The organism is Providencia lanzhouensis, from assembly GCF_050469745.1.
Classification (GTDB): Bacteria; Pseudomonadota; Gammaproteobacteria; order Enterobacterales; family Enterobacteriaceae; genus Providencia; species Providencia lanzhouensis.
In genome coordinates, this window is sequence record NZ_CP174123.1 from 2,248,143 (window position 1) to 2,305,813 (window position 57,671).

54 protein-coding genes and 1 pseudogene (2 of these 55 cut by a window edge) are annotated in these 57,671 nt (G+C 43.7%); 34 read left to right on the plus strand and 21 right to left on the minus strand.

The window, feature by feature from the left end:
- Positions 1-561, minus strand: the start of a protein-coding gene (gene maeB / locus ACIH2S_RS10580) for an NADP-dependent oxaloacetate-decarboxylating malate dehydrogenase (protein WP_430247401.1). Its footprint begins 1,719 nt before the window's first position; 561 of the gene's 2,280 nt are visible here — the first part of the coding sequence; the start codon lies at positions 559-561; its stop codon lies off the left edge, out of view.
- Between the two features lie 448 nt (positions 562-1,009).
- Between maeB and ACIH2S_RS10585 the strand changes: the two genes are divergently transcribed.
- From ACIH2S_RS10585 to ACIH2S_RS10600, 4 genes are all read left to right on the plus strand, one after another.
- The gene (locus ACIH2S_RS10585; RefSeq protein ID WP_036953257.1) at positions 1,010-1,630 is read left to right on the plus strand and encodes a LuxR C-terminal-related transcriptional regulator; all 621 of its coding nucleotides are present in this window, start codon (positions 1,010-1,012) and stop codon (positions 1,628-1,630) included.
- 207 nt (positions 1,631-1,837) lie between these two features.
- Complete coding sequence (locus ACIH2S_RS10590) at positions 1,838-2,209, plus strand: ArsC family reductase (RefSeq protein ID WP_108478044.1); 372 nt, start codon at positions 1,838-1,840, stop codon at positions 2,207-2,209.
- 10 nt (positions 2,210-2,219) lie between these two features.
- Positions 2,220-3,350, plus strand: coding sequence for a succinyl-diaminopimelate desuccinylase (gene dapE, locus ACIH2S_RS10595; protein WP_108478043.1), 1,131 nt, complete (start codon positions 2,220-2,222; stop codon positions 3,348-3,350).
- Positions 3,347-4,018, plus strand: coding sequence for a M15 family metallopeptidase (locus tag ACIH2S_RS10600; protein WP_036953254.1), 672 nt, complete (start codon positions 3,347-3,349; stop codon positions 4,016-4,018). The genes dapE and ACIH2S_RS10600 overlap by 4 nt, the downstream gene beginning before the upstream one ends.
- Before the next feature lie 43 nt (positions 4,019-4,061).
- On the opposite strand, the gene ACIH2S_RS10605 is transcribed toward ACIH2S_RS10600, so the two are convergent.
- A complete protein-coding gene (locus ACIH2S_RS10605) occupies positions 4,062-4,454 on the minus strand; it encodes a DUF454 family protein (protein WP_430248574.1) in 393 nt (130 codons plus the stop codon).
- 118 nt (positions 4,455-4,572) lie between these two features.
- Here ACIH2S_RS10605 and ACIH2S_RS10610 point away from each other — a divergent pair, with 118 nt between their 5' ends.
- The gene (locus ACIH2S_RS10610) at positions 4,573-4,767 is read left to right on the plus strand and encodes a YpfN family protein (RefSeq protein ID WP_036953252.1); all 195 of its coding nucleotides are present in this window, start codon (positions 4,573-4,575) and stop codon (positions 4,765-4,767) included.
- Here ACIH2S_RS10610 and ACIH2S_RS10615 read toward each other — a convergent pair.
- Together ACIH2S_RS10615 and ACIH2S_RS10620 are read right to left on the minus strand one after the other, a co-directional pair.
- Complete coding sequence (locus ACIH2S_RS10615; protein WP_430247402.1) at positions 4,748-6,796, minus strand: tRNA(Met) cytidine acetyltransferase TmcA; 2,049 nt, start codon at positions 6,794-6,796, stop codon at positions 4,748-4,750. The genes ACIH2S_RS10610 and ACIH2S_RS10615 overlap by 20 nt on opposite strands.
- Positions 6,797-6,804: 8 nt before the next feature.
- Entirely contained in the window at positions 6,805-7,257 is a 453-nt protein-coding gene (locus ACIH2S_RS10620; protein WP_036953250.1) for a DUF441 domain-containing protein, read from the minus strand.
- A gap of 389 nt (positions 7,258-7,646) precedes the next feature.
- On the opposite strand from ACIH2S_RS10620, the gene ACIH2S_RS10625 reads away from it, so the two are divergent.
- From ACIH2S_RS10625 to ACIH2S_RS10645, 5 genes are all read left to right on the plus strand, one after another.
- Entirely contained in the window at positions 7,647-8,072 is a 426-nt protein-coding gene (locus ACIH2S_RS10625; protein ID WP_036953248.1) for a PPC domain-containing DNA-binding protein, read from the plus strand.
- Positions 8,073-8,134: 62 nt separating this feature from the next.
- The gene (locus ACIH2S_RS10630) at positions 8,135-8,716 is read left to right on the plus strand and encodes a membrane protein (protein WP_036953246.1); all 582 of its coding nucleotides are present in this window, start codon (positions 8,135-8,137) and stop codon (positions 8,714-8,716) included.
- An 8-nt stretch (positions 8,717-8,724) separates the two neighbouring features.
- The gene (locus ACIH2S_RS10635) at positions 8,725-9,429 is read left to right on the plus strand and encodes an energy-coupling factor transporter transmembrane component T (RefSeq protein WP_195848030.1); all 705 of its coding nucleotides are present in this window, start codon (positions 8,725-8,727) and stop codon (positions 9,427-9,429) included.
- Positions 9,420-10,286, plus strand: coding sequence for an energy-coupling factor ABC transporter ATP-binding protein (locus ACIH2S_RS10640; RefSeq protein ID WP_349487854.1), 867 nt, complete (start codon positions 9,420-9,422; stop codon positions 10,284-10,286). The genes ACIH2S_RS10635 and ACIH2S_RS10640 overlap by 10 nt, the downstream gene beginning before the upstream one ends.
- A complete protein-coding gene (locus tag ACIH2S_RS10645) occupies positions 10,273-11,073 on the plus strand; it encodes an energy-coupling factor ABC transporter ATP-binding protein (protein WP_108478042.1) in 801 nt (266 codons plus the stop codon). The genes ACIH2S_RS10640 and ACIH2S_RS10645 overlap by 14 nt, the downstream gene beginning before the upstream one ends.
- Positions 11,074-11,141: 68 nt before the next feature.
- Here ACIH2S_RS10645 and purC read toward each other — a convergent pair whose 3' ends face one another.
- The 4 genes from purC to dapA all read right to left on the minus strand — a co-directional run bounded on the left by purC (position 11,142) and on the right by dapA (position 14,903).
- Positions 11,142-11,855 carry a phosphoribosylaminoimidazolesuccinocarboxamide synthase gene (gene purC / locus ACIH2S_RS10650; protein ID WP_036953240.1) on the minus strand — a complete coding sequence of 238 codons (714 nt, stop codon included), beginning with the start codon at positions 11,853-11,855 and terminating at the stop codon, positions 11,142-11,144.
- 309 nt (positions 11,856-12,164) lie between these two features.
- Entirely contained in the window at positions 12,165-12,623 is a 459-nt protein-coding gene (locus ACIH2S_RS10655; protein ID WP_230480549.1) for a hypothetical protein, read from the minus strand.
- A gap of 302 nt (positions 12,624-12,925) precedes the next feature.
- Positions 12,926-13,978, minus strand: a complete 1,053-nt coding sequence (gene bamC, locus ACIH2S_RS10660; RefSeq protein WP_108478040.1) for an outer membrane protein assembly factor BamC — start codon at positions 13,976-13,978, stop codon at positions 12,926-12,928.
- Positions 13,979-13,994: 16 nt separating this feature from the next.
- A complete protein-coding gene (gene dapA / locus ACIH2S_RS10665; protein WP_051422710.1) occupies positions 13,995-14,903 on the minus strand; it encodes a 4-hydroxy-tetrahydrodipicolinate synthase in 909 nt (302 codons plus the stop codon).
- A 248-nt stretch (positions 14,904-15,151) separates the two neighbouring features.
- On the opposite strand from dapA, the gene ACIH2S_RS10670 reads away from it, so the two are divergent.
- Positions 15,152-15,709: a glycine cleavage system transcriptional repressor gene (locus ACIH2S_RS10670; RefSeq protein ID WP_036953236.1), complete on the plus strand. Its 558-nt coding sequence runs from the start codon at positions 15,152-15,154 to the stop codon at positions 15,707-15,709.
- A gap of 14 nt (positions 15,710-15,723) precedes the next feature.
- Positions 15,724-16,194: a thioredoxin-dependent thiol peroxidase gene (bcp, locus tag ACIH2S_RS10675; protein ID WP_321146308.1), complete on the plus strand. Its 471-nt coding sequence runs from the start codon at positions 15,724-15,726 to the stop codon at positions 16,192-16,194.
- A gap of 77 nt (positions 16,195-16,271) precedes the next feature.
- Here bcp and ACIH2S_RS10680 read toward each other — a convergent pair whose 3' ends face one another.
- Complete coding sequence (locus ACIH2S_RS10680; RefSeq protein WP_108478038.1) at positions 16,272-17,354, minus strand: AI-2E family transporter; 1,083 nt, start codon at positions 17,352-17,354, stop codon at positions 16,272-16,274.
- A gap of 143 nt (positions 17,355-17,497) precedes the next feature.
- On the opposite strand from ACIH2S_RS10680, the gene ACIH2S_RS10685 reads away from it, so the two are divergent.
- Together ACIH2S_RS10685 and arsC (ACIH2S_RS10690) are read left to right on the plus strand one after the other, a co-directional pair.
- Positions 17,498-18,964, plus strand: coding sequence for a beta-barrel assembly-enhancing protease (locus ACIH2S_RS10685; protein WP_036953230.1), 1,467 nt, complete (start codon positions 17,498-17,500; stop codon positions 18,962-18,964).
- A gap of 12 nt (positions 18,965-18,976) precedes the next feature.
- Entirely contained in the window at positions 18,977-19,333 is a 357-nt protein-coding gene (gene arsC, locus ACIH2S_RS10690) for an arsenate reductase (glutaredoxin) (protein WP_036953228.1), read from the plus strand.
- Between the two features lie 50 nt (positions 19,334-19,383).
- Here the strand turns inward: arsC (ACIH2S_RS10690) and hda are convergent, their stop codons facing one another.
- The 3 genes from hda to upp all read right to left on the minus strand — a co-directional run bounded on the left by hda (position 19,384) and on the right by upp (position 22,213).
- Complete coding sequence (hda, locus tag ACIH2S_RS10695; protein WP_036953226.1) at positions 19,384-20,085, minus strand: DnaA inactivator Hda; 702 nt, start codon at positions 20,083-20,085, stop codon at positions 19,384-19,386.
- A gap of 130 nt (positions 20,086-20,215) precedes the next feature.
- Positions 20,216-21,511, minus strand: coding sequence for a uracil permease (uraA, locus tag ACIH2S_RS10700; protein WP_196712397.1), 1,296 nt, complete (start codon positions 21,509-21,511; stop codon positions 20,216-20,218).
- A 75-nt stretch (positions 21,512-21,586) separates the two neighbouring features.
- Positions 21,587-22,213, minus strand: coding sequence for a uracil phosphoribosyltransferase (upp, locus tag ACIH2S_RS10705; protein ID WP_036953223.1), 627 nt, complete (start codon positions 22,211-22,213; stop codon positions 21,587-21,589).
- A 317-nt stretch (positions 22,214-22,530) separates the two neighbouring features.
- On the opposite strand from upp, the gene purM reads away from it, so the two are divergent.
- On the plus strand, positions 22,531-23,571 hold the full coding sequence (gene purM, locus ACIH2S_RS10710) for a phosphoribosylformylglycinamidine cyclo-ligase (protein WP_036953221.1): 1,041 nt from the start codon (positions 22,531-22,533) through the stop codon (positions 23,569-23,571).
- Complete coding sequence (gene purN / locus ACIH2S_RS10715; protein WP_108478034.1) at positions 23,571-24,209, plus strand: phosphoribosylglycinamide formyltransferase; 639 nt, start codon at positions 23,571-23,573, stop codon at positions 24,207-24,209. Before purM ends, purN begins: the two co-directional genes overlap by 1 nt.
- A gap of 185 nt (positions 24,210-24,394) precedes the next feature.
- On the opposite strand, the gene arsC (ACIH2S_RS10720) is transcribed toward purN, so the two are convergent.
- The 3 genes from arsC (ACIH2S_RS10720) to ACIH2S_RS10730 are packed head-to-tail and all read right to left on the minus strand — an operon-like array spanning position 24,395 to position 26,488.
- Positions 24,395-24,820 carry a glutaredoxin-dependent arsenate reductase gene (arsC, locus tag ACIH2S_RS10720; RefSeq protein ID WP_036953217.1) on the minus strand — a complete coding sequence of 142 codons (426 nt, stop codon included), beginning with the start codon at positions 24,818-24,820 and terminating at the stop codon, positions 24,395-24,397.
- A gap of 12 nt (positions 24,821-24,832) precedes the next feature.
- The gene (locus tag ACIH2S_RS10725) at positions 24,833-26,122 is read right to left on the minus strand and encodes an arsenic transporter (RefSeq protein ID WP_108478033.1); all 1,290 of its coding nucleotides are present in this window, start codon (positions 26,120-26,122) and stop codon (positions 24,833-24,835) included.
- Between the two features lie 45 nt (positions 26,123-26,167).
- Positions 26,168-26,488, minus strand: coding sequence for a metalloregulator ArsR/SmtB family transcription factor (locus ACIH2S_RS10730; protein ID WP_108478032.1), 321 nt, complete (start codon positions 26,486-26,488; stop codon positions 26,168-26,170).
- Between the two features lie 347 nt (positions 26,489-26,835).
- Here ACIH2S_RS10730 and ACIH2S_RS10735 point away from each other — a divergent pair, with 347 nt between their 5' ends.
- Positions 26,836-27,423 (plus strand): LysE family translocator, encoded by a 588-nt coding sequence (locus ACIH2S_RS10735; protein ID WP_108478031.1) that lies wholly within the window; start codon positions 26,836-26,838, stop codon positions 27,421-27,423.
- A gap of 47 nt (positions 27,424-27,470) precedes the next feature.
- Here ACIH2S_RS10735 and ACIH2S_RS10740 read toward each other — a convergent pair whose 3' ends face one another.
- A complete protein-coding gene (locus tag ACIH2S_RS10740) occupies positions 27,471-28,367 on the minus strand; it encodes a LysR family transcriptional regulator (protein WP_036953210.1) in 897 nt (298 codons plus the stop codon).
- A 379-nt stretch (positions 28,368-28,746) separates the two neighbouring features.
- On the opposite strand from ACIH2S_RS10740, the gene speG reads away from it, so the two are divergent.
- The 11 genes and pseudogenes from speG (at position 28,747) to yegQ (ending at position 47,913) form a co-directional block, all read left to right on the plus strand.
- Positions 28,747-29,292, plus strand: a complete 546-nt coding sequence (speG, locus tag ACIH2S_RS10745; protein ID WP_036953207.1) for a spermidine N1-acetyltransferase — start codon at positions 28,747-28,749, stop codon at positions 29,290-29,292.
- Between the two features lie 69 nt (positions 29,293-29,361).
- Positions 29,362-31,431, plus strand: a complete 2,070-nt coding sequence (ppk1, locus tag ACIH2S_RS10750; RefSeq protein ID WP_036953204.1) for a polyphosphate kinase 1 — start codon at positions 29,362-29,364, stop codon at positions 31,429-31,431.
- A gap of 4 nt (positions 31,432-31,435) precedes the next feature.
- A complete protein-coding gene (ppx, locus tag ACIH2S_RS10755; RefSeq protein ID WP_430247409.1) occupies positions 31,436-32,968 on the plus strand; it encodes an exopolyphosphatase in 1,533 nt (510 codons plus the stop codon).
- 395 nt (positions 32,969-33,363) lie between these two features.
- Positions 33,364-34,635: pseudogene (gene mgtE / locus ACIH2S_RS10760) on the plus strand (magnesium transporter); the annotation flags it as partial.
- A gap of 584 nt (positions 34,636-35,219) precedes the next feature.
- Complete coding sequence (locus ACIH2S_RS10765; RefSeq protein ID WP_036953195.1) at positions 35,220-36,575, plus strand: MFS transporter; 1,356 nt, start codon at positions 35,220-35,222, stop codon at positions 36,573-36,575.
- A 256-nt stretch (positions 36,576-36,831) separates the two neighbouring features.
- The gene (locus tag ACIH2S_RS10770) at positions 36,832-38,082 is read left to right on the plus strand and encodes an MdtA/MuxA family multidrug efflux RND transporter periplasmic adaptor subunit (protein ID WP_108478028.1); all 1,251 of its coding nucleotides are present in this window, start codon (positions 36,832-36,834) and stop codon (positions 38,080-38,082) included.
- A complete protein-coding gene (locus ACIH2S_RS10775; RefSeq protein WP_430247411.1) occupies positions 38,082-41,198 on the plus strand; it encodes an MdtB/MuxB family multidrug efflux RND transporter permease subunit in 3,117 nt (1,038 codons plus the stop codon). The genes ACIH2S_RS10770 and ACIH2S_RS10775 overlap by 1 nt, the downstream gene beginning before the upstream one ends.
- A complete protein-coding gene (mdtC, locus tag ACIH2S_RS10780; protein ID WP_108478026.1) occupies positions 41,198-44,287 on the plus strand; it encodes a multidrug efflux RND transporter permease subunit MdtC in 3,090 nt (1,029 codons plus the stop codon). The genes ACIH2S_RS10775 and mdtC overlap by 1 nt, the downstream gene beginning before the upstream one ends.
- Positions 44,277-45,671 carry a two-component system sensor histidine kinase BaeS gene (gene baeS, locus ACIH2S_RS10785; protein ID WP_036953183.1) on the plus strand — a complete coding sequence of 465 codons (1,395 nt, stop codon included), beginning with the start codon at positions 44,277-44,279 and terminating at the stop codon, positions 45,669-45,671. Before mdtC ends, baeS begins: the two co-directional genes overlap by 11 nt.
- Positions 45,671-46,384: a two-component system response regulator BaeR gene (gene baeR / locus ACIH2S_RS10790; RefSeq protein WP_108478025.1), complete on the plus strand. Its 714-nt coding sequence runs from the start codon at positions 45,671-45,673 to the stop codon at positions 46,382-46,384. The genes baeS and baeR overlap by 1 nt, the downstream gene beginning before the upstream one ends.
- Positions 46,385-46,536: 152 nt before the next feature.
- A complete protein-coding gene (yegQ, locus tag ACIH2S_RS10795) occupies positions 46,537-47,913 on the plus strand; it encodes a tRNA 5-hydroxyuridine modification protein YegQ (protein ID WP_108478024.1) in 1,377 nt (458 codons plus the stop codon).
- 355 nt (positions 47,914-48,268) lie between these two features.
- Here yegQ and thiD read toward each other — a convergent pair whose 3' ends face one another.
- Positions 48,269-49,066, minus strand: a complete 798-nt coding sequence (gene thiD, locus ACIH2S_RS10800) for a bifunctional hydroxymethylpyrimidine kinase/phosphomethylpyrimidine kinase (RefSeq protein WP_036953175.1) — start codon at positions 49,064-49,066, stop codon at positions 48,269-48,271.
- 501 nt (positions 49,067-49,567) lie between these two features.
- On the opposite strand from thiD, the gene pagP reads away from it, so the two are divergent.
- Entirely contained in the window at positions 49,568-50,143 is a 576-nt protein-coding gene (pagP, locus tag ACIH2S_RS10805) for a lipid IV(A) palmitoyltransferase PagP (protein ID WP_036953173.1), read from the plus strand.
- A 122-nt stretch (positions 50,144-50,265) separates the two neighbouring features.
- Here pagP and ACIH2S_RS10810 read toward each other — a convergent pair whose 3' ends face one another.
- Together ACIH2S_RS10810 and mgrB are read right to left on the minus strand one after the other, a co-directional pair.
- On the minus strand, positions 50,266-51,630 hold the full coding sequence (locus ACIH2S_RS10810) for an amino acid permease (RefSeq protein WP_036953171.1): 1,365 nt from the start codon (positions 51,628-51,630) through the stop codon (positions 50,266-50,268).
- Between the two features lie 186 nt (positions 51,631-51,816).
- Positions 51,817-51,957 carry a PhoP/PhoQ regulator MgrB gene (gene mgrB / locus ACIH2S_RS10815; protein WP_071992159.1) on the minus strand — a complete coding sequence of 47 codons (141 nt, stop codon included), beginning with the start codon at positions 51,955-51,957 and terminating at the stop codon, positions 51,817-51,819.
- Positions 51,958-52,205: 248 nt separating this feature from the next.
- Here mgrB and ACIH2S_RS10820 point away from each other — a divergent pair, with 248 nt between their 5' ends.
- The 3 genes from ACIH2S_RS10820 (at position 52,206) to brnQ (ending at position 55,116) form a co-directional block, all read left to right on the plus strand.
- Positions 52,206-52,589, plus strand: coding sequence for a helix-turn-helix domain-containing protein (locus ACIH2S_RS10820; protein ID WP_036953169.1), 384 nt, complete (start codon positions 52,206-52,208; stop codon positions 52,587-52,589).
- 165 nt (positions 52,590-52,754) lie between these two features.
- Positions 52,755-53,564: a sugar-phosphatase gene (gene yidA, locus ACIH2S_RS10825; RefSeq protein ID WP_108478022.1), complete on the plus strand. Its 810-nt coding sequence runs from the start codon at positions 52,755-52,757 to the stop codon at positions 53,562-53,564.
- Between the two features lie 220 nt (positions 53,565-53,784).
- On the plus strand, positions 53,785-55,116 hold the full coding sequence (gene brnQ, locus ACIH2S_RS10830) for a branched-chain amino acid transport system II carrier protein (RefSeq protein ID WP_036953165.1): 1,332 nt from the start codon (positions 53,785-53,787) through the stop codon (positions 55,114-55,116).
- A 79-nt stretch (positions 55,117-55,195) separates the two neighbouring features.
- Here brnQ and ACIH2S_RS10835 read toward each other — a convergent pair whose 3' ends face one another.
- The gene (locus ACIH2S_RS10835) at positions 55,196-56,122 is read right to left on the minus strand and encodes a LysR family transcriptional regulator (RefSeq protein ID WP_196712399.1); all 927 of its coding nucleotides are present in this window, start codon (positions 56,120-56,122) and stop codon (positions 55,196-55,198) included.
- Between the two features lie 101 nt (positions 56,123-56,223).
- Between ACIH2S_RS10835 and ACIH2S_RS10840 the strand changes: the two genes are divergently transcribed.
- Together ACIH2S_RS10840 and ACIH2S_RS10845 are read left to right on the plus strand one after the other, a co-directional pair.
- Positions 56,224-56,676, plus strand: coding sequence for a DMT family transporter (locus ACIH2S_RS10840; protein ID WP_036953162.1), 453 nt, complete (start codon positions 56,224-56,226; stop codon positions 56,674-56,676).
- A 3-nt stretch (positions 56,677-56,679) separates the two neighbouring features.
- Complete coding sequence (locus ACIH2S_RS10845) at positions 56,680-57,144, plus strand: DMT family transporter (protein ID WP_036953160.1); 465 nt, start codon at positions 56,680-56,682, stop codon at positions 57,142-57,144.
- Here the strand turns inward: ACIH2S_RS10845 and yddG are convergent.
- Positions 57,112-57,671 carry the 3' portion of an aromatic amino acid DMT transporter YddG gene (gene yddG, locus ACIH2S_RS10850; RefSeq protein ID WP_036953158.1) on the minus strand. 325 nt of this gene lie beyond the right edge of the window, so 560 of the gene's 885 nt are visible here — the last part of the coding sequence; the start codon falls outside the window, past its right edge; its stop codon occupies positions 57,112-57,114. The genes ACIH2S_RS10845 and yddG overlap by 33 nt on opposite strands.

Sequence of the window (57,671 nt, forward strand, 5' to 3'; positions counted from 1 at the left end):
ATCGCCAATGTCTTTTTTAACGATACGTAGACCGTTAATCACCGCCGCAGTACAAATAATGGCGGTTCCGTGTTGGTCATCATGGAACACAGGAATATTCATGCGTTCACGTAATTTTTGTTCAATATAGAAGCACTCTGGCGCTTTAATATCTTCGAGGTTGATACCGCCGAATGTAGGTTCCAGCGACGCGATGATATCAATCAGCTTATCAGGATCGGTTTCATCGACTTCAATATCGAAAACATCAATACCCGAGAATTTCTTAAATAGCACCCCTTTCCCTTCCATGACAGGCTTACCTGCCAATGCACCGATATTCCCTAATCCTAGTACCGCAGTACCGTTAGAGATAACCCCCACAAGGTTACCTTTCGCTGTATAACGGTATGCTTTTAGTGGTTCTTCTGCGATTTCTAGGCAAGGTACCGCTACGCCAGGAGAATAAGCTAAGGCTAGGTCACGTTGAGTGGTTAACGGTTTGGTTGGTGTTACAGTAATTTTCCCAGGATGAGGAAACTCATGAAAATCGAGAGCACTTTGTTTTAATTTATCATCCATCATCAAGTCCTTTCAAAATTTGGTAAGGTAAGAGCCATCACAGTATAAACACATCTTGTTAGCAAATCATGATCACGTCTATGATTTCCAGAAAAATCTTTCAGTTACAAGAAATTTACACAGATTTGCCACAAAAATACAATGGCGAATTTATAGACATACATAATATTGTTATTATTTTTATTCATATCATTTTTTAAATCACTTTAATTTTTTTCAATCTTAGTTATTATTTTTTTGAAATTAATGTATTATTCTAAAGCTCGTTTCTTTTTAGCCTTAATATATCCAGCTCCATAATATTCGCTCCCATTATTCATGCTTTTATGCGGCTAATTAATTCATCAATTAAGAATAATGATTTCATGTAATCTTAAATATATTATATTTTAACTATATCAATTCTAGTTAATCTAATAAGTTGTCAGACATAAAAAAGGAACCCACTATGTCTAATCACACGGTTATGATTATCGATGAACACCCTATCTTTCGTTTTGGACTGTCTCATTTATTAAAATCAAAAGCTGACTTTGACGTAACGGCAGAAGTTTCAAATAGTAAAGAAGCGCTGAATATCGCCACCAGCAAACAACCCAACATGATACTGATAGATACTATTCTTCATGGTAATAAAACATTCGAAACGATTCGATTACTACGTAAGCATTGCGCTAATAGTTATTTGCTGGTTCTTTCGCTCTCAACGATGAAGACTGATATCTACGCCGCTATCGATGCCGGTGCCCAAGGTTATTTATTAAAAAATAGCGAACTCGATATGTTGCTTAATAGTATGAAAAAAGCGATGGATGGGCACCATGTATTTAGCGAAAAAGTTTATCAGCATCTGATTACTCGGCATCAATCTAAAGATCCACTCTCCACATTAACTCGCCGTGAATGCGAAATATTGCACGAAATGGCGGCAGGGTTAAAGAACAGAGAAATCTCTCAACTATTATTTATTTCTGAAGAAACCGTTAAAGTTCACATTCGAAATGTTTTAAAGAAATTACGAGTCCGATCTCGTTTAGAAGCCAGCTTAATATACATGCGTTCAAAATAATTTAATCTGATTTAATTTAATTAACGTAAGTTGCCTAAATTAATTATTTTATTATTTATATATAAAATTATGAATATTAACTCTGCCTTAGTTATTATTAAATCGCTTATTAGATTAATAAATCTTTTCGATTCAAAGGGGTAGACCATAATTGTATTTTCCCGCATTATGTATGGCATACATTGTTCGCCATCAGAGGAAAATCATATGTCCAACACCCCTGCATCCCCTTATATCATGTACGGAATTAAAAACTGCGATACCATTAAGAAAGCTCGCCGTTACTTAGACGATAACGCAGTCAGCTACCAATTCCATGATTACCGCGTTGATGGCATCACTGATGAACTCCTCTCTACATTTTTGCAACACATCGATTGGGAAACCTTGGTAAATAAACGAGGTACAACTTGGCGTAAGCTCAGTGATGAAGAGAAAAATGCAGTTGTTGATGCTGATAGCGCGAAAAAAGTCTTACTGGCTGAACCTGCGATGATCAAGCGCCCTGTTCTTGTTTCCGCTAATGGTCATTATCTTGTCGGGTTTAACACCGACGACTACAAAAAATTCACAAAATAAAGGTGACTCAATGAATTGCCCTGTCATTGAACTTGCAAAACAACTTATCGCCCGCCCCTCTATCAGCCCAGATGACCAAGGTTGCCAAGATTTACTCATCGAACGTTTGAATAAAATCGGCTTTACGGTAGAAAAAATGCCATTTGGGGATACTCTCAATTTTTGGGCTCACCGTGGTGATAATGGCAAAACTCTCGCCTTTGCGGGTCATACCGATGTCGTCCCTGCTGGCGATCACAGTAAATGGAAAACTCCGCCATTTACGCCAACAATTATCAATCAACATTTATATGGTCGTGGTGCTGCCGACATGAAAGGCTCTATTGCCGCCATGGTCGTTGCCGCTGAGCGCTTTGTAGAAAAACACCCAGCTCATACTGGTCGTCTCGCGTTTTTGATTACCTCCGATGAGGAAGCTAAAGCGACCCACGGAACCGTAAAAGTGGTAGAGACGTTACAAGCCCGTCATGAGCCAGTCGATTACTGCTTAGTAGGGGAACCATCCAGCCAGTCTGCGCTTGGTGACATCATTAAGAATGGTCGTCGCGGCTCTATCACCGCTCACTTAACTATTTTGGGCACCCAAGGGCACGTTGCCTATCCACATCTGGCGGATAACCCAGTACATCGTGCAACTGGCTTTCTGCAAGAGTTAGTCTCCACTAAATGGGACGATGGCAACCAATATTTCCCAGCTACCAGCATGCAAATAGCCAATATCAATGCAGGTACAGGCGCCGATAACGTCATTCCTGGTGAACTAAAAGTACAATTTAATTTCCGTTTTAGCACCGAACTGACAGATACCGTGATCCGCGAACGTGTAGTTGGCATGTTAGAGCGCCATGGGCTGAATTATCATTTAGATTGGTTCTTATCAGGTCAGCCATTCTTGACGGGCGACAGTGAATTAGTAAGTGCAACAGTACAAGCGATCCAAGAAGTCACAGGGCGCGCAACCACCTTATCTACCAGCGGCGGCACCTCTGACGGGCGTTTTATCGCCCAAATGGGTACCCATGTTATCGAGCTAGGTCCATTGAATGCGACAATCCATAAAGTGGATGAGTGCGTTAGCGTCGATGATTTACAACAGCTCGCCGTGATCTACGAACGTATCATGGAGCTACTATTACTATGACTCTCTCCATCGAGATGTTAACAGGGCGCTCAACCGACCATTTAGTGACTTTGGGCGGTAATCACCGCCTACAGTTTAATACCACTAAAGCATTCCTTGCCATGCAGCAAGTGGCGGCACGCGCCGGGTTTAAACTACAATCCGCCAGTGCTTTTCGTGATTTTGCTCGTCAGCAGATCATTTGGAATGAAAAATTTGCTGGTAAGCGCCCTGTTCTTGATACCCACAGTCAGCCGTTAGATATTTCAACATTATCTGAAGGGGAATTATGTGAGGCAATCTTGCATTGGTCTGCGCTACCAGGGGCTAGCCGCCACCACTGGGGTACAGAGATTGATGTTTACGACCCGCTACGCATTCCTGCTGGACAAACTTTGCAACTAGAACCGTGGGAATATCAAGAAGAGGGATATTTTGCTGAGCTTAATCACTGGTTAACTGACAATATGGCGACCTTTGATTTTTACCGCCCTTTCACCGCAACTAATGCAGGTGTAGCGGAAGAACCTTGGCACATTAGTTATTGGCCGTTGTCTCATGAAGCTGAGCAGCTATTAACGCCAGGAATTGTTAGGCAGGTACTAACCGAAGAAGATATCAGTGGAAAAACCTGGTTATTAGATAACCTTGAGTATGTTTTCAACCGCTATATTAAAGTGCCTGAATGATTTATCTGTCACTCAGTCTCTTGCTGAGTGACAACTTTCCTTATTACGATCCTTCGTTATTCTGATCCGAATTTGACACATCCACGACAGGCAAGCGGTACATAAAAATCAGTAACCAACACATCCCTAAAAATAACCCAATTTTTAGCCAGCCATAGCTGACCACCCAAATCGAAAAAGCAAACGTAATAACAATTAATATCATGGCTTTCGGTTTTACACCTTTTGGTAGCGCGCGATGCGTTTGCCAGTGACGTAAATACCCGCCGAACCATGAACGATATAGCAACCAGTTATGAAAGCGTGGTGAGGAACGCGAAAAACACCATGCCGCTAATAATAAAAAACAGGTCGTTGGCATGACGGGTAAAATAGCGCCAAGAAAAGCTAAGCCAACAGCAATCCATCCTACTGTAATGAATATGATTTTCTTTATATTCACTCAGGCTCTCCCGTTACAACAAAAAACATGGTTAAATGACCCCACTAAAACCTACCAACTGCGTCATGTGGGCAGGGCTACACATTATTATGATTAAAATAAGAAGGCAAATATGCATTGGTTAGCCGATTACTGGTGGATCATCCTACTGTTATTAGTCGGGGTCATTTGGAACTCAGTAAAAGAGATGATGCGACTCGACCCCAAAAAGTATTTAGATGACAAACCTGAAATTCCACCTCACAAAGATAATAATCACCTCTGGGATGATGAAGACGACGACTGGCCTAAAGACAAAAAGCGCTAATTTGTTGCCTTAAACTTTTCACCACTTCAGGGTAATAGTCATTCAGCCACTGCGCAACTTCGGCTCTTGCGTGTTTTAACCACTGTTTTTGCCCTACTAACCCTAAGTGCATAGCAATACACTCCACAGATAGCCCTTGATGATAATACTTCGCAAGGGTAGAACCTGTGATTTCAGCCGAATGTTGTTGCTGTAAAACCGCTAAAAAACGCTGTAATGACGGCTCACTGGCGGCTAACGAACGATGGTAGTCGCTAAAGCCGACCAATTCTAGCCAATCTCCAGCGTCAAGATGCTGTTCAAATGTGCTTTTCAGACTAAATTCATTCAGATCATGACGCCAGAATAGATCTCGCTCTAATCTCTGTTGCCCTAAATGGCAAATTGACTGCGCTTCTGCGGATAATGGCAATATCGCCATCGCCGTGAAACAACCACTACTCGCCTCAACATGCCGCCCAATTCGTACGATCTGGAACCCTGATGATTGCCAAAAAGCCAATAATTCTGGGGTTAAACCAAAGCTGACCGATAGGAAGTCTAAACCGTCCTGAATGCCTTGCTCGATTTGCGATTCTAATAACCGGTAGCCAATTTTTTGGCGACGATATCCAGCATTTACAGCGATACGCATCACTCGTCGAGAACGTAATGTCGGGGCTTGAGGGAAATAGCAATGCGCCGCAAGGGATTGAGCAACCAGATTTCCCCGTGGGCGCCGCTGTCCTGCCCAAATTTGCCAGCTCAGTTTTTCATCTAAACCGCCTTCATCCACCATCCATACTGCGGCAATAACATCCTGATTATGATGGCTTGCGACAGCAAAGTGCTGGTGTTGCGCATCCAATAATCGGCGTAAATCTAACGGCGAAGTCCGATAATGCGCTGCGGTCAATAAACCATAAAATGCGTGGAGTTGTTTGGGATCATGAGCCAGTTGCTGCTGGCTAAGTGACTTAAGAATAATCGGTTCTGACACAACATTCACCGATATAGCGCTTTCCAATAATAAACTTTGGTTAATAACCTTTTCGAGCGGGTCATGTTCTGCAAAGCGAATCGGCTGAGTGAGCCACAGCGAGGTAAAATTTTCGAGGCTATCACAAAATTTCATCATAAACCCACGCCCCGTACCCTCATAACCTTCCACCGTCGTGGTCATAAGGACCCGAGGGAAAAAGGCGATAATCTGACGCAGGATATGGGAAGGAATGGCGGCAGCTTCATCAATAATTAGCCAATCAGCCTCAATTTTCTGCCCTGATTGGCAATAGTGAAGTAGCGCATCAGGCGCCCAAAATTTAAGTTCATGCTCTGCATATTCAGCAATCACACCAGTGGTCACTTTCGCTGGCGCACAACACCAACACACACCTTTCCATGCTTTTATCAGCATACCCGCAACGGTGGACTTGCCTCGTCCGCGAGGGGCTATTAACCCCCATACTCCGTTTTCTGCTGACAGCAATTGTCCAAGCGCATCTTGTTGCTGTTGGGTCGGCTGACCACTGGGTGCTATCCATTTGGGGTGATCGGGTAGCAAATTCAGTACGCCAGGTTGGTTTTGCTCCTCTCGCTGTTGATCAACAAACAGTACATCAGGGAGATTCTGGAAAGTGCGTTGTAAATGATGGACAAAATTCGGTGTGGGGATTTCACCAAATTGCTCATTCCATCTCACACTATCCTCATCATTTTGCTGCGCCCACAGAGATTGGGGTGGAGTGCAAAGCACCAACAAACTTCCTGCTTTTAGGGTTCCCGCTAAGATAGCCAGCGCTTCGCTGTGTAACCCTTTACGCGCATCAAAAATACCATGAACAAATTCACGACCAAGCAATAGTTGGGCTTTTTCTGGTGGAATGCTATTAGGTAATTCAGGTGAAAGGCAGAGCCAATCCCCTGCTAAGAAATCTTGAAATTCCTCAAGCTGAGATGTGACCCACTCATGCTCCCCAGATAACACCAGCAAGCGGCGAAAACCGATATGATGTAGTTGCTCAACAATCGCTTGTAATGAATTTTTCATCGCCAAGATTACGATTTACCAATAAGTAATGACAGAATCCCTGCGGCAATCAATGGTCCAACAGGAACGCCTCGGAATAAGGCAACACCAATCACCGTGCCCACCAATAGCCCTGCCACCGTCGAAGGCTGGCTCCCCATCAGCGCTACACCCCGACTGCCTAGCCAAGAAACCAATATACCAATCACTATTGCCAGTAATGATTTCCAATTCAAAAAGGAGCTTAATACATCATTTGCTGAGATTTTTCCGCTCGCAATGGGCGCCATGACACCTATAGTCAAGATTAAAATTCCGATGGTTAACCCATATTTTTCGACCCAAGGGAAGAAATTATTCAGCGGCGTGATCCGCACCACCAGCAAAAATAGCATGGCTAACGTTACTGTCATGTTGTGGCTGATAATGCCTAATCCTGCCAATACCAGCAAAATGATCAGTGTAGGATCCACTTGGCTCATAATTTTTCCCCTGTAAAATAAATGCATTGCGACAACACAGTTCCACCGCGTCAATTGAGTGAGTATGTTATTGATCTCGCGTTGAAGAGGCAAATCATCCTTCACCTTCAAACGCTATTTTCTGTAGTCTATCTGAAAAAAGTTTATCTTAGAAAATAGGTTTCCCTTCATTCATGGAACCCTAATAAAACTTAAGTTAAATAATCAGAATATTCGATACTCCCCATTGTTTTTTCATCCACTATTCCGACCTTCTTGATCAATATTTTTTAAGATACAGAGTGTTTCACTAAAAAAAACCAAAAAAAATGTCTTTAACAGACAGCAATTTATCTATTCGTATAATAGATTGCCGTAATCTATAAACACGATTCACTAGGATCTCGGCTATGTCTCACGATTTAACCACTTATTCAAACGCTCGCTTTATCGCACTGCGTCTACGTCCAGGGGAAGATGTCATTCTTACCTTACGTGAACAGGTCAAACATCATCAGTTGCAAGCCGCATTTATTGCTGGATGCGTGGGTAGCTTGACCGATGTCGCCTTGCGTTTTGCTGGGCAGGAAAATACCCATCTTACCTCAGGTAAATTTGAAATTGTGTCACTGATAGGCACCCTTGATGCTCAGGGTGAACATCTGCATTTGGCGGTTTCCGATGAAAACGGGCAAATGAGCGGTGGACATATGATGCCGGGTTGCACCGTCAGAACTACCCTCGAATTGATTATTGGCGAACTGGAAAACAAAACCTTTACCCGTGAGCCTTGCGCGCTCTCAGGATATGAAGAATTGGTCGTCACTTCTCGTTAATTTTTGTTCTATTTTGATTTCATTCTAGCTTTAATTTACAACTTATTAGGGATATTTAATTCATGGCAAACTCGTCAATCATTTCCAGCCGAACATTGGCTTTAATTGTTTTTTCGATTGCAATCAACATGGTAGTTGGGCAATTAAGTTCCATGCTAAAACTGCCTATCTTCCTTGATTCTATTGGCACGATTATCTGTGCGCTGCTCGCAGGTCCGTGGGCAGCTATCTTTAGTGGTTTAGCGACTAACTTGCTTTGGGGGCTTTTAACTGGGCCTATCGCAGCAGCATTTGCCCCAGTCGCGATGATGATCGGCTTAAGTGCTGGTTTGCTAGCGCGTGCCGGCGGTTTTCGTACCCTACCACGCGTTATTTTATCGGGAGTGGTGATCACTATCGCACTGATGATTGTTGCGGTACCTATTCGCACCTACTTATTTGCAGGAACCACTGGTAGCGGAGCAGACTTTTTTGTGGCTTATTTCCATGCTGTCGGTGAAAACTTATTAGAGTCTGTGGCTATCACTGTTTTAGGCGCCAATATTGCGGATAAGATAATTTCAGCCATTGTGGCTTGGTTGCTTGTCCGCCGTTTACCTGAGCGCGTTCAGCGTACTTTCCCGAATATGGCTAAAGTTCGCTAGGGGTTAGGATGCACCCTTTTACTTCATTGGCCTTATGGTTCTGGTTTAGCGCTAGCACATTGATGCTACCGCTAGGCTGGGGATTAGTTATCGTTGCTTTCGCTACCCTTGCCGCAGTCATCTTGCGCTCAGCATCATTCCATCGCTGGAAATTTATCGCGGGAATAATGTTACCAATGGCGGTAGGACTTTGGCTAATCCACGGAGGGTGGCTAAGTGAATTATTAACAGGCTCACCGCCACAAGCCCTTCAGCAGCAAAAAGCCATGGCTTTATGGCTGCGTCTGCTCGCCATCATTAGTGCCTCTCAGTTATGGCTACAGTATGTTCCCACTGAACGGTTTATCCGAGCGCTATTTGCCAGTCGCCTCCCGGCCAGCTTTGCCTATGTGCTTGCGGGTCCACTTTTACTTGTTGAACAACTTCGTCAGCAGCTTGCCACGATTCGTGAGGCTCAGCTTGCCCGAGGGGTTCCCTTAGATGGCCACTTTTGGCAACGATTAACGACGTTACCCGCCCTATTGCTTCCCCTGGCGAGCCAAGCACTCAGTGAGCTAACTGTCCGCAGTGCAGCCCTTGATATGCGAGGTTTTCGCTACACTCGCCATCGCACCACATTGAATAAACCTGCGGATAGCCGCCTTCAATATGCATTGCGTCTTGGCTTATTAGCACTAATCGTGATTGAAGCAGGGGTGGCGCTATGTTGGTAAACATGATGGAAAATAGGGTGGTAAGTCTACAGCAACTAACATTTACGCCTCAAGACAGCGAGAAACCTATTCTGTCAGACATTAACCTAGCCCTATCACACGGAAATTGGCATTGTGTGTTAGGCGGAAATGGCAGCGGAAAAACCACATTAGCCCAACTATTAGCGGGTTGGTTGCCTGATCAGCTAACCGGAAATATCACGGGTAATGGCATGATCCTTGCTCAACCATTAGGGGAGCAATCTTTAGTTGAACTCTCTATTGAGCGTCAACTCGTGCAACAATCTCCGCAGTTACAACTCTCTGGCTGTACGTTTACCGTTGAGCAAGAAGTAGCTTTTGGTCCCGAAAATTTAGGGCTTCCGCCTGAAGAAATCGTTCAACGGGTTGAACAGGCTCTTGAGTTAACATTCAGCCAAAATTTACGCACTCGTCACCCGGCAACACTCTCCGGCGGAGAAGCTCAGCGCATTGTATTGGCGAGTGTTCTTGCTATGCAACCTCGATTATTACTATTAGATGAAGCCTTTAGCCGCTTAACGCCCGTAGCCACACATCGATTACTCACCCAGTTAAAAAATTACAGTGAACAAACCGGCTGTTGTGTAATTTTGTTCGAACGGCATTTACTGCCAGCTCTGCATTTTTGCGAAGATTTTTCGTTGCTGGAACAAGGCAGTATTACTGCTCAAGGGAATATTGACGCCATATTTTTACCCGCACAGCAGACAATCAATATGCCCGATGCATGGCGTGTTGTCGGGAAATTAATGGAGCGTGGTAGTTGGCACTCCCCGGTGCCTCGCAATGAACAACAACTGATTCAAAGTATTGAGGCGTGTTATGCTGCAAATTAATCAATTAAGCTTTCAATACACTCCGAAAACCGCACATGCCATTGAGGATCTCACACTGACAATTCACTCTGGGGAATGGGTGGCATTGGTGGGAGACAATGGCGCAGGCAAATCCACCTTATTGCGTTTAATGGCCGGTTTATTGCTGCCTTCACAAGGGGAAATCGATTTTAATCAACAACCTCTCAGTGGATTGAAAGCAGCAAAACGCGCTCCGCAGATTGGGATTTTATTCCAAGAGGCTGAAAAACAGATTTTTCATAGCACGGTGAAAGATGAAATTATGTTTGGATTACGCCGCCAAAAATTATCCTCATCGGATATCGCTGAAAAATTAAAGCGAGCTTTAACACTCTGCCATTTAACAGATGTTGCGGATAAACACCCGCTTGATTTACATTCCGCTCAGCGGCGCATGGTCGCAGTGGCCTGTTTAACCGCTATTCAGCCTAAATTACTGCTGTTAGATGAGCCAAGCCGTGATTTCGATACACAGTGGTTAGGGTATTTTGAGCAATGGCTCGATTATCAAAAACAATTGGGTGCTACGGTTGTCACGATCAGTCATGATTTGGATTTTGTGGCTCGCCATTTTGCGCGTGCGCTACATTTATCCCAAGGTCGCTTAGTGGCAGATGGTAATATTGAGACGGTATTACGCCACTCTGAGTTACAGCCAGATTCTGTTTTACCTTCCCCAACTTTGCATTCTCTCAGCCATCAGCTAAATCTACCTATCGAAAACCAAGCTGAGCGTTGGGTTCAGCGATTTCTGGCACAGTCATGATTTGAAGACAAAAAAATAGCCTGCTGTTGGCAGGCTATCATTCTTCATATTAGCGAAGCTTTAGAAACTTAATCGAGTTTAACGCCGATACGACGAGCGACTTCTTCATAAGCTTCAATCAAGCCACCAAGGCTTTGACGGAAACGGTCTTTGTCCATTTTGTTCAGGGTTTCTTTATCCCACAAACGGCTACCGTCTGGAGAGAATTCATCACCCAGCACAACTTCACCTTTAAATAGACCAAACTCAAGTTTGAAATCGACTAAGATAAGACCTGCGTCCGCAAAAATCTTGCTTAAAACATCGTTCGCTTTGTAGCTCAGTTCGCGCATTTTCGCTAAGTTTTCTTTGCTCACCCAACCAAACGTTTCGCAGTAAGACTCGTTCACCATTGGGTCATGCTTAGCGTCATCTTTCAGGAATAAGTCGAACAGAGGCGGGTTTAAAATCATCCCTTCTTCAACCCCAAGGCGCTTAACCAGAGAGCCTGCCGCACGGTTACGGATAACGCATTCAACCGGCACCATATCCAGTTTTTTAACCAATGCTTCAGTGTCAGATAATAAGGCTTCCATCTGTGTAGGAATGCCTGCTTCTTGCAACTTAGTCATGATGAAATGGTTAAATTTGTTATTAACCATTCCCTTACGGTCAAACTGTTCGATACGCTCGCCATCGAGTGCTGATGTATCATTACGGAACTCCAGAACTAATAAATCTGGATCCTCTGTGGTATAGACCGTTTTTGCCTTGCCACGATACAACTCAGCTTTCTTTTGCATCTTAAACACTCCAGGGATGTGATTACACTCAATAGAAATCAACCTGCACAGCAGATTCAGATAAGTAACAGTAGAATAGAACGCTAAAAATAGCGGGTTCATTGTTAATTTTCTGCTCTGATTCAGTCAGTTATCCCAAAAACATTGATACAGCGCTAACTAACTGATATTCAATATTTTATGATTAACTGCTAATTATGATAATAAAATTCTCTCGCATACGCAAACGATTACTTAGCTGCAAATACTGATTTTTTGTCCATTTGTTTCACTGAGAATTTTATGAAGGATAGATGTGCAGATGGGTAGTTAAAGTAATGGATGTTTGCTGATTACAATCAGTTTGTGGGTATATACGTCGATATCTCTACCCCAAAGTTGATTAATCCACTGACTAAAGAATTCAGCCTCAGTATGGATTTGCGTTAGTGGCCTGTCTTCGAGCGTACCATCGGAAGCATAAATATAATAGCCTTGATAAAATGCCCAAGAAATCATGATTTCCCAGAAGCGTTGCCCATCACGAGTATGCTCTTCATCCGTTACCATGATGCTATGATTGTCGAGTAAATGAATGAAAAATACTCGAGGTAAATCGCCAATATTATTCCGGTGTAGATGGGATATAGTGCGCCAAACTTTAATTTGCGTGCATGTGGTTTCACCAAAGACAATATCCGTACGCAGTTTCAATTCTAGCAAATATATCGTTTCTGGCTCTTCTCCAGTAGTCACCATCCGATATTGGTTTTTCTTACATGATTTCATTAATCGGTATCCTTGAGGTACCACATAATTTGGTAAATCAAAAACAGTGGACCCCTCCTCTAGAAAACTTCTTGTATGAGCAATATTATTTAATGAATTTAGTAAATTATCATTAAAGCTTGTCCCAGCAATTCTTCTTGGCATCGTTATATTATTCCTACTATCCATTGGTTTCGATGCGCTATTATCCATAACTTTTCTTTCACTGTTAGCCATTAGAGCCTGAAGTTTATCCGAAAAAAAACGCCATCCCATAGGACGGCGTTTTCACTTGATAGAACAAATAAGTTAGCTATATAAAATTATTTTTTAGCCGGTGCTTTACTGAAAGCGGCTTTCAGTGCGGCGACCATTTCATCATTCTGTTTCTGAGTTAATGGCACGCCTTTAGTGTTGATAAACTGTAGGCTACTACGGTTATTCAAATCACCCACTTGGACTTTATAGTCATCTTCAGGTACCGATGGGTCATCAATACCCAGCGCTTGCCACTCAGAGCTGCTCAAGCCTTTGTAAGTCACCATGACGGAACCTGCTGAGCGGCTACGGTCACCCACTTTCATACCAACACTTTCTAATGCGTGAGGTAAACGCTCCCAAACTGCATCGTACGGTGCACGAACGATAACCACTGGTAAGCCAGTGTCATTGCTACCTGTTTGAACATCAATGATGCCATAGGCGCTTTGCAAGCTATTTTTGCTTGAGGTATCACGCAGTGTGTACAGAGCGTCGGTTAAATCGTTTAATAACAGTTTGTTATAGCGTTGAATTTCCGCTGCATCTGTTACCGTTTCATCACCTTGGCGTAAGCCTAAGTTAGTCACTGTTAATGCAATCATGCCATTTTCTGGCTGAACAGTGACTTTATGACGGCTCTCTAATGGGACGTTTTCGTCTGCACGATCCCATTTAATCCAGTCAGTTTCGATAGAGCGAGAACCATCGTTCTTCGTAGAGACTGGGATGCCACGCTGTTCTAAAATCATGGTCACTTGTGACCATAAAGCATTATTTTCAGGAGTATTATCTAGCAACAAACGGCTGGCTTCTGCACTGTTTTCAGTGCGTGAACCTGCTAATTGTGAAATCGTCAGTACTGGTGGGCGAATATCTAACGCTTTCCCAACCGCCCCTGTTGAGGTGGTTTTAGGAATGTCATATTCTCCATTAGTTGCTGGTAAAGTGATCCCCTGTGGCGCATTCAGCACTTTCAATGGCGCAGCATTAAGATATTCCTCATCACCACTAACCTGACGTTTATAGCGCTGATCGCTGGAGCAGGCTGCCAGTAACACGACAAGTGACAGGCCAGCAACCTTCATAACCTTCGATTTTTGCAATAATGTTGCCATTAAAATTCCCTAAATTTTACAGTAAACCCGCGAGTTTCAAGGCATCTTCAACCTTTTGCTGTCCAGATACAGTTAACGGTGTCATTGGTAACCGTAAAGTATCATCCGCAATAAGACCTAAACGATGACAAGCCCATTTCGCAGGGATTGGATTCGGCTCAACAAATAACTGATGATGAAGTCCCATCAGCTGTTTATTCAATTCACGGGCCTCAGTATATTTGCCCGCAAGCGCTAAGTCACACATTTTTACCATCTGCGCAGCCGCGACGTTGGACGTGACCGAAATGACGCCCTTTCCACCGAGTTGCATAAAATCAAGTGCGGTCGCATCATCGCCAGAAAGTAGAACAAAATGGTCATCAACCAATTCTTTGATTTGATGAACCCGTGCTAAGTTCCCTGTGGCTTCTTTAATTGCCACAATATTCGCCAATTTCGCCAAGCGGCCCACAGTTTCAGGTAATAAATCACATCCAGTGCGCGATGGTACATTATAGAGAACTTGTGGCAAGCTGGTGTTTTCTGAAATAGCTTTAAAATGCTGATATAAACCTTCTTGTGACGGTCTATTATAATAAGGTGTTACTGTTAGGCACGCAACTACACCACTGTTTTCAAACTCATTTGTTAGTGAAATCGCTTCTGCGGTTGCATTTGCACCTGTTCCCGCAATAATTGGGATACGTCCATCAGCTAACTCAAGCGTCGCTTTCACTACATCAACATGCTCTTTATGGTTTAATGTTGCTGATTCCCCCGTTGTTCCCACTGACACAATCGCAGAGGTTTTGTTTGCGACATGGTAATCCACCAGTTGTTTCAAGCTTTTTCTATCAACGTTACCCGCTGAATCCATTGGTGTGATCACAGCAACAATACTGCCTTGTAAAAAGTCTTTGTAGTTTACGTTTTGATTAGCCATCGCAATGCCCCCTAAATAGTGAGTTTCCATGTTACGTTTTCATTTCACAGAAGAAAACCACCCAAACGCAAGATTTTAATGAATTTTGTTAATGCCGATGACATTAACTTAAATAGAAGTAATAATTCAGCCATATTTGTCGCAAGAGTGAATCGCCCCACTTGGCAGATTCACAATTTTATGGTTTCCTTACCACCATCCTGAGTCAATATCATTGACCTAAATTTAGTCAAAATAAGGAAGATACTTTGCCTAAGACTGAACCGCAATTTCTTGTTATTACTGCGCTGGGAACAGATCGTCCGGGCATTGTGAATACAATTACACGCCTTGTCAGTGAATGTGATTGTAATATTGAGGATAGTCGACTCGCTATGTTTGGCGAGGAATTTACTTTTATAATGATGTTATCCGGCAGTTGGAATGCTATCACGCTTCTAGAAGCGATTTTACCGACTAAAGGGGCTGAGTTAGATTTGCTGATTGTTATGAAACGCACGCATAGTGTACAAAAAACCTACTATCCGTCTACTGTAACTGTGAATGTGATGGTGGACGATGCGCCGCGTATTATTGAACAGTTTACCAATTTGTTTACCACTCAACAGTGCAACATCGCAGAATTAATTTCTAAAACACAGCCTGCAAATGATACTCAACCGGCTCAATTGGAAATTCAAATTACAGCCCATGACCCACTGGATGATAATGGCATAATTATAAAGAATAAATTTCAACAACTATGTACAATGCTAAATGCCAAAGGCAACATCAGTATTGTTAACAACCCCAAAATGCAGAGTTAACGGAGATATATGTAATGAACCCATTGAAAGCCGGTGATAAGGCACCTCAATTTAGCCTTCCTGACCAAGATGGTGAAATCATCAATCTTTCTGATTTCCAGGGTCAACGCGTATTAGTTTACTTTTATCCTAAAGCGATGACACCAGGCTGTACAGTTCAAGCATGTGGACTGCGTGATGAGATGGATACACTAAAAGCAAAAGGTGTCGAAGTTTTAGGTATTAGTACAGACAAACCAGAAAAATTGGCTCGTTTCGCTGAAAAAGAGTTATTAAACTTCACACTGTTATCCGATGAAGATCATCAAATTTGTGAACAATTTGGTGTGTGGGGTGAAAAACAATTTATGGGTAAAACTTATGACGGTATCCACCGCATTAGTTTCCTTGTCGATGCAAATGGTACCATCGAGCACGTATTTGACGATTTTAAAACCAGTAATCACCATGAAATCGTATTAGCGTACATCAACGCTAACACCTAATACTGATACATAGTGACTAAAACCTAATCACTAAAAAGGGTTGCTTATTTTGCAACCCTTTTTTCTTATTGGCTCTTTTAGCCTTCTGTTTTTTCTATTGTTTCACTATCACTCAAATCTTGTGGCCACGCGTTAATTACCGCTTTGATTAAGGTTGCGAGCGGGATCGCAAAAAATACGCCCCAGAATCCCCATAAACCACCAAAAATCACCACCGACAAGATAATCACGAGTGGGTGTAAGTTCACGGCTTCTGAGTACAACAGCGGCACAACGATGTTACTGTCTAGCCCTTGGATCACCAGATAAACAATAAACAGTGACCAGAACTCCGTGCCAATGCCCCATTGGAATAGTGCGACTAAAACCACCGGAATGGTGGCTGCCACTGCACCGATGTACGGGATCAAAACAGAAACGCCAACCAATACCGATAACAGCACTGAGTAACGCAAATCAAAATAGGCAAAACCAATATAGGTACAGACGCCAACAATCACCATTTCCGTGACTTTACCACGTAAATAGTTGGTAATTTGTTGATTCATTTCCAACCAGACTTTACTCACTAACTGGCGATTTTTTGGAAGAAGTTTAACAAAGCTTTTGGTGATCTTTTCTTTATCTTTTAGTAAGAAAAACATCATTAATGGCACTAAAACCAGATAGACGGCTAACGTAAAAATACCAATTAATGAAGCGACTGACGCTTTTACCACAGACTCCGCAACAACTGACAACCTACTGCGCACATTATCTGCCATCATATCAATGATGCCAGCATCAACTAGTGCAGGATATTGCTCCGGTAATCGGCGAGCAAACTCGCTAAAGCGATTGACCATGTTAGGCAAATCCGCCACGAGGTTAATCCCTTGTTGCCACGCTGTTGGTGCAATAATTAAGATCACCATGGCACTTATTCCAGCAAACAAGGTCAAAATGATGCTAACCGCTAAAACGCGGGATAAACCAAGTCGTTGGAGTAAATGTGTTGGCCATTCAAGTAAATATGCTAAGACAATTGCGACTAATAATGGAGCCAGTATACTGCTGAAAAAAAAGATGACCAGAAAGCCAATAACCAGCAAACTAAACAAGGCAACTGCTTGCGGGTCAGCAAAACGCCGACGGTACCATTGTAAAAACATTTCTAACATTCATTGGCTCCTGGGAATGTAAAACAAAGACAGTTCCTAAATTAAAGAAAATTATACCGAATAACAGATTTTACGATAGCTTTTGCTATCATATCTCCCAATTAATTCGTATTTTCTGTAGGTAATAAGTGAAGATATGCACTATGACTAAAAAATTGAAATATCCACTGCTCGCTATCCTGATGTCCGCACTTATCCATGGTGCTGTATTACCTGCCTATAGTGCTGTTGAAGATACCCTACCCGATATCGGTACAACCGCGGGAGGTACTCTCAGCATTAACCAAGAAATCATTATGGGTGATGCCATCACTCGTCAAATTCGAGGAAGTACTCCTCTTATTTATGACCCCTTACTAACTCAGTATGTGAATAAGCTGGGGCAACGTTTAGTGACGAATGCCGATTCTGTCAAAACGCCATTTAAGTTTTACCTAGTCAATAACCCGAATATTAACGCTTACGCCTATTTTGGCGGTAACGTGGTTCTTCACTCTGCGCTATTTCGTTATAGCCAAAATGAGAGCCAGCTTGCTTCCGTTATGGCGCACGAAATCTCTCACGTCACCCAGCGCCATCTGGCGCGAATGATGGAAGACCAGAAAGCCACAACACCGTTAGCTATCGCGGGGACTATCGGTTCTCTATTACTGGTGATGGCGAACCCGCAAGCCGGTTTTGCCGCATTAACGGGAACATTCGCAGGAATGCAGCAAGGGATGATCAGCTTTACACAAGCCAATGAACAAGAAGCTGACCGTATTGGTCTGCAAACATTGCGTCGTTCTGGGTTTGACCCTCATGCCATGGCTGATTTTATGCAAATCATGTCTGACCAAACCCGCTATATGTCTAAACCGCCAGAAATTTTGCTGACTCACCCCTTACCAGACAGCCGTTTAGCCGATGCCCGTAACCGTTCAAACCAATATCCGAAAGTCCATGCCCCATCTTCATTAGACTTTATGTTGGCACGCGTTCGTATTTTGTCTATGTACAGCCCTGCGGATCAACGCAATGCGCTGGACCAAATCATCGAAAACTACAGTAAAGGTAATGCTCAAGAGCAAATGGCCGCGAAGTACGGTAAAGCATTATTGTTATCTCAAGATAAAAAATACAGCGAAGCGGGCGTGATTATTTCTGAATTGTTAGCCAAACAGCCGGATAACCCATGGTTTATCGATTCCATGACCGATATCGATATTGAGCAAAAACAAGTCGGTAAAGCGGTCGCACGTTTGCAAGATGCATTAAAAAAATCACCAAAAAATACGGTATTTATTGTCAACCTTGCGAATGCGTATGTCAGCAATGGACAGTATAAAGATGCCACTAATTTATTGAATAAATATACATTTGATTACCCAGACGACCCAATTGGCTGGGATCTGCTTGCCGAAGCCTCCGCAAAACTGGGGGATCGTAATGCAGAACTGGCGGCGTATGCCGAAGGTATGGCACTGCGCGGCAACTATGATACTGCCATCAATTATTTAAGTGAAGCGAGCCGTAAAAGCCGTTTAGGCAGTTATGAACAACAACGTTTTGATGCGCGAATCGATGAACTTACTCGATTAAAAGAGCGCGATAGCAACGCAAAACCGTAAGGAATAAAGATAATGACGGATTCAATTAAAATTTATCACAACCCTCGCTGCTCCAAGAGCCGTGAAACACTGGCTTTATTGCAAGAAAAAGGCATCACGCCGACGGTGGTTGAATATTTAACGACGCCACCTTCAATCGCTGAGATTGAAAAATTGCTGAAGATGCTTGGATTTACCGATGCGCGCCAATTAATGCGCACCAAAGAAGATATCTATAAAGAATTGAAATTAGCGGATAACAGCGTCACTCAAGCGCAGCTTATTCAAGCCATGCATGATAATCCAAAGTTAATTGAACGCCCGATTGTGGTGAAAGGTAAAAAAGCCAAGTTGGGTCGACCACCAGAGCAAGTGCTGGAAATTTTATAAGCAGGCTATTTGGCAGACAATAAATTGGCAGTCGATGGGCTGCCAATTTTTTATAATTTGAGAATGTCTTTAACGAAAGGAATAGTCATTTTACGCTGAGCGACAATCGAGGCGTGATCAAGCTTATTTAAGATATCAAATAAAGTGCCCATCTTTCTGTCTAACCGTTTTAATACAAACCGACAAACGTCTTCAGGCAATTCAAATCCACGAATACTGGCACGTAATTGCAGCGCACAAATTTTGTCTTCATCACTTAAAGGGTGCAGTTTATAAATTTGCCCCCAATCGAGACGAGAGGCTAAATCCGGCAACTTCAAGTCAATCTGGCGCGGTGGGCGATCCCCGGTGATCAGTAAACACGTTCGACCAATTTCTAAAATACGGTTATACAGATTGAAGATGGCCATTTCCCACTCTTCATCTCCCGCGATGCATTGAATATTATCAATACAGACCAGAGAAAGATGTTCCATACCTTCAAGCACATCAGGTACAAAGTAAGCGCGTTTATCCAGTGGCACATAACCCACAGCAACACCTTGCTCAGACAACTCAGCACATGCCGCATGCAGTAAATGACTCTTACCGCCCCCTTCTCTTGACCAGTAATAAATATAACTACCATGAGGCTGATTAATCGCCGTTTTGAGCGCAGAGAGTAATCCCTCATTTTCCCCTGCATAGAAGCTAGCAAAGGTTTCATCATCAGGAAGAGAAAGTGGTAATGAGAGTTGAGATGGTGTATTCAGAAGCGCCTCTGATTGTGCAGTTCAATTAACGCCATTGAGTTTATCATAAATAACAAGAAGAGATGAACAGCCTGGCGGTTAATTGCCGGAGCTTTAGCCACTCCGGCAATCTATTTTACTTAATCGTGACTCATTTTTTATTTTCGTCTAAGACTTTCACTTCAGAAGTCACAAACTGTTTTTCTGGACGAACAAAGGTAATAAAGCGGAACAACAGCGCCATCAGAATACCGACGATTGTCGCCAATGCCATCCCTTTCAGTTCAGCTTGACCAATGTGGATCACTGCACCACTCACACCGATGATTAAAATTACTGAGGTTAAAATCAGGTTTTGTGGTTTGTTATAATCCACTTTCGAATCAATCAGAACACGAATACCCGAAGCTCCGATTACGCCGTACAGTAACAGTGAAACACCCCCCATAACAGGTACTGGCACTAATTGAATCGCAGCCGCTAATTTGCCCACGCAAGAGAGTAAGATAGCGATAATTGCCGCACCACCGATGACCCACGTACTGTAGACCTTAGTAATCGCCATCACGCCGATGTTTTCACCGTACGTGGTATTTGGTGTCGATCCAAAGAAACCCGATAACACAGTAGAGAAACCGTTTGCGAACATAGAACGATGTAAGCCAGGGTTTTTCATTAAGTCGCGCTCAACGATATTCGCTGTCACCACTAAGTGTCCAACGTGTTCCGCAATGACCACTAACGCCGCAGGCAGGATGGTTAAAATCGCAAACCACTCAAAACGCGGTGTATAGAAAGTCGGAATGGCAAACCATGGCGCTTCGATAACTGGCGTAAAGTCAACAATCCCCATAAAGTAGGAAAGTGCATAACCAGAGAGGAAACCAATTAAGATTGGGATAATCGATAAGAATCCACGGAAAACCACCGCACACAAGATAGTGACTGACAATGTGGTGATCGAGATGATTAAGGTGCTTGAATCAACCGCGGCGCCTTCTTTAGGTAATAAGCCCGCCATACCCGCTGCCGTTTGCGCTAATTCCAGACCGATAACCGCGACAATCGCCCCCATCGCTGCGGGTGGGAACATCACATTGATCCAGCCGCGCCCTGCCACTTTGACAATCAACGCTACGATACAGAACAGCACCCCACAGATAATAAACCCGCCAAGCGCTAGCTCATACCCAAGAGGCAGTAAAATTAATACCGGAGAAATAAAGGCGAAGCTCGATCCTAAATAAGCTGGGATTTTGCCCTTACAGATAAATAAATACAGCAGCGTACCGATCCCGTTGAATAACAAAATCGTTGCCGGGTTCACGCCAAACAAAATAGGAACAATAACCGTTGCCCCAAACATGGCAAACAAATGTTGAAAGCTTAATGGAATGGTTTGTAGTAATGGTGGTCTTTCTTCAACACTTATCGTGCGGCGTGTCATGCTCGTCATCCTCTTATGCGTCGTGAATATTCTTTTTTTATCAAAAAAAAGCCGACTCTTCAGTCGGCTTCATTATTATTTAGTACCAAATATCTTATCGCCCGCGTCTCCTAGACCCGGAACAATGTAACCTTCTTCATTTAAGTGTTGGTCAATTGAAGCCGTGTACAGTTCAACGTCTGGGTGCGCTGCTTCTAATGCAGCAATACCTTCCGGTGCAGCAACTAAAACTAAGACTTTAATTGAATTACAGCCGGATTTTTTCAGAAGATCGATGGTTGCAATCATAGAACCACCAGTTGCTAACATTGGGTCTACAATCAGCGCCATGCGCTCATCAATGTTAGAAACTAATTTTTGGAAATAAGGGACAGGTTGTAACGTTTCTTCATCACGGTAAATACCCACTACGCTGATACGTGCACTTGGGATGCTTTCCAATACGCCGTTCATCATACCAATACCCGCACGCAGGATAGGGACTACAGTGATTTTTTTACCTTTAATTTGTTCAATTTCTACAGGACCACACCAACCATCAATTGTTACTTTTTCAGTTTCTAGGTCAGCGGTCGCTTCATAAGTCAGTAGGCTACCAACCTCTGAGGCCAGTTCACGAAAGCGCTTAGTGCTTATGTCATGATCTCGCATCAGGCCGAGTTTATGTTTAACGAGAGGGTGTTTTACCTCAACGATCTTCATGGGTTTCTCCTACTTTTTTAAAACGTCACCGGACAAAAAAATCGCGGGATTATACCGCTTTTTTCCCTCAATGCCACTAGTATCATCTTGATTAAGGTCAAACAATCATCAATCAGGCGTTATTTGCTGAATTAGTATACACATAATATTTTTTATGGTGTAGGCAGCGAATAAAATCATGCGCTTTACGTCACGACATCACGATTTATTGCATCAAATATTTCAGTCAGAAAGCTATCGCAAACGTTTGCGGAGCCTGATAGAATATCGGCAAATGAAGTTATCTTTTCCAAAATGCAATTGCCTTGGGGGCCGTAGTGACTGATAAAACCTCTCTCAGCTATAAAGATGCCGGTGTTGATATTGATGCAGGTAACGCATTGGTTGAACGAATCAAAGGTGTGGTGAAAGAGACTCGCCGTCCAGAAGTGATGGGAGGATTGGGAGGGTTCGGCGCACTGTGTGCCCTACCACAAAAATACCGTGAGCCTGTTTTAGTCTCAGGCACTGACGGTGTGGGAACAAAACTACGCCTCGCGATGGACTTAAAACGTCATGAATCCATCGGTATCGATTTAGTCGCTATGTGCGTCAACGACCTGATTGTCCAAGGTGCTGAGCCACTGTTTTTCTTAGACTATTATGCAACCGGTAAGCTGGATGTGGATACCGCTGCAAGTGTTATCACGGGTATCGCGGAAGGCTGTAAGCAGTCTGGTTGTGCATTAGTCGGTGGTGAAACCGCTGAAATGCCAGGCATGTACCACGGCGAAGATTATGATGTTGCTGGCTTCTGTGTGGGTGTCGTTGAGCGCTCTGAAATTATTGATGGCACAAAAGTCAGTGCGGGCGACGCGCTGATCGCGTTAGCCTCAAGCGGTCCTCACTCTAACGGTTACTCATTGGTGCGTAAAATTCTGGAAGTCAGCAAAACCAATCCAGAAACCACGCAATTAGCGGGCAAACCGCTTGCTGACCACCTGTTAGAACCAACGCGTATCTATGTTAAAAATGTCTTAGAATTGATCGCTAAAAACGACATTCATGCCATTGCACACATTACTGGCGGTGGCTTCTGGGAAAATATTCCTCGCGTTTTACCTGATAACACCCAAGCCATCATTGATGGCAACAGCTGGGAATGGCCTGCGGTATTCGAATGGCTTCAACAAGCAGGTGATGTTACCACTCACGAAATGTATCGTACATTTAACTGCGGCGTCGGTATCATCATCGCTCTGCCTCAAACCGAAGTTGAGTCCGCATTAAAACTGCTGACGACATTAGGCGAAAATGCTTGGCAGATCGGGACAATTGGCGAATTACCTGCGGGTGAAGAGCAGGTTGTTATCCGCTAATGAAAAACATCGTTGTTTTGATTTCAGGCAGTGGCAGTAATTTGCAATCAATGATTGATGCCTGCCAACGCCATGAGATCGATGGGCAAATCGTCGCAGTGGTCAGTAATAAAAGTGATGCTTACGGTTTGGTTCGCGCACAAGAGGCTGGTATTCCAGCCCTTTGTGTTAGCTCAAAAGCGTTCGCCGACCGCCAAGCCTACGATGCTGCACTGTTAGAAGCTATCGAGCAGTATCAACCGGATTTAGTGGTCTTGGCGGGGTTCATGCGTATTTTAACCCCTGAGTTTGTGAAACATTTCACAGGAAAAATGCTGAATATCCACCCTTCTTTACTGCCTAAATATCCGGGGTTACATACTCATCGACGCGCACTTGAGAACGGCGATAAAGAACACGGCACTTCCGTGCATTTTGTCACTGAAGAGCTCGATGGCGGTCCGATTATTTTACAGGGACATGTGCCGGTTTTGCCGCAAGATACTGAAGACGATTTGGTTGAACGCGTTAAACTCCAAGAGCACCTGATTTATCCTCAAGTTATTGCGTGGTTTGTTTCGGGTCGCCTCGTGATGCAAGACGGTAAAGCCCTGCTTGATGGCCAGCCGCTATCAGCGACAGGTTATCAAGCAAATTAATGCGCAGTTAGGTAAGTTTAAATGTATTCGCTCAGATTTGGTTGGCAGGTCTGAGCGAGTAATACAATCTCAGCCATTTGCCCTTTGTAAGAAATGTTTTGTCAGGCAACCCGAGAAGTAGTTTTGATCGGAAAGCGGGCGTCAGTGTGAAATAAACAGACACCCGATAATATTAATTCGAGAAATTATTTCACTCGTTTCCCTGTTTCATCTATAACCCTTTCACCATCCTCTTTAGTAAAAGAACCTTTCTGAGCTTCAGGTAGAATATCCAGCACAACTTCTGAGGGACGACAAAGACGTGTACCAAGCGACGTAATTACAATTGGTCGATTAATCAGAATAGGATGCTGAAGCATAAAATCAATCAACTGCTCATCAGAGAATTTGTCTTCATCAAGACCCAATTTCTCATAAGGTTCAACGTTTTTACGCAGCAATGCACGCACAGAAATTCCCATATCTGAAATTAGTTTAATAAGTTCATCGCGGGTTGGCGGCGCATCAAGATAGTAAATAATCGTTGGTTCATTACCGCTGTTACGTATCATCTCTAGTGTATTACGTGAAGTGCCGCAGGCTGGATTGTGATAAATAGTAATGTTGCTCATATCAATATCTCATTACAAAGTGATAGATAGCCGCCACGCTAGCGCGACCAGAGTAAAAAATAACACTGGTAGGGTCATGATAATGCCGGTACGGAAATAATACCCCCACGTGATTGTCATATTTTTCTGAGCCAGTACATGAAGCCATAACAGTGTAGCAAGACTGCCTATCGGGGTAATTTTGGGGCCTAAGTCGCAACCAATCACATTGGCGTAAATCATTGCCTCCTTGATGACACCAGTTGCAGCACTCCCGTCTATCGACAGCGCTCCAATCAGCACCGTCGGCATATTATTCATCATCGACGATAAGAAGGCGGTCAGGAAGCCAGTACCGAATGTCGCAGCCCATAAGCCTTTATCCGCCAGTATATTGAGTACGGAAGAAAGATAGTCAGTGAGTCCAGCATTACGTAGACCATAGACAACCAAATACATACCCAGAGAAAAAATCACGATCTGCCAAGGCGCACCACGAAGCACTTTCCCAGTATTAATGGCATCTCCCCTCTTGGCTACCACTAGCAATACCACTGCGCCAATAGCTGCTATCGCGCTGACAGGGATCCCCAGTGGCTCCAGAACAAAAAAACCAACTAGCAGGAACAGCAGAACAACCCAGCCAGCCCTAAACGTTGCAGGATCCTTAATCGCACTACTAGGAATTCTCAGCAAGGAAACGTCATATCTGGCAGGGATATCACGACGAAAGAAGAGATGCAGCATAACCAGCGTGGCAGCAATAGCCGCCAAATTCACAGGAACCATCACGGAAGCATACTGCGTAAAGCCCAGACCGAAGAAATCTGCTGAAACAATATTGACTAGATTAGAGACAATCAGAGGTAAGCTAGCGGTATCAGCGATGAATCCTGCCGCCATGACAAATGCCAGTGTTGTTCCCTGACTGAACCCCAGAGCGAGTAACATTGCAATCACAATCGGTGTTAATATCAATGCAGCACCATCGTTTGCAAACAGTGCAGCAACCGCGGCGCCAAGCAGAACAATCCAGGTAAACAGCAGACGACCGCGCCCGTTTCCCCAGCGGGAAACATGCAATGCAGCCCATTCAAAGAAACCAGATTCATCTAGCAGCAAGCTGATGATGATGATCGCAATGAATGCTGCTGTAGCATTCCAGACGATATGCCAGACGACGGGAATATCATCAAATTGTATCACCCCCGTTCCCAAAGCAAGCACGGCTCCAATACTTGCACTCCAGCCAATACTGAGTCCTCTTGGTTGCCAGATGACTAGAACCAACGTCAGTATAAAGATGCTTCCAGCAAGAAACATTTCCAGACTCCTTTATATATGTTTATGCGCATATAATTAAACTTATCAGCAAGACGTACATACGGATTTTTTCAAGCGTTCACGTATATCATCGCGCAAGCAGTGCCATGCCGTCGTTATTGTTTCACTCGCCCATGCGGGAATGTGAGGTGAGAGACGATAGTGAATCCATTTACCTTCTCGACGATCTAGCACCAGCCCAGCCTCACGCAGGATAGCCATATGGCGAGAAATTTTAGGCTGTGATTCAGTAGTAACCACACATATATCGCATACGCACAGTTCACCCGATTCCCGGAGAAGCATAACAATGGTGAGACGAGTTTCATCCGATAAGATTTTAAAAAGCTGAACAGGTTGTAGCATTTTTTACTCCGTTTAGCACACCAAACACATATGGTATACCATATGTGTTTATTTTGAAACCATCAAAACATCTCGTAGGAGCAAACGTAATTATGGCTTGGTTCTGCGCATAAAGTGAGCACGTAAAGCGAATGACAAGACCTTGCTTTTCAACCCCCTGAAAATACGATGGTATTGTCTGATCGATACATGAAACGATAATGTGGAAAAATCAAATACACCTTTAAAGAAAACCGACTTAATTTAGCGTTTTTATTTCTATAACCTATAAAGACTACAGAAACTCAACCGGGTAATAAAAATTCGGTATATTTTTTATTGTGCGTTAATAAGAACGCGGAGAGAAAATGATTCTAATCTTTACTATGTTTATGTTTTCCTTAACGATGTCAATTTCACCAGGTCCTGTCAATATGGTCATTGTCTCTTCAGCGGCAAGCCATGGCGTTAGAAGAACTCTCCCATTTGTTTCAGGCGCCACAATCGGATTTACGTTATTACTTATATTTATCGGATTTGGTTTCTACACAGTCATCGATAAGCATCCACTGTTCCTCAAATACCTCAATATTACTGGATCAGCGTTTATAATATATATCGGTTATAAAATTGCCTCATCTCAGCCTGAGTTAACTTTCAATAAAGTTGATATCCCAAGTTTTACCCATGGTTTTTTGCTTCAATGGCTCAATCCAAAAGCTTGGATAGCTTGCGCTTCAGGGATTGCCTTGTTCTCTGAACCATCAACGCAAACTACACTAATAACCTTTATCATGATCTACTTTCTCGTGTGTTATTTCTCGTTGACTGCATGGGCTATTCTTGGGGACAAAGTTTCAATATTACTGAATAGCACCCAGAGAATTCGCATTTTTAATTTTTTGATGGGGGGAACATTAATTATTACAGCATGCTATCTGCTTTATTCCCAATAACTCAAATTGTCAGCTTCCATTAATACGCTAATCATTCAACAATTCAATCAATCCAATTGATGAGACTCAAACGCATTATAAAGCTTATTAATCAATGTGTAAGCAATACTGCTAGTCGATATATTGGGAGGCCAAATTGCATAAACTTTAAGCGGCTCTAATGACCACTCAGGGAGTACCTCTTGCATCTCTTCACGTTTAATGTCTCCTCTGCAGAGATAGAGGGGAGGTGCGGTTAGACCCACTTGCTGTTTTGCAAGGGCGTAGGCAGCCTCAACATTATCGACATTAACAGTTGGTGTGTACTTAATTAAAGCTACCTCCCCATTTTTGTGCTTAAATTCTCGAATACTCTGCCGCATAGTTAAACCAATCCAAGGCATTTTTTCTAAGTCCTTAGGATGGTTTACTGGCTTGTAATTTCTGAGAAATCGCTTAGATGCTACAACTTGTCTAGGCAATACAAAAAGATGTCGAGATTTGAGTGAACTGTCCGGAAGTTCCCCAATCCGAAATGCAACATCAATACTGTCCGCAATGATGTCTTTGCGTGTATCACTATAAGAAATATTCAGGCAAACATCTGAATATTCTTTTATAAAATCGGCAAGATGATGAGTAAAATCACTATTTAGAAAAACAGCGGGAATAGAAATATTCAACTTATTTGTTGTTGAAATGGCACGTTGCTTAAACTCAATAAATCCCTTTTCATACAACTCAAGCATGGAATTTGCTGTCTCAAGTAATTTGGCACCATCATGAGTTAGAGAGAGTTTTCGGGTATTTCGATATAACAATGCACTTCCAAGGTTTTTCTCAAGTTTAGATAAATGAGTACTTGCCGTTGCAGTAGTGAGCCCTAAAGCGTCTGCCCCTCCTGAAATTGAGCCTGACTCCACAATTTTTGCAAAAACAATCAGGTAACGGATATCATCTATCATTTATATACCTATGGACATGAATAAACTCTCAATTTGATATTCATCATACTATCGTATTCTACACCTAATTCGAAATGGCTATATTTTTATAAATAACACCAAAGCCTATCCTCTGAGAACGATTCATCAACGCCCACTCATGGTACAAAGCGACCACACTGACTAGATTAATATCACAATCATCTCAGTGTACCGCTAACTACATGCTAATCACTCCCACTTAAACAAACTAATCTTCGACAAACTCACCCTCTCCCTGCTTTCTGTCATTATTTTATTGCAAATAAGTGGTATCCTTATAACAGCGCTAAGTAATTAATTTTCTAGTTGATACTTTCGCCATAAATAGTTTTATAATTAACAACAATCGAGGTGTTTTATGACGACCGGGCAAGCTCATCTGTTTAGATTGCGCCCACTTGAGCGTGAAGATTTAGCTTTTATCCACCAGCTGGACAATAACGCCAACATTATGCGTTATTGGTTCGAAGAGCCTTATGAGGCATTCGTTGAGCTCAGTGATCTTTACGATAAGCATATTCATGACCAATCCGAACGCCGCTTTATTGTCGAATCTGACAGTGAAAAAGTCGGTTTAGTTGAGCTGGTTGAAATTGATTATGTTCACCGTCGTTCTGAATTCCAGATTATTATTGCACCCCGCTATCAAGGCAAAGGGTATGCAAGCCGCGCTGCAAAACTGGCCATGGACTACGCCTTTTCAGTGCTCAATTTGTACAAACTTTATCTGATAGTCGATAAAGAAAATGTCAAAGCTATCCATATTTATAATAAACTCGGCTTCCACACAGAAGGCGAGCTGATTGATGAATTTTTTGTTAATGGTCGCTACCACACCGCAATCCGTATGTGTGTGTTCCAGCACCAATATTTTGCAATGAAACAGCAGTCTGAAAACGCGTAAATAACGCAATAGAAGTCAAAGGTGATAATCGGTTTTTATCAGCATTAACCAGTCGAATACGGAGCAACAATGTCCCAAGAACGCCTCTATCATGAAAAAGAGCTCAGCTGGCTCTCTTTTAACGAACGAGTTCTCCAAGAAGCCGCGGATAAGCGGAACCCTCTTATAGAACGAATGCGTTTTTTGGGCATTTACTCCAATAACTTAGATGAGTTCTATAAAGTCCGTTTTGCGGATGTAAAACGTCGCATCTTAATCAATGAAGAGCGCGGTTCCGCCAGCGGTGCACGTCATCTACTCAAACGCATTCAATCTAAAGTGGCCAAACAAGAGCAAGAGTTCGACGTTCTCTACAACGACCTGCTCCTTGAAATGGCACGCAACCAAATATTCTTAATTAACGAGCGTCAAATTTCACCTCGTCAGCAAATTTGGTTACGCCAATATTTTCGCCAAAATTTACGCCAACATATCACGCCAATTTTAATTAATCGTGATACTAACTTAGTGGAATTTCTGAAAGACGATTACACCTACCTTGCCGTTGAAATTATTAATGGTGCTGAAGTGCAATACGCTTTATTAGAAATCCCATCGGATAAAGTTCCGCGTTTTGTTAATCTCCCGCCAGAGATGCCAAAGCGCCGCAAGTCAATGATTTTGATTGATAATATCCTTCGCTATACTCTCGATGAAATTTTCAAAGGCTTCTTTGATTACGACAAACTCAACGCCTACTCCATGAAAATGACCCGGGATGCGGAATATGATATCGCCACGGAGATGGAATCTAGCCTGCTGGAAATTATGTCATCCACGTTAAAACAGCGCTTAACGGCTGAGCCTGTTCGCTTTGTTTATCAACGTGATATGCCCGATGAAATGGTCGCGCTGCTACGAGAAAAACTGGGGTTATCAAGTGATGACTCGGTGATTGCGGGGGGGCGTTACCATAACTTTAAAGATTTTATTAACTTCCCAAATGAAGGAAATAAAAACTTACTCAACAAACCGCTACCGCGCTTACGTCACCGTTGGTTTGATAATTTCCGTAACGGATTTGATGCCATTCGCGAACGCGATGTGTTGCTCTACTACCCGTATTACACCTTTGAGCACACATTAGAATTGCTGCGCCAAGCGTCGTTTGACCCGAATGTGTTATCCATCAAAATCAATATTTACCGTGTGGCAAAAGACTCACGCATCATCGACTCGGTGATCCACGCCGCCCACAACGGTAAAAAAGTCACCGTGGTAGTGGAGCTGCAAGCGCGTTTTGATGAAGCCGCCAATATTCACTGGGCAAAACGCCTGACTGAAGCGGGTGTCCACGTTATTTTCTCCGCGCCAGGGCTTAAAATTCACGCCAAGTTATTTATTATCTCCCGCATGGAAGAAGGACAAATTGTTCGCTATGCCCATATCGGTACGGGTAACTTTAACGAAAAAACCGCTCGTCTCTACACCGATTACTCATTACTCACCTGTAATGAGCAAATCACCAATGAAGTGCGCCGAGTATTTAGCTTTATTGAAAACCCGTATCGCCCTGTAACTTTCGATAACTTGATGGTGTCTCCGCAAAATACACGCACCAAAATCACTGAATTAATTGACCAAGAAATTGCGAATGCTGAAGCTGGGTTACCTAGCGGCATCACGCTGAAAATTAATAATTTAGTTGATAAAGAACTGACCGATAAACTTTACGATGCTTCCAATGCGGGCGTTAAAATTCGCTTGTTAGTGCGTGGTATGTGTTCACTTGTCTCAGGGCAACAAGGTTATAGCGAGAATATCCAAGTCACCAGTGTGGTGGACCGATTCTTAGAGCATGACCGAGTTTATGTCTTTACCAACGGCGGTGACGAAAAAGTCTTTATCTCCTCGGCCGATTGGATGACCCGCAACATCGACTACCGTATCGAGGTGGCTGTTCGTTTGCTGGATCCGCGACTTAAACAGTTGGTTTTAGATATCCTCGAATTACAGTTCAGTGATACCGTCAAAGCCCGCTTTGTTGACAAAGAACTCAGTAATCATTATGTTCCCCGCGGCAATAAGCGCAAAATTCGCGCTCAATTAGCTGTTTATGAATTTTTAAAAGCACTCGAAATGCCTGAAACAAGAGCTTGATACTATGCCAATTGCCAGTTCATCTACCCCAAGACCACAAGAAATTGCCGCAATTGACTTGGGTTCAAACAGTTTTCATATGGTTATTGCGCGTATTGTCAATGGAGCACTACAAGTTCTAACCCGTTTAAAAAAACGTGTTCATCTTGCTGATGGGCTGAGCGATACCAACGAACTCAGTGAAGAAGCCATGGAGCGCGGCTTAGCGTGTTTATCGCTATTTGCTGAGCGTCTACAAGGTTTCACGCCTGATAACGTCTGTATCGTCGGTACCCATTCATTACGAGTCGCCACCAACGTTGAAGAATTTCTACGCCGAGCCAAAGCCATTATCCCCTACCCGATTGAGATTATTTCAGGACAAGAGGAGGCTCGCTTGATTTTTATGGGCGTTGAGCACACGCAGCCGGAAAAAGGACGCAAACTGGTTATCGATATTGGCGGTGGATCTACGGAGCTGGTGATCGGTGAAAAATTTGAGCCGATTTTAATTGAAAGCCGCCGTATGGGCTGCGTTAGCTTCGCGCGTCACTATTTCCCTAATGAAACGATTTCCACAGATAATTTTAATCGCGCTTATTTAGCCGCCTGCTTAAAACTGGAAAGCACCGCTACCCTATTTAAGAAGCAAGTTTGGGACGTCGCAATGGGAGCATCCGGCACCATTAAAGCGGCACATGCGGTGATTGTAGAGATGGGCGAGCGTGATGGCATTATTACTCGCGAACGCCTCGAAAAAATCAAACAAATAGCATTGAAGTACAAAACGTTTAAATCACTAGAAATTCCGGGACTTTCTTCTGATCGCAAACAGGTTTTTGTACCTGGTTTAGCTATCTTAATTGCGGTGTTTGATTCCCTCGATATCAAAGAATTACGACTCTCTGACGGTGCCTTACGTGAAGGCGTTCTCTATGAAATGGAAGGCCGTTTTCGCCACCAAGATATTCGTCAACGCACCGCATTAAGCCTTGCCGAGCACTATAATATCGACCGTGAACAAGCCAAACGGGTTTTGAAAACCATGGAAGAGCTGTATTATCAGTGGCGCCAGCAGAACCCTAAACAGGCCAATCCACAATTAGAATCCATTTTAATTTGGGCTGTTATGCTGCACGAAGTGGGATTGAGCATTAACCATAGTGGCATGCATCGCCACTCCGCTTATATCTTACAAAACACCAACTTACCGGGATTTAGCCAAGAGCAACAATTGCTATTAGCGACGTTGGTTCGTAATCATCGTCGTGCCATTAAATACGATGAAATACCTAAATTTAACTTATTTAAACGCAAGCAATTTATGCCGTTGATACAGATTTTGCGCTTATCTATCTTATTGAATAATCAGCGCCAATCGACAACGACGCCTTCAACTATGCGCATTGAAACTGACGATGGTCATTGGACACTTTTCTTACCTGCGCAGTATCTCGCCCACAATGCGTTAATGCTGCTTGACCTTGAAAAAGAGAGTGCCTACTGGGAAGAGGTTCCAGGCTGGAAACTCACCATTTGCGCAGAAAATGAGCCATAGGCTTATATGACTCAAAAATGAATATGATTTAGAAAATAGAAATAAAAAATAATGATTTGCGGTCAGTGTTGTTTTGTTCTTCTTATTCGAAATATGAACAGATTTGATATTTTTTTGGGATCAGCGACAATACTGGGTAGAAGTTTCGTCACCTCGCAGGCGAATTAATTTAAAGCGCTTCGGCGCCGAATGGTTTAAGGATTAACATGTCACAAACTGCTTTTTCAACTGATGCGGCACCAATAATCAATCCGCATTCACAAAGACTGGCGTACATCCGCCAGCAAATACTGACGTTATTCATGGAAGACGAAGAGTTTGTTCACGCTCTTGTCGAGAAAGACCAACACGTCAGTATGGATGATAAAGCATTTAGTGAAAAAATTAGCACTGTTAAAGAACTGCTTGTTGACCTCCACACCGCGGATATCGCCGATATCCTTGAAATGCTACCGTACGACGAGCGTCTCGCACTTTGGCGCTTAGTCGACAACAACGAACGCGGTGAAGTATTGGTTGAGGCCTCTGTCTCTGTTTGGGACAGCCTGATTAAAGATATGTCAGACCGAGAACTGCTGCGAGCGGTTGCTGGCTTACATGTGGACGAACAAGCGTATATCGCCGAGCACTTGCCCCGCGATACGATGCGCCGTCTCCTTACCTACTTAGACCCAAGCTTACGCAGCCGTATTCGTGAAGTTCTCCAATACGCCAAAGACAGCGTTGGGCAAATGATGGATTTCGAATTCGTCACCGTGCGTTCCAATGTCACCCTAAAAACAGTACAACGCTATCTACGCCAACGGGGAAAAATTCCAGAAGCAACGGATAAAATTTTCGTTGTCGATAAAGATAATTATCTGCAAGGTGAATTACCCCTGACCACCATTTTGATTCAAGCACCAGAACGTATTGTTGCTGACGTGATGAAAACCGATACCGTTACCTTCTTACCCGATGAAAAAGGTGAAGATGCGGCAAGCGCGTTCGAACGTTATGACTTAATTTCTGCCGCCGTTGTAGACAGCAATGGTTTACTGATGGGGCGCCTAACCGTTGAAGACATCGTTGATAATATCAGCGAAGAAAACGACAACAGCATCCGCCGTATGGGGGGGTTAAGCCCTGAAGAGGACGTATTCGCCCCTGTTGGTCAAGCGGTTAAAACCCGTTGGACATGGCTTGCCATTAACCTGTGTACCGCGTTTGTGGCTTCCCGCGTTATCGGGGTGTTCGAAGATACCATTTCACAGTTAGTTGCCCTCGCAACATTAATGCCAATCGTGGCAGGTATTGGTGGTAATACCGGTAACCAGACTATTACGATGATTGTCCGCGCCATTGCGCTACACCAAATTCAGAACGGTAGCTTCTCCTTCCTCATGATAAGAGAGCTCGGAGTCGCCTTTATTAACGGGGTGGTTTGGGGTGGTATTATGGGCGTCGTCACCTACCTTCTCTATGGGGATCTCGCCATGGGCGCTGTGATGACACTTGCGATGGTGCTCAACCTCTTGATGGCTGCCATCATGGGTGTTCTGATCCCATTAATTATGATTAAGATGGGTAAAGATCCTGCTATTGGCTCTAGCGTGATGATCACCGCAATCACTGATACTGGTGGTTTCTTTATCTTCTTAGGGTTAGCAACCCTATTCTTAGTTTAACTAACTACCCGCGTACTTTGCCTTAAGCTAGGTATGCGGGTTTATAAAAACCTGCCATTTCCTGCAAAACCTCCTAATTCTACTAAAATAGAAATCACTGACAGATCATATCCGCGAGTATTATTTATTTAAATAGCCTTATCCCCTGCAAGTTAATTATATTATTTTATTTATTCCCGTTATTCATTCTATTTAATTTCACACTTAATAAATGAGTACCATTATATTTATTGTATTTTTTCCCATTATTTTGCACCTAAAAATATACAATCGTCTGTAATTGCTCGTTTATTAATATCATATCGTGACATTCAATTGTCATTTGGAGTAGTAATTTTACCTTTTCAAACTAAACAGAATATTACGCTTGTTTTTAAGGTGGTAGTTTACAGAATGTGAAACTTTCTGCTATAAATGAACTCACGTTAGAGATACAGAGTATTACCTTGGTTTATTTTCCCTCGTTTTATCTCTCATATCCTTTGCCAAATAATATTAATTACTTCGCTATTTAACGTACCTATTATTACAAATAACCTCATCGCGCTAATATTGAATTGTTGTGTATTTAGAAGGACAGAATTATGACATCGCAAACAACCAGCCAGCCTGCGGCCAGACCGTTAGGCAAAGAAGATTATAAAACATTGGGCTTATCCTCTTTAGGTGGCACTTTAGAATTTTATGATTTCGTTATTTTCGTTTTTTACGCGAAAATTATCTCCCAGCTATTTTTCCCGGGCGATAATGAATTTCTCGCATTAATGGCGACGCTGGGTCTGTTTGCTGCGGGTTATCTTGCTCGCCCATTGGGCGGCATTATCATGGCACACTTTGGCGATAAAATCGGTCGTAAGAAAATGTTTACCTTAAGTATTTTCTTGATGGCATTCCCAACTTTTATTATTGGTTTCTTGCCAACATTTGAGACCATTGGCGCCGCTGCACCACTGTTACTGTTATTAATGCGTATCATGCAAGGCGCTGCTATTGGCGGTGAAATGCCTGGTGCATGGGTGTTTATTGCCGAACATACACCGAAACAGCGTTATGGTTTAGGCGTGGGAACATTAACCTCAGGGATCACTGGCGGGATTTTATTAGGCTCTATCGTCGCTATTATCATTGAGCGTTCTTATACTACCCAAGAAGTGCATGATTTCGCGTGGCGTATTCCGTTTATCTTAGGGGGCATTTTTGGTTTTATCTCTGTCTATCTGCGTCGCTTCTTACAAGAGACCCCGATTTTCAAAGAGATGGCCGCTAAGAAAGCATTAACCAAAGAGTTGCCAGTAAAAACCGTGGTTAAATCCCATAAACAAGCTTGCATGATCACTGCAGCACTGACGTGGTCGCTGTCTACCGCTATCGTTGTCACCATTTTGATGACCCCTGACGTGGTATTAAAAGGTATTTATGGCATCGATCGTAATATTGCTTTACAAGCCAACTGCGCAGCAACGTTGACCTTAACCTTAGGCTGTATTTTCTGGGGATGGTTAGGAGATAAAACGGGAACACGTACGTCGATGACATTGTCTTGGGGCGGATTAGCTGTCACAGCTATCTACTTCTATTCATCATTGTCATCCGATATTTCTGCGAATACCTTAACATTTAATTACGCGTTAATGGGCTTCTTCGTAGGAGCGATTGCGACAACGCCAATCATCAGTACTCGCGCGTTTCCACCAGAAATTCGTTTCTCTGGCTTATCCTTTGCGTACAACTTGGCATACGCCGTATTTGGCGGGTTGACCCCAATCTTAACTGGTGCATGGTTACAGCAATCCCATATGGCGCCAGCCTACTATGTGGCGGGGGTTTCCTTGTTAGCTGTTGCTGTAGCGTTTATCCCTCTGTCATACAAAGGTTGGACTCGTACCGCAACAGAGGAACGTAACCCTGCGGCAGCATTAAAAACCAGCGTAACTCAATAAAACGAATGAGAACAATTACTCGCCTGTGGCTGTAAAGTCACAGGCTTTTTTATTTTCTTACGAAAAACCGTGCTTTTATCCATAGTTCTTTTCCATTTTTTCATATTTCCTCCATTTTCTTTTGTTCCCCTCAGGCTAAACTATTAAAATACGCAACTGATTAATTTTTAATATATACCTTATTATATTCAGTTAAATTTATTGGAATGGTTCCTAACTGATTTTACTCAACCTTGAGTTAAGCGAATTACCCACCATGACGACACAGAAACGCCGTACAATTTTGACTCGCTCTGCCCTGTTTGTTGCTCTGTTAGCTGCGGCTGGCGCAACCTGGTATGTCTACCATAAAAATAACCAAAATGAAGTACCAACCACAGCCAGTGCAACTCAAGATGGACAAGGGAAAAAAGCAGGTGGAAGACCAATGCGCCCACTTGCACCCGTTCAATTTGCCACTGCCCAAGAAAAAGTCGTTCCGCGCTTCCTATCCGGTTTAGGTACTGTACAGGCTGCTAACATGGTGACGGTCACTAGCCGAGTTGAAGGTCAATTAATGAATATCTACTTCACCGAAGGGCAATCCGTTAAAGCGGGTGATTTACTCGCGCAAATTGACCCACGTCCTTTTGAAGTGCAACTTGCTCAAGCGGAAGGTCAATTAGCTAAAGATAAAGCGACTTTAGCCAATGCTCGATTAGACCTGACCCGCTACCAAAAACTGGCGGGAACCAAAGTCATCTCCCAACAAGAGCTGGATAACCAGCGGGCTACTGTGTTACAAGCCGAGGGTAGCATCAAAGTTGACCAAGCCGCGGTTGATAACGCCAAGCTGCAACTCACCTACAGTAAAATTACCGCCCCTATTTCTGGACGCATCGGTTTAAAACAAGTGGATGTGGGTAACTTTATCTCTTCAGGGACTTCCACGCCGATTGTGGTGATCACCCAAACACAACCTGCTGACGTGCTATTTGCTTTACCTGAAGGCGACATTCCTGCAATCCAGCAAGCACAAGCAGCAGGAAATAAAGTCCTGATTGAAGCGTGGGATCGTAATAACATTGCTATGATTGCGCGCGGTGAATTACTGAGTACCGATAACCAAATTGATCCAGCAACCGGTACACTGAAAATCAAAGCACGCTTTACTAACGAAGAGCAAAAACTGTTCCCGAACCAGTTTGTGAACGTCAAAATGCAGGTAGAAACCTTACAAAATGCTGTCGTGATCCCAACTGCTGCCCTGCAAATGGGCAATGAAGGTCACTATGTTTGGGTACTAAGCGATGATGATACCGTGACGAAACACCTTGTGACGGTGGGCATTCAAGACAGCCAACAAGTCGTGATTGAAAGCGGTTTATCCGCCAATACAAAAGTCATTACCGATGGCGTCGATAAGCTAACAGACGGCGCGAAAGTTGAAGTGGTCAACGCTTCAACCCTTGAAAAGAAACCCGCTTCCGCTGAGAAAAAACCTCGCAATAGCGCGGAGAAAGCCTAATGCAGCCGGATACTCATAAAGGCGGTGGCCCATCCCGCCTCTTCATTCTGCGCCCTGTTGCAACCACCTTATTTATGGTGGCGATTTTGCTCGCGGGGATCATCGGTTATCGGTTTTTACCTGTATCAGCATTACCGGAAGTTGACTACCCAACCATTCAGGTGGTGACCTTATATCCTGGTGCCAGCCCTGATGTAATGACATCGGCTATCACTGCACCGCTAGAAACTCAATTTGGTCAAATGTCTGGTTTGCAACAGATGTCATCTCGCAGCTCTGGCGGCGCGTCGGTGATCACCTTAATGTTCCAGCTCTCTTTGCCTCTCGATGTGGCAGAGCAAGAGGTTCAAGCAGCGATTAACTCTGCCACTAGCTTGCTGCCCTCCGATTTACCGTATCCACCGATTTACAACAAAGTAAACCCTGCGGATCCGCCCGTTTTAACGCTCGCCGTCACCTCCGATGCGATGCCGTTAACGCAGGTACAAGATATTATTGAAACCCGCGTGGCGCAGAAAATTTCCCAAGTGACTGGGGTCGGCTTAGTCACCTTAGCGGGGGGGCAACGCCCTGCTGTACGCGTCAATCTTAATCCGCAAGCCATGGCGGCAAAAGGATTAGACAGCGAAACCATTCGCACCGCTATCAATAATGCCAACGTCAACTCTGCAAAAGGGAGTTTTGATGGTCCAACCCGCTCTGTAACGTTATCTGCCAATGACCAGATGAAATCCCTTGAGGATTACCGCAAGTTGATTGTGGCTTTCCAAAATGGCGCCCCTGTTCGTTTGGGAGATATTGCCACCATTGAACAAGGCGCTGAGAACGCCTATCTCGGTGCATGGGCCAATAGCCAACAAGCAATTGTCATTAACGTTCAGCGCCAACCTGGCGCTAACGTGATTAGCACCACGGATACTATCCGCGCGTTGTTGCCTGAATTGATTGAAAGCTTACCAGCATCCGTTAACGTGGATATTTTGACCGACCGTACCAGCACCATTCGCGCCTCTGTCAATGATGTTCAATTCGAATTAATGCTCGCTATCGCCCTCGTGGTGATGGTGATTTACCTATTTCTACGTAATGGTATTGCGACGCTGATCCCCGGCATCGCCGTACCTTTATCGTTAGTTGGCACCTTTGCCGTCATGTATTTTTGCGGCTTTTCCGTCAATAACCTCACCTTGATGGCACTCACCATCGCCACGGGATTCGTGGTGGATGATGCCATCGTGGTAATTGAAAATATCTCTCGTTATCTCGAACAAGGGGATAAACCCGTTGTTGCCGCATTAAAAGGCGCAGGAGAAATTGGTTTTACCATTATCTCCCTGACCTTCTCTTTGGTTGCCGTACTGATCCCGCTGCTGTTTATGGGGGATATTATCGGGCGCCTATTCCGTGAGTTTGCGATTACGTTGGCGGTGGCAATTCTGATCTCTGCGGTGGTATCCCTCACCCTCACCCCAATGATGTGCGCCCGCTTACTCAAACCAGAATCTCAGCATAAACATAACCGCTTTGAAATCGCCTGTGAGCGTTTTTTTGAGTGGATGATTGCGGGTTATGGTGTTTGGCTAAAACGCATTCTTAACCACCAATGGTTAACTCTGTGTGTCGCGCTGGGAACCTTGGTACTTACTGTGCTGCTGTATATGTGGATCCCGAAAGGGTTCTTCCCACTGCAAGATAGCGGAATCATTCAAGGCACAATTGAAAGTCGCCAATCCATTTCGTTTGCCGCGATGTCGAAGAAACAGCAAGAAGTGGCTGGCATTATTCTGGCAGATCCGGCGGTTGAGAACGTTACCACCTATGTGGGTATCGATGGTAACAATGCCACTCTGAATAACGCCCGTATTCAAATCACATTGAAGCCCCTTGATGAACGCGACGATCGTGTTCCTACGATTATTCCTCGCTTACAACAAGCCACCAGCGGCATTGCAGGGGTCAATCTTTACTTGCAACCGTCACAGGATTTAACCATTGATACGCAGGTTTCCCGTACCCCGTATCAATTTACGCTGCAAGCAGGTTCTCTGGATGAGCTCAGCACTTGGGTACCAAAATTGCAGGAAGCCTTAAGTCAGCAACCTGAATTGATTGATGTCAGCAGCGATTGGCAAGACAAAGGTTTAGTGGCGTATGTGAATGTGGATCGGGATACCGCGAGCCGTTTTGGTATTACTATGTCGAATATCGATAACGCGCTGTATAACGCATTTGGTCAGCGTATGATCTCCACCATTTACACCCAAGCTAACCAGTATCGCGTGATTTTAGAGCACAATACCCAAACCCGTGATGGAATGGAGGCGCTCAATGATATTCGCTTAAAAGGCACTGATGGCGCCATTGTTCCACTAAATACCCTTGTGAATATTCAAGAAGGTTATGGACCTTTGGCGATTAATCACCTTGATCAGTTCCCGTCAGTCACGTTCTCTTTTGATGTAGCGGGAGATTCTTCATTAGAAGAGGCGGTCAATGCGGTGAAACTGGCTGAAAAACAGATTGCGATGCCAAAATCGATAACGACACAATTCCAAGGCGCCACCCTCGCCTTTGAAGCAGCGCTAAGTAGCACCGTTTGGCTGATTTTTGCCGCTATTATCGCCATGTATATCGTGCTGGGTATTCTGTACGAAAGCTTTATTCATCCAATCACTATTTTATCCACTTTACCAACCGCTGGTGTGGGGGCTTTGCTCGCACTCATGATGGCGGGCAATGAGCTTGATGTTATCGCCATTATCGGGATTATTTTGCTGATCGGGATTGTGAAAAAGAACGCCATTATGATGATTGACTTTGCTCTCGCCGCAGAGCGTGAACAAGGTTTATCCCCGTATGATGCGATTTATCAGGCCTGTTTACTGCGTTTTCGCCCAATCCTGATGACCACCATGGCCGCATTGCTTGGTGCGCTACCGCTGATGCTCAGTACCGGTGTCGGCGCAGAACTGCGTCAACCGCTGGGGGTCTGTATGGTGGGCGGGCTGATCATGAGCCAGATTTTAACGCTGTTCACCACACCTGTGATCTACCTGATGTTTGACCGTTTAGCCCATCGCTTCAATCGCCGTGAGCACAAGGCACAGGAGTCTTAATGAAACGCTTCTTTGCTTTGTTTATTAGCCGTCCTGTGGCGACCACGTTAATCAGTGTCGCCATTACCCTGTGCGGTGCATTGAGCTTTCTGTTTTTACCTGTGGCGCCATTGCCGCAGGTAGACTACCCCGTGATAAGAGTGACAGCGTCACTTCCGGGCGCCTCCCCTGAAACCATGGCATCCTCTATCGCGACACCGCTTGAACGCTCATTAGGCAGTATTGCTGGCTTAAATGAGATGACCTCGAGCAGTTCGTTAGGGCGAACCTCCATTACCTTAGAGTTTGATTTAACCAAAGATATCAATAATGCCGCGCGGGAAGTACAAGCGGCGTTGAATGCCGCACAGAATTTATTACCTAGCGGTATGCCAAGCCGGCCGCGTTACTATAAATCAAACCCATCTGACGCGCCGATCATGATTTTAACCCTCACATCAAACACCCTCAGTACCGGGGAAATGTATGATGTGGCATCCACACGCTTAGCTCAGCGTATCGCGCAAATCGATGGAGTCAGTGAAGTTGCAGTCGGAGGTGGTTCTCTTCCTGCAGTGCGTGTGGAGCTCAACCCAACCGCCCTATTTAATCAAGGGGTTTCCCTTGATGCTGTGCGCTCTGCCATCAGTAGTGCCAACGTACGCCAGCCCCAAGGTTATATTAATAATGACGATAATCGCTACCAAGTTCAGACTAACGACGAACTGAAAAAAGCCGCCGATTACCGTCCGATTATTGTGCATTACAGCAATGGCAATGCCGTCAAACTCAGTGATGTGGCCGTCGTAAAAGATTCCGTCCAAGATGTGCGAGCCGCAGGGATGTCCAGTGGTGAACCGGCGGTTTTGATCATTATTCGCCGCGAAGCGGGTGCCAATATCATTGAAACTGTCAAACGCATTCGCGAAGAACTTCCTGAATTTAAAGATATGATCCCCGCCGCGATTGATTTACAGGTTGCTCAAGACAGAACACCCACAATCAAAGCGTCGCTGGCAGAGGTCGAACGGGCGTTAATGATTGCGATTGCGCTGGTGATCCTCGTCGTATTGCTATTTTTACGTTCAGGGCGTGCCACTTTAATTCCCGCTATTGCGGTACCTGTCTCGTTAATTGGTACCTTTACCGCCATGTATTTATGCGGGTTTAGCCTCAATAACTTGTCATTGATGGCCTTAACTGTCGCCACCGGATTCGTAGTGGATGATGCCATTGTAGTGTTAGAGAACATTTCTCGGCACATTGAAAATGGTCGAAAACCGTTTATCGCGGCGGTTAAAGGGGTTTCTGAGGTTGGCTTTACTGTTGTTTCTATGAGTATTTCTTTAGTGGCAGTGTTTATCCCACTGTTATTGATGGATGGATTAGTTGGGCGATTATTCCGCGAATTTGCAATTACGCTCTCTACTGCCATCGGAATATCATTGATTATCTCGCTGACGTTAACCCCGATGATGTGCGCGCATTTACTGAAAAAACGTGGCTCTGCTAATACCAAGCAACGAGGATTTGGACGCGTTCTTATTCGGTTACAAGAAAGTTACGCCGTCACGTTAAATTGGGTGCTATCTCATCGTCGCAGTGTACTGGCGGTGCTGATTGCGGCAATTGGCTTGAATGTTTATCTGTATATTTCGATCCCTAAAGCCTTTTTCCCTGAGCAAGATACAGGGCGTTTACTGGGATTCGTTCGAGCAGACCAAAGCATCTCATTCCAGTCAATGAAGCAAAAAATGACCAGCTTTATGCAGCAAGTGAAAGCGGATCCTGCCGTGGATAGCGTCACTGGATTTACGGGCGGCAGCCGCGTCAACAGCGGTTCTATGTTTATCTCCTTAAAACCACTGGATGAGCGCAAAGAGAGTGCCAACAGCGTGATTAATCGCTTGCGCATGAAACTGGCGAACGAACCCGGTGCCAACTTATTTATGATGCCCGTTCAAGATATTCGCGTGGGCGGACGCCAATCCGAAGCCAGCTATCAATTCACCCTGTTAGCCGACGAGCTGGATGCATTACGTTCATGGGAGCCCGCTATTCGCCGAGCGCTGGGGGATTTGCCTCAATTAACCGATGTGAACTCTGATAAAGAAGATAAAGGCGCGGAGATGGCATTAACCTATGACCGCGATTTGATGGCGCAACTGGGTATCGATGTGCGTGATGCGAACAACCTGCTCAACAACGCCTTTGGTCAACGTCAAATTTCCACCATTTATGAAGCCATGAACCAATATAAAGTGGTGATGGAAGTGGCGCCGGAATATACCCAAGACGTCAGTTCGCTGGATAAAATGTTTGTGGTGAATAAACAGGGAGAAGCGATTCCCCTCTCCTATTTTGCCCGCTGGCAACCCGCCAATGCACCTTTAAGTGTTAACCACCAAGGGTTATCAGCCGCGTCTACTATTTCCTTTAACGTGGCAGACGGTTATACCTTAAACGATGCGATTGTGGCGGTGGAAAAAACCATGACCGCTTTAGGCGTTCCATCGACGGTACGCGGTACTTTCGCAGGAACAGCGCAAGTTTTCCAAGATACCTTAAAATCTCAGTTATTTTTAATCTTAGCGGCGATTGTCACGGTCTATTTGGTACTGGGTATTTTGTATGAAAGTTATATTCACCCGCTCACCATTTTATCGACACTGCCATCCGCAGGTGTCGGCGCGTTATTAGCCTTGGAATTATTTGATACGCCATTTAGCCTAATTGCTCTAATCGGCATTATGTTGCTTATCGGGATTGTGATGAAAAACGCCATTATCATGGTAGATTTTGCCCTTCAAGCCCAACGCAATGCGAACTTATCGGCGAAAGAAGCTATTTTACGCGCGAGCCTGCTGCGCTTTAGACCGATTTTAATGACGACCCTTGCCGCGATTTTTGGGGCGCTCCCTTTGATGCTAGGTACAGGTGATGGCGCAGAATTACGCCAACCACTGGGGATCGCAATTGTTGGTGGTTTGGTCATGAGCCAGTTGCTGACGCTATTTACCACCCCAGTGGTGTATCTCAGTTTTGATAGTCTGAGACAGCGGTTTTCACGCAAAGCGCCTTCAATACAGGAGAAATCCCATGAAGCTTAAACTCTCGAGCCTCAGTACTCGGTTATTTATCGCTATCTTTGCCACCTGTTTGCTGCTGGTTGCTATCATGCATCAAGGGGTCAGAATGGGCTTCCAGCATGGTTTTATTGACTATATAAAAGAGAATGACCAGCAACGTGCTGAGTTACTCGCTTTGGCGCTTGCCGAACAATATGAGGAGCGAGAAAGTTGGCGTTTTTTGGCAGTTGATGAGCGGATGTTTTTCCGTATTTTACGCAATGTCGATAATCAGCACCAAGGGCAAGGTCATGGCGGTGGTCATAAGCGAATGCGCGGTATGTTTTGGGTTTATGACACCAAAGACAACCTCATTTGGGGGCGTGACCTCCCCCCACCGGATCAAGTCATCCGCGTGCCAGTTAAAACGAGCCGAGGAGCAACCGTCGGCTGGCTAGTTGCCAGTTATGAAAGTGGTATCAGCAACCAATTAGACCAACGTTTTGATACCCAGCAGATGCACATTAGCTGGGTAATTGCAGGGCTATCTCTGTTCGTGGCGCTGTTAGTAACCCTATTTTTAGCTCGCGGCTTTTTAAAGCCCATCACCCGATTATTGGAAGGTACTCAACAGCTCGCTAAAGGCAATTTCAGCGCACGGATATCTGAGATTGGCCAAGATGAGTTGGGGCAATTGGCGAAAGACTTTAACCATCTCGCCTCGACGTTGGAAAAAAATGAGCAAATGCGCCGCGATTATATGGCGGATATTTCCCATGAATTACGCACCCCGCTCTCCGTTTTACGCGGAGAACTTGAAGCTGTGCAAGACGGCGTACGCCAAGCGACTCCTGAAACCATCAATTCCCTACTCAATGAGACTCAAACACTGATAAAACTGGTCAATGACCTGCATCAGCTTTCGTTATCCGATAGAGGCTCCTTGGTTTATCGTATGGAATCTATCGATATTATCCCGATTATTGAGATGAATTTAGGGCAAGCCAAATGGCGATTGGAAGATAGACAACTGACGTTAGAAACTCACTTTTCCTCCCATTCCCACCTATTTGCTGACCCTGACCGCATCAACCAACTGTTTTATAATTTGATGGAAAACAGCCTGCGCTATACAGATCCTCACGGCAAAATTGCCGTCAACGTGAGCCAACATGACCAACAACTAGTGATCACGTGGGAAGATAGCGCGCCGGGATTAAGTGTTGAAGAGTGCCAGCGTCTGTTTGAGCGATTTTACCGTGTAGAAGTTTCTCGTAACCGTGCGAGTGGCGGCTCAGGTTTGGGACTGGCGATTTGCTATAATATTGTCGAAGCCCATAACGGGACTATTTCTGCTGCCCCCTCTCCACTCGGTGGCGTGAAGATAACCATTCAAATTCCCATTACGACGCAGGAGGAGCAATAGTGTCTTTGCCTGATTCCCCTTTATTGGGAGCCAATAGCGCCCATGTTCTGATTGTTGAAGATGAACCCAAACTTGGACAATTACTGTTTGATTATCTGCAAGCGGCAGGCTATGTTCCCGCCTTGCTGATGCGTGGTGATGAAGTGATCCCCTATGTACAAAAGCACTTTCCTGACCTGATTTTATTAGATTTGATGTTGCCGGGACTCGATGGCATTTCAGTCTGCCGTGAACTGCGTAAATTCAGCGACGTTCCTGTGATTATGGTGACGGCTAAAACGGAAGAAATTGACCGTTTATTAGGGTTAGAAATTGGTGCCGATGACTACGTTTGTAAGCCCTTTAGTCCGCGAGAAGTGGTTGCCCGAGTAAAAACGATTTTGCGCCGTTGCCAAAAAGCCCCTTCGTCTACAGGTAGCCAAGAGACTCAACTGATTATCGATGAAAATGCGTTCCAAGTCCGTTATGGCGATAAATTACTGGAATTAACCCCCGCAGAATTTCGCCTACTAAAGTTTTTGTCTGATAACGCAGGTACGGTGTTTTCTCGGGATCAATTACTGGATATTTTGTATGACGACCATCGCGTGGTCACCGATAGAACCATTGATAGCCACGTCAAAAATTTACGCCGTAAGCTCGAATCGTTGGATGACGAAAAAACCTTTATCCGCTCCATCTATGGTTTAGGCTATCGTTGGGACGACATCTAATTGCTGCCAGCGTTTCTGTAACAAAATTATAACCCTGTTTTTTACATGGGAAATTTGGCATTCCCGTCATTTAGCGTTAAAATCCCCACCCTCGAATTTTTACACCAAGCCATCCGGCTTGGTGCTGACCTGACATCAGACTGAGAACTAACATGTTTACACCAGAATTATTATCCCCAGCAGGTTCCTTGAAGAACATGCGCTATGCTTTCGCTTACGGTGCCGATGCGGTTTACGCTGGCCAACCACGTTATAGCTTACGCGTGCGTAATAACGAATTTAACCATGAGAATCTCGCGAAAGGGATCAACGAAGCCCACGAGCTGGGTAAAAAATTCTATGTGGTCGTCAATATCGCGCCACATAACGCCAAGTTAAAAACCTTTATTCGTGATCTGACTCCCGTGATTGAAATGGGACCCGATGCACTGATTATGTCAGACCCTGGTCTGATTATGATGGTGCGTGAAGCCTTCCCGGAGATGGATATTCACTTGTCGGTTCAGGCTAACGCCGTCAACTGGGCTTCCGTAAAATTCTGGAAACAAATGGGATTAACTCGCGTGATTTTATCCCGCGAATTATCGTTGGAAGAAATCGCTGAAATCCGCCAGCAAGTGCCTGAAATTGAGCTGGAAGTCTTTGTACACGGTGCGCTGTGTATGGCATATTCTGGTCGCTGCCTGCTGTCTGGTTATATTAATAAGCGTGACCCTAACCAAGGCACCTGTACTAACGCGTGTCGCTGGGAATATAAAGTTCAAGAAGGCAAAGAAGACGATGTGGGTAACATCGTGCATGTTCATGAACCAATCCCCGTTAAAAACGTAGCGCCAACACTCGGTGAAGGTGCTCCAACCGATAAAGTCTACATGATTGAAGAAGCGATGCGTCCGGGCGAATACATGACCGCCTTTGAAGACGAACATGGCACTTACATCATGAACTCAAAAGATTTACGCGCCATCGAACACGTTGAAACACTGACCAAAATGGGCGTTCATTCACTGAAAATCGAAGGTCGTACTAAATCATTCTATTATTGTGCTCGTACAGCCCAAGTATATCGCCGCGCCATTGATGATGCGGTAGCGGGTAAGCCATTTGACCCAACCCTGCTTTCTACCCTTGAAGGATTAGCACACCGTGGTTATACCGAAGGTTTCTTACGTCGTCACACCCATGATGCCTACCAAACCTATGAATATGGCTATTCCGTTTCGGATACCCAGCAATTTGTCGGTGAATTCACAGGCAACCGAGTGAATGGCTTAGCGGAAGTCGATGTGAAAAACAAATTTAGCGTCGGTGACAGCTTAGAGTTAATGACACCGTCAGGTAATATCGTCTTTACTCTGGATGCATTAACTAACCGCAAAGGTGAATCTATTGAAGTTGCTCCAGGTAATGGACATGTAGTTTATCTGCCAATTCCTGAAGATGTGGATGTGAATTTTGGTTTGTTGATCCGCAATCTTACAGGAACGACTACTCGAGATCCGCACCAAGCCCAAGAAGAAAAAGCGTAAAAGCAGAAAAAGCGTAAACTGACTAAGCATTCCATCGCTTATTACTAAACACGTTTTACTAAATAGAAGCCCATGGTCGATGACTATGGGTTTTTTCTTAGGTATTCGTGTAAAAAACGGCCATTTTATGCTTTATTTTAGTTGAGAATCATTCTCGTTATTGACAGTTTCGTTAAAAAGTGCACTCAATATCCAAATTTATGCAACAGATCACATCAATTGGTTATTCTATATCGTATAGTCACTGTCGAAAACGAAGAACTAGAAAGTCATAAATTAAGACTAGGAACCACCTCCTTGGCTGGCTCAATCTCCCTTGAGCTAGCCATTTCTTTTTTCTAGTCCCTCAAAATTCTCACCACCAGCGATGAAAATGATGTACAGGCCCAAAACCACTACCAACTTCTAAGCTATCCGCTTGCTCTAGCGCCCCTTGCAAATAGGCTTTTGCTTCCACAACTGTTTGTTGCCAATCCTCAAAACGCGGCCTCAGTGCAGCTAATGCAGCTGATAATGTGCATCCTGTACCATGGGTATTTTTGGTATCGATACGTACCGATGTGAAGCGCCACTCACCTTCTGGGGTGATCAACCAATCAGGGCTTTGAGAATCGATTAAGTGCCCGCCTTTCATCAAGACACTCTGGCAACCTAATTGCAGTAAACGTTGCCCTTGCTCACGCATTTGTTCTTCCGTTTGTGCCATCGGCTCATCAAGTAATACTGCCGCTTCGGGCAAATTTGGCGTGATCAGCGAAACCATAGGTAAAAGCTCGCGTCTTAGCGTCTCCACCGCATCTGGCAATAATAGCGGATCTCCGCTTTTAGCTACCATCACCGTATCGAGCACCACATAAGGCACGGGTGTTTTTTTCAACGCATTGGCGACAACTTGAACATTGCCTCGATTAGATAACATGCCGATTTTCGCGGCATCAATACGGACATCACTTAAAACAGAGTTCAATTGGGCCGCAACAAAGTCTGAAGGGATATTATGGATGGCTTGAACACCTTGCGTATTTTGTGCCACCAGCGCAGTCATCACACTGGTTCCATACGCACCGAGTGCGGAAAATGTTTTCAGATCTGCTTGAATACCGGCTCCACCAGATGGATCCGTTCCCGCAATCGTTAATGCATTCACTCTCATTAGTGCCCTCTCCATTGTCTTCAGTAAAATAATTGTCTTCAGTAAAACAATTGCCTTTAGAAAGATAATTGACCTTAGTCATATTGCGCTTATTACGTCTTTTTAACTTAATAAAAATCATTAAGTTAATTAAATAACGTCCTTAAATGAATTGTCTCATACACAATGCTAATTACTAGCAGATTATCCATTGTCTTCAATAATTAAATGCGATTGATTTTCATCAAAAATAAATTTGATTTTTATAATTAATAATCAAATGGTTATAGCTAATTGATTCATTCTAATATCAAAAAATTGATATCAATATTGAGTTGATTCCTTACAGCAAATTACGATCCCAATACGTCATTATCCTAATTTAACCATTTATTGCTGTCCTATTTAGCTTATCTTTATTAAAATAATTTCCACTACAATTATTACAATTGCGATAATGATGTCATCATTGTCAATGTCTATCATGACTCATCTATCAGATAAAACTAGATTGGATCCACAATGAGAGTTAATAAAAACATACAGTTGGTTGTAGGCGCATCGGCAATTCTGAGCGCTTCAATCTGCATGTCATCGCCTGCATTTGCTGAAGAGCAGTCAGTCGGTTTATGGGATAAATTCACTAATAATGTCAGCACCACTTGGGATTCTGACAAATATGAGCTGTATATCCCGTTCTTCACTTGGCATAACCGTCTTATGTACGATAAAGAAAAAACAGATACCTATAATGAAGAGCCATGGGGCTTTGGTATTGGTAAATATCGTTATGATGAAGATAATGACTGGCATGCACTCTACGCAATGGCATTTATGGATTCCCATAATAAAGTCGAGCCAATCGTGGGTTATGGTTTCCAAAAAATGTGGATCCCGGGCGATCTTGATGGCTTCCGTATGGGGGCGGGATTCACATTAGGTATTACCGCGCGTGAGGAATATAGCTATATTCCACTCCCTGCGCCTCTGCCTTTAGTTTCTATTGAATATGATAAGCTTTCTGTTCAAGCGACCTACATTCCAGGAACATACAATAACGGTAACGTCCTGTTTGCTTGGTTACGTTGGCAGTGGTAAGCGTTTAAACTCATCTCGCTAGAGGCTGATTGACCAAAAAGCCAGCATAAAAAAACCGGTAGATTAAAAATCTTACCGGTTTTTTGTTTTTTATTTATCTGGTCTTTTACTGATTGATAAGGCTATAACGCTTTGCTCTCTACACCTTGTTTTTTAGCACCTGAGAATTGATAACCAACCCACAGAACCGCGATCCAAAGAGGCATAATCAGTACAGAAACGCGTAACCCATCCATTGTCAGAATAATAATCAAGATCAGCGACAAGAATGCTAAACACAGATAGTTACCAAACGGATACCAAATACTCTTAAACTTCGTTTCAATACCCTGTTTATTCATCGCGGCTCTAAATTTCAAGTTAGAAACACAAATCATAATCCAGTTTAGCACCAGCGTCGTTACCACTAAGGACATCAGTAATTCAAATGCCTTGCCTTCCATCACGAAGTTAATCAAGATCCCGCCAGAAGTCGCGATACCTGAAACAATCAGCGCCATTACAGGCACGCCGCCTTTATTCACTTTTGCCATAAAGCGCGGTGCGTTACCTTGTTGTGCTAAACCATACAGCATGCGACTAGTACAGTAAGCACCACTGTTATAAACCGACAGAGCCGCAATCAAAATCACCACGTTCAATGCATTGGCAACGAGTAAATCACCCAGCTCATGGAAAATCAGTACGAAGGGGCTAGTTTTGCCATCCAGTTGCACCCACGGATACAGCGCCAGTAATACCGCCAGTGAGCCGATATAGAAAATTAAGATACGGTAAACCACTTGATTGATGGCTTTTGGAATGCTTTTATCTGGATCTTCCGCTTCTGCCGCGGTGATCCCCACTAATTCCAATCCACCAAATGAGAACATAATAATCGCCAGCGCGACTAATAGCCCATTATAGCCTTTGGCAAAAAAGCCGCCGTATTCCCATAAGTTACTCACTTTGGCTTGAGGGCCGCCATGGCCACTAAACAGTAAGTAACAGCCAAATAAAATCATCGCGATAACCGCAACAACTTTAATTAGCGCAAACCAGAATTCGGTTTCTCCATAAGAGCGAACATTAATCAGGTTAATTGCATTAACCGCAATAAAAAACACCAGTGCCGAAACCCAAATAGGTAACTCAGGCCACCAGTGTTGCATATATTTACCCGCAGCGGTCAGTTCAGTCATCCCCACGAGGATAAACATCACCCAGTAGTTCCAACCCGAGAGGAACCCGGCAAAACCGCCCCAATATTTGAATGCGAAATGGCTAAATGACCCAGCAACAGGCTCTTGAACAATCATTTCACCTAACTGACGCATGATCAGAAAAGCGATAAATCCACACAATGCATACCCAAGTAGTACCGACGGACCTGCCATTTGGATGGTGGTTGCTATCCCTAAAAATAGCCCTGTACCGACAGCGCCCCCCAAGGCAATTAACTGAATATGCCTGTTTTTCAATCCGCGCTTTAGCGTCTGTTGCGCCATATCTTTACCCTTCATCCTCTAGCTTTTTGTTATCGTCCACAGTTGTGATAATCACGCAAGTTTATTTGAATTTTTGCATGAACTCCACTCGCAATTATACAACTGTAAAGCTGGCTTTCTGCCTGTCTTCTAATGTTTCCAAATAATGACAAACTAATATCCTGTAAGACGTTGCAAAATGCAAACTCAAAATGGTAACAAACCCGTCACGCGGCAAACACCGAGTTGAAAATCATCCCCGCCCTGATCGCAGAGATTATTCATCGCCAAGAGGTATAAAAAAGCACAAATAATTACAATGCTGATGATTAATAGCATATTTCGCATAGATAATGGGGTTCTTAATAGTCACATCATCTGGCAATATTAATCGATATTATCGTCTTTAGTTTCGTAAAATGGGCTATTCATCGTTTTCAAGAAAACAATTGTTTATTTTTGCAGCTCTTGATAAATAACTGGCTATTATTGTGTGATTTTTATACATAAATCTGTAATACCGCACAACCAACCTTTGTCATGGTGAAATGAAGTTGTGTATACTTCGGTTACCGTAAAATAAGAATGAATTTGAGATGGCACAAGATAACCACGTAGCACTTGTTAATGCTCTAAGTAAATGGATCGAAGAGCATTTAGGTCGAGTCATCCATTTGGAAGAACTCGCTGCTTATTCTGGGTATTCCCTTTGGCATATGCAAAAAATCTTTAAGGAGGTCACAGGAATCTCCTTAGGAAAATATATCCGTCAGCGCCGACTGGCTGGCGCCGTAAATTTATTAAGAAACAGCAGCCAAAGTATTTTTGATATTGCGTTAGATTTTGGCTTCGGCTCGCAATCTCACTTTACCTATATGTTCCGCAAAGAATATGGCATTACGCCGTTTGATTTTCGTCAAAATGACCAAATTCATTTGGATGTAAAAGAGCCATTACACCTAATCCCGGATGATGAGTGAATTTGTTTTACGCGCATTAACCTGAATTTTTTCAGTTTTAATGCGATAAAACATGGGTATTCTCATCCTTTTTACTGAGCAACTTATCCGTTGCCCTCTTAGATAATTTACATTCTCGATAATCAGAGTAAGGTACGTGTAAAAGTTCTATTTTAGGAGGCATTGATGTCAATCAAACTGGTCGCCATTGATTTAGATGGCACGTTACTCAATTCGCAGCACCAAATTTCTCCCGCAGTGAAAGAAGCCATTACCCGCGCGCACAAACAAGGTGTGCGAATTGTCCTTGCCTCAGGTCGCCCCTATTCTGGCATTTTGCCCTACCTTCAAGAACTTGGATTAGACACCGCCAGTAACTACTGCATCAGTAACAATGGCAGCGTTATCCATCAAGCCAATGATGGCAGCCACCTGTATGAAAACTTGTTAGATTTTGAAGATTATCAATATTTTGCTGAACTAGCTAACAACGTGGGGGTTCATATGCACGCCCTTGCAGACAACACCATGTTCACTGCGAATCGTCATATTAGCCGCTATACCATTCATGATGCCTATTTCACCAATACCCCTTTGGTGTATTGCCCAGTTAACGAAATGGATAGCTCGCTCAGTTTTACCAAAATCATGATTATTGACCATCCCGAGAAACTGGATGTAGGTATCAGCTATATTCCTGAAAATACCTTTGAAAACTACTCGCTGATCAAAACTAGTCCTTATTTCCTCGAAGTTTCGAATAAGGATGCAAGCAAAGGCTCTGCACTAAAAGTGTTATGTGAGAAATTATCTCTCACGCCGGATAAAGTCATGAGCATCGGTGACCAAAATAATGATGTTGCCATGCTACAGTATTCGAGTGTTTCGGTTGCAATGGGAAATGCTGCGCCACATATTCGTGAAATAGTGAAATTTGTCACCGATACCAACGATTGTGATGGCGTTGCTGTCGCAATAAACAAATTTATTATCTAGTGAGCAGTTAATTTAAAGTTCAAATCTCTAGACCAAAATACAATTTAACTGGATATGCCTAGACATCCCCATTCTGGCATATCCATCTCCTGTCTTTCTCTTAGGGCTATTTTATCCTTTACCTTACTTACTCTTCCAAATTTGATACTATCTGCCTCTTTTAAAAAATTGTCATTCATCTATAAGTACAATAAAACCCACATCACTAACAGGTAGTAAAATGTTTTCGACTAAAGATATGTTAATTCTGGGGATGATGGTATTCGCCTTATTTCTAGGCGCGGGAAATATCATCTTTCCACCGATGGCAGGCTATCAATCAGGGACAGACTGGTTTGATACCTCATTAGGTTTTCTGATCACCGGTGTTCTATTACCCTTCTTAACCTTAGTAACAGTTGCAGTAAAAGGACGTGGTGAAAAGCTTTCTGTTGATTTGCCTAAATGGGTTGCGGTCATTTTCTGGGTTGCACTCTACCTAATTGTCGGCTCCACATTTGCGATGCCAAGGGTGACGAATACCGCATTTGAAATGGGCTTTTTACCATTAGGCTTCGTTGAAAAAAGCACATTTTCTCATCTCACTTTCGCGCTCATTTTTAACTTTACCTCGATGTTCTTCATGTTGAAGCAAGGCACCATGATCAGCGCGATTGGTAAGTTTATGACTCCAGCGTTACTTGTTTTATTAGTGGTAGTGGGGATTGCCGTGGTCATTGACCCGCTTTCTGATATGAATCCCCCTGTTAAACAGTATGCAGAATTTGCCTTCTTTGGCGGCGTAATTGATGGTTACCAAACCATGGATGTACTATCTGCGATGGCGTTTGGCGGGATTGTGGCGCGTGCATTAGCTTCAAAACAGATCACTGAACCACGCCAAGTCGCAACCATCACGATTAAAGCGGGTTTAATTTCAGTGAGCTTACTCGCGGCACTGTATATCTGCCTGTTCTATTTAGGCGCGACCAGTGAACAAGTGGCGAATACAGCCACCAACGGCGGACAGATCTTCTCTCGTTACGTCGATGTCCTATTTGGTGCGGTAGGTACGTGGATCATGTGCGGAATTGTATTACTGGCAAGCATGACCACGTTAGTGGGTGTGACCAGCGCCTGTGCAGATTACTTTGCCACTTTCCATCACCGTTTAAGTTATCGCTTCTGGGTGGTTTTCTTCACGATGCTAACCACTGTCGTGTCCACGTTTGGTCTCGATACTTTATTGCGCGTCACTATTCCGGCTCTGCTGATGATTTATCCTTCATCGGTCACTATCGTCTTCCTGCAATTTGCACGCAAATTTATGGCTGCTCCTAGGGTCACTTATGGGATCACCATTGGCGTAGTTGTACTGATGAGCCTATTCGATACGCTAAATAATATGGAATTATTAAGCACAACAGTAAAAGCAAACCTAATCACCTACTTACCGCTGTTTGAGCAAGGTATGGGTTGGTTAATTCCAGGGATTATCGCGTTTATTATCTCGATGTTTATCGGCAAATTGACCGCGAAAAGCGAGCCTGTTGCTGAGCAAAACTTAGCTTAATCTTGATATTTAAAATCCGAATGTTGGCATATTGCTGACATTCGGATTTTTATTTTTTAGCGACCTTATTCCAGAAAACTCACAATAATTTCAATTCATAATTTTTCTGATAATCCCCTGAACTTCCGAGCGTTTCCTGTAAGAAATCGAGAAAAGTCGCCACCTTTTTAGGTAAAAACTTCCGGTTTGGATAGACCGCATAAATATGATGCAGCGGCAAGTGATACTCCGGTAACACCGTGACCAATCGCCCAGCGAGAATATCCGGTGCGACAATAAATTGAGGTAGCTGGCAAATACCAAGCCCCTGTAAAGCGGCTTGGTGCAATGCGAGGCTGCTATTTGCCCGAAAATTCCCCGTCGGGGTAAATCGAACTTTCTTTCCCTGATAGGTAAACAACCATGTTTGCCCTGCTTGGAAATAGCTGTATAAAAGGCAGTTATGCTCAGCGAGTTCATCAAGATTATTCGGGTTTCCATGTTCCTCAAGCCATTTCGGGGAAGCACACAAAACACTATGGCAAGGTGATAACGTTCGAGAAATTAACGAAGAATCCTGTAATTCGCCTATTCGCACTGCCATATCAAAGCCATCACCCACTAAATCCACCAGCTTATCGTCAAACACGATCTCTGCATGTAATTGTGGCCAGCGTTTCAAAAACTCGGGAAGCAGTGCGGTTAAGTGCAAATGACCAAATACCATTGGAGCGCTGATTTTTAATGTTCCATCGACCGAACCACTGTAACGAGAGAGCATTTCATTGCCCTCGTTAATCGCTTGATGGGCTTTTTTCAGGTAGGAATAGTAAAGCTCACCCGCTTCTGTCAGTTGCAGGTGGCGAGTTGAGCGTGTAATTAAACGGATCCCCGTTTGCGCTTCTAACGCTATCAACTTTTTGCTCACCGCCGATTTTGTCATATGCAGTGATTCTGCTGCTTTTGTCAGGCTGCCCTGCTCGACAATAGCGATAAAAATAGGGAGTAGCGTGTAATCAACATTCATTATTGTCAACTTAATAGAAACACAGTTTTTCCTTTATAACGGTTTTTCTCATCATCGACAATCTCTATACTTCGCAAATCATTCACCCCGAATTAATCAATATGAAAAAAGAGATTTTACTTTCGCTGATCGCCGTGTGTTCCGGTGTTTTACTCACATTGATGATCATGAGTAATAGCTATTTATCTACTTTTACCTCGCCACTACAAGCCTCTTGGTTGACTCACGGAATAGGTAGCATGGTTGCTTTGCTGATCTGGTTGATGGTCAAAGGTCGATTGGGAAAAACACAAAGAAACCACAAAATTCCCCGCTGGAGCTATCTCGGTGGGATCCCTGGTGCCTTTACAGTGTTACTCGCCGCGATCACGGTCAACAGCCCTCTTTCACTTTCAGGTTCCATTGTATTGATGCTAACAGGGCAAATAGTGGCAGGGCTACTCATTGACCATATAGGATTTTTAGGGTTAGCCAAACGAAAAGTAACGCTAAAGGATGGAATTACGGTGTTGCTACTACTGATTGGCTCAACATTCATCATTCTGGGGAAATAATCTATGTTACTGTTTTTTATTATGATCGCACTGTCTAATGGAATTTGTATTATTCTGAGCCGAAGCATTAATGGAGGGCTATCTCAAGTCACCAATGCTTTTTATGCCTCTTTAATTAATCATGTTGTGGGATTTTTATTATTAAGCATGATTATTTGGTTCGCCCAAGACTCATTTAACATTACCTTTGAAAACATTCCTCTCATTGCGTTTACAGGAGGCGTCATTGGTGCTTGCTTTGTCATCATAAACAGCTATGTTTTGCCATTACTTGGCGCCACACTAACCACTATTTTCGCTATTAGTGGTCAAGTACTTTCCAGCGTCATTATCGATGCTGTTCAACATGGCTTACCAGAACATTGGGTATTGCAGCTACTTGGTGTGATTTTTATCCTCGGCGCTATTAGTGTTCGTTACACGCCCAAACATAACTCAGCGCCTTGTCGCAATAAAACAGGTGATTGACCCTATGGTTACCATCAAGACACCTTGCCAGAACCCCAGTGTTAATGCGGTGCTCAATAACATTGAAGAAAACGCTGTAGAGATAACAGGAGTGAAATAGGACAATGTCCCGAGAAAAGCCACATTGCCTTTAATGATTGCCACTGTCCAAAGTGCATTCGCCCCGCCAGTTGCAATAGCAGTGACAAATAACAAACTGATGCTATTCACATTGATATTAAATGGTGCTGGCGTCGAAAAGATAAATAAGATCCACAATCCGACCGATGTCATGATAAAAAACAGCACCATACCATTGCAGCCATTCGACATTCGTTTCGTAATATTGCTATAGAAAGCCCACAATAATGCACCAACAAAGGCTAAGCCGTAGCTCAGTGGGTTACTTTGAATATTTGAAAGAATCGCATTCAGGGACAAAGGTTGATCCCCTGAGATAACCCACAATAAGCCTGCAAACGCTAAAATAAGCCCAATAATCAGTAATAGGCTAAAACGCTGCCGATTAAATAAAACCGCTAACGCAA

Bases quoted from the DNA above. Each gene is read 5' to 3' on its own strand.
- ACIH2S_RS10585 (WP_036953257.1), top strand. From the start codon at position 1,010: ATGTCTAATCACACGGTTATGATTATCGATGAACACCCTATCTTTCGT.
- ACIH2S_RS10590 (WP_108478044.1), top strand. From the start codon at position 1,838: ATGTCCAACACCCCTGCATCCCCTTATATCATGTACGGAATTAAAAAC.
- dapE (WP_108478043.1), top strand. From the start codon at position 2,220: ATGAATTGCCCTGTCATTGAACTTGCAAAACAACTTATCGCCCGCCCC.
- ACIH2S_RS10600 (WP_036953254.1), top strand. From the start codon at position 3,347: ATGACTCTCTCCATCGAGATGTTAACAGGGCGCTCAACCGACCATTTA.
- ACIH2S_RS10610 (WP_036953252.1), top strand. From the start codon at position 4,573: ATGCATTGGTTAGCCGATTACTGGTGGATCATCCTACTGTTATTAGTC.
- ACIH2S_RS10615 (WP_430247402.1), bottom strand. From the start codon at position 6,796: ATGAAAAATTCATTACAAGCGATTGTTGAGCAACTACATCATATCGGT.
- ACIH2S_RS10620 (WP_036953250.1), bottom strand. From the start codon at position 7,257: ATGAGCCAAGTGGATCCTACACTGATCATTTTGCTGGTATTGGCAGGA.
- ACIH2S_RS10625 (WP_036953248.1), top strand. From the start codon at position 7,647: ATGTCTCACGATTTAACCACTTATTCAAACGCTCGCTTTATCGCACTG.
- ACIH2S_RS10630 (WP_036953246.1), top strand. From the start codon at position 8,135: ATGGCAAACTCGTCAATCATTTCCAGCCGAACATTGGCTTTAATTGTT.
- ACIH2S_RS10635 (WP_195848030.1), top strand. From the start codon at position 8,725: ATGCACCCTTTTACTTCATTGGCCTTATGGTTCTGGTTTAGCGCTAGC.
- ACIH2S_RS10640 (WP_349487854.1), top strand. From the start codon at position 9,420: ATGTTGGTAAACATGATGGAAAATAGGGTGGTAAGTCTACAGCAACTA.
- ACIH2S_RS10645 (WP_108478042.1), top strand. From the start codon at position 10,273: ATGCTGCAAATTAATCAATTAAGCTTTCAATACACTCCGAAAACCGCA.
- purC (WP_036953240.1), bottom strand. From the start codon at position 11,855: ATGCAAAAGAAAGCTGAGTTGTATCGTGGCAAGGCAAAAACGGTCTAT.
- ACIH2S_RS10655 (WP_230480549.1), bottom strand. From the start codon at position 12,623: ATGAAATCATGTAAGAAAAACCAATATCGGATGGTGACTACTGGAGAA.
- bamC (WP_108478040.1), bottom strand. From the start codon at position 13,978: ATGGCAACATTATTGCAAAAATCGAAGGTTATGAAGGTTGCTGGCCTG.
- dapA (WP_051422710.1), bottom strand. From the start codon at position 14,903: ATGGCTAATCAAAACGTAAACTACAAAGACTTTTTACAAGGCAGTATT.
- bcp (WP_321146308.1), top strand. From the start codon at position 15,724: ATGAACCCATTGAAAGCCGGTGATAAGGCACCTCAATTTAGCCTTCCT.
- ACIH2S_RS10680 (WP_108478038.1), bottom strand. From the start codon at position 17,354: ATGTTAGAAATGTTTTTACAATGGTACCGTCGGCGTTTTGCTGACCCG.
- ACIH2S_RS10685 (WP_036953230.1), top strand. From the start codon at position 17,498: ATGACTAAAAAATTGAAATATCCACTGCTCGCTATCCTGATGTCCGCA.
- arsC (WP_036953228.1), top strand. From the start codon at position 18,977: ATGACGGATTCAATTAAAATTTATCACAACCCTCGCTGCTCCAAGAGC.
- uraA (WP_196712397.1), bottom strand. From the start codon at position 21,511: ATGACACGCCGCACGATAAGTGTTGAAGAAAGACCACCATTACTACAA.
- upp (WP_036953223.1), bottom strand. From the start codon at position 22,213: ATGAAGATCGTTGAGGTAAAACACCCTCTCGTTAAACATAAACTCGGC.
- purN (WP_108478034.1), top strand. From the start codon at position 23,571: ATGAAAAACATCGTTGTTTTGATTTCAGGCAGTGGCAGTAATTTGCAA.
- arsC (WP_036953217.1), bottom strand. From the start codon at position 24,820: ATGAGCAACATTACTATTTATCACAATCCAGCCTGCGGCACTTCACGT.
- ACIH2S_RS10725 (WP_108478033.1), bottom strand. From the start codon at position 26,122: ATGTTTCTTGCTGGAAGCATCTTTATACTGACGTTGGTTCTAGTCATC.
- ACIH2S_RS10730 (WP_108478032.1), bottom strand. From the start codon at position 26,488: ATGCTACAACCTGTTCAGCTTTTTAAAATCTTATCGGATGAAACTCGT.
- ACIH2S_RS10735 (WP_108478031.1), top strand. From the start codon at position 26,836: ATGATTCTAATCTTTACTATGTTTATGTTTTCCTTAACGATGTCAATT.
- ACIH2S_RS10740 (WP_036953210.1), bottom strand. From the start codon at position 28,367: ATGATAGATGATATCCGTTACCTGATTGTTTTTGCAAAAATTGTGGAG.
- speG (WP_036953207.1), top strand. From the start codon at position 28,747: ATGACGACCGGGCAAGCTCATCTGTTTAGATTGCGCCCACTTGAGCGT.
- ppk1 (WP_036953204.1), top strand. From the start codon at position 29,362: ATGTCCCAAGAACGCCTCTATCATGAAAAAGAGCTCAGCTGGCTCTCT.
- ppx (WP_430247409.1), top strand. From the start codon at position 31,436: ATGCCAATTGCCAGTTCATCTACCCCAAGACCACAAGAAATTGCCGCA.
- ACIH2S_RS10765 (WP_036953195.1), top strand. From the start codon at position 35,220: ATGACATCGCAAACAACCAGCCAGCCTGCGGCCAGACCGTTAGGCAAA.
- ACIH2S_RS10770 (WP_108478028.1), top strand. From the start codon at position 36,832: ATGACGACACAGAAACGCCGTACAATTTTGACTCGCTCTGCCCTGTTT.
- ACIH2S_RS10775 (WP_430247411.1), top strand. From the start codon at position 38,082: ATGCAGCCGGATACTCATAAAGGCGGTGGCCCATCCCGCCTCTTCATT.
- mdtC (WP_108478026.1), top strand. From the start codon at position 41,198: ATGAAACGCTTCTTTGCTTTGTTTATTAGCCGTCCTGTGGCGACCACG.
- baeS (WP_036953183.1), top strand. From the start codon at position 44,277: ATGAAGCTTAAACTCTCGAGCCTCAGTACTCGGTTATTTATCGCTATC.
- yegQ (WP_108478024.1), top strand. From the start codon at position 46,537: ATGTTTACACCAGAATTATTATCCCCAGCAGGTTCCTTGAAGAACATG.
- thiD (WP_036953175.1), bottom strand. From the start codon at position 49,066: ATGAGAGTGAATGCATTAACGATTGCGGGAACGGATCCATCTGGTGGA.
- pagP (WP_036953173.1), top strand. From the start codon at position 49,568: ATGAGAGTTAATAAAAACATACAGTTGGTTGTAGGCGCATCGGCAATT.
- ACIH2S_RS10810 (WP_036953171.1), bottom strand. From the start codon at position 51,630: ATGGCGCAACAGACGCTAAAGCGCGGATTGAAAAACAGGCATATTCAG.
- mgrB (WP_071992159.1), bottom strand. From the start codon at position 51,957: ATGCGAAATATGCTATTAATCATCAGCATTGTAATTATTTGTGCTTTT.
- ACIH2S_RS10820 (WP_036953169.1), top strand. From the start codon at position 52,206: ATGGCACAAGATAACCACGTAGCACTTGTTAATGCTCTAAGTAAATGG.
- yidA (WP_108478022.1), top strand. From the start codon at position 52,755: ATGTCAATCAAACTGGTCGCCATTGATTTAGATGGCACGTTACTCAAT.
- brnQ (WP_036953165.1), top strand. From the start codon at position 53,785: ATGTTTTCGACTAAAGATATGTTAATTCTGGGGATGATGGTATTCGCC.
- ACIH2S_RS10835 (WP_196712399.1), bottom strand. From the start codon at position 56,122: ATGAATGTTGATTACACGCTACTCCCTATTTTTATCGCTATTGTCGAG.
- ACIH2S_RS10840 (WP_036953162.1), top strand. From the start codon at position 56,224: ATGAAAAAAGAGATTTTACTTTCGCTGATCGCCGTGTGTTCCGGTGTT.
- ACIH2S_RS10845 (WP_036953160.1), top strand. From the start codon at position 56,680: ATGTTACTGTTTTTTATTATGATCGCACTGTCTAATGGAATTTGTATT.